Origin of the sequence: Flavobacterium anseongense (genome assembly GCF_021608185.1) — a bacterium.
GTDB classification, from domain to species: Bacteria; Bacteroidota; Bacteroidia; order Flavobacteriales; family Flavobacteriaceae; genus Flavobacterium; species Flavobacterium anseongense.
Genome location: NZ_JAKIHN010000003.1, coordinates 286,652 through 344,322 on the forward strand (window position 1 = coordinate 286,652; position 57,671 = coordinate 344,322).

Below are 57,671 nucleotides of genomic sequence, written 5' to 3' on the forward strand. Positions count from 1 at the left end.
TTTAGGAATCCTGAGAAGAGATTCTGACCCGAGCAAAGCGAACTGACGCAGTAAATAAATTCAGAATAAATGAAAGATAAAATCATCAAAAAAGCTACCGACATGTTCTTAAAGCTAGGTTTTAAGAGCGTTACGATGGATGACATTGCGTGTGAGATGTGTATTTCCAAAAAGACAATTTACAAATATTTTGGGAACAAAGAAATGTTGATTGAAGAAGGAACCGAAGTCATACACCAAAAAATTAACGATTTGATGGAAGAAGTGGTTTCGCAAAATCACAATGCTATTGCCGAGAATTTTCAAATGCGCGAAATGTTCAAACAAATGTTTCAGTCATTTGACCATTCTCCGGCGTATCAGCTTAAAAAGCATTACCCTGAAATTTACGAAAAGATGGCTTGTAATAAAATAGAAGATTGTAGTCAGATGTTTCGTCAGAATATTGAAAAGGGAATTGCCGAAGGCTTATACCGAAAAGACACCGATGTTGAAGCTGCCGTAAAATTTTATTACACACTTATTTTTTCTATCAACGAAAATACGATGATGGAAAAAGACGCATACGAACTCGAAGCCAAAGCACTCGAATACCATACACGAGCAATTGCAACTCCGGAAGGAATTATAGAACTAGAAAAACAAATAAAAATTCACCATACTTAATTATCATCCATGAAAAACAAATTTATACTAACCTTTTTAATGCTTGTAACTGTTTTACAAGCACAGGACAAAAAAGAAACCTATTCTTTTAGTCTGCAACAAGCCATCAATCATGCCTTGGAGCATAACTATTCGGCCATCAATGCCAATCGAGATATTGAAGCGGCCAAAAAGAAAAAATGGGAAACTACAACAATAGGCTTGCCACAAATCAATGCCGGTTTAGATTATCTGAACACATTTGAATTCACTAAACAAGGCGTTAGCGGTGGCGGCCCTTTTGGAGGAACTCCGGGTGAAATTTCAACCTTTGCCTTTGGAACTAAACAAACCATGGTTGGAAAAGCATCGCTTACACAATTAATTTTTGACGGTTCTTATTTGGTTGGATTACAATCGGCTAAAACCTATTTGAAAATTTCTGAAAACGCCAAAATAAAAACCAATCAGGAATTAAAAGAAATTGTAACCAATTCCTATGGAAATGTATTGTTGGCACAGGAAAGTGTTTTGATTCTGGAAAAGAACAAAGCCATTTTAGAGAAAACACTAAACGATACCAAAGAAGTTTTTAAAAACGGTCTTATTGAAGAAGAAAATGTAGAACAATTGCAGTTAACATTGTCATCGGTTAAAAGTGCTTTGGAATATTCTAATCGAATGAAAACCATTTCAACTAATATGCTAAAACTGGTTTTAGGCATTGATTTAGAAGAACAGTTAATATTGACCGATAATCTAAACTCGTTAACTCAAAACAATTTTGACCTGGCGCTATTGAAAGAAGATTTTAATGTTACCAATAACATTGATTATCAAATTGGTCAAAACGTGCAGGAGTCAAAAAGATTGATGATGCTGTATGAAAAAAGCAAAGCCTTACCATCACTTGGTGCTGCGTTTAACTTTGGTTACAATTCATTTGCCAACGAATTTACATTTGCCAACGGAGACCAAAAATGGAATAACTTTTCAAATCTTGGTGTGAGTTTAAATGTGCCGATATTTAGCAGTCTTGGAAGAAGTGCCAAAACACAACAAGCCAAAATTGCTTTGGAACAATCGAAAACACAACTAAAAGAAACCGAGCAAAAATTAAAGCTTCAATTTGAAAGTGCGAAAAGCGACTATGAATATAGCTTGGATCAATATGCTACTGCAAAAGACAATTTGAGTTTGGCAGAACGCATCGAAAACAAACAGCAAATCAAATTCCGTGAAGGACTTTCTTCAAGTTTTGATTTTACCGAAGCCCAACAACAATTATATTCAAAACAACAGGACTACCTAAAATCAATGGTAGAAGTCATCAACAAAAAAGCAACTTTAGAAAAATTATTAAATAAAAACTAACCCTATACAAATGAAGAAAATAATCATATTATCCGTATTATCTATCGTTCTTCTTTCCTGCTCAAATACAGCAAAGACAGACAATATTGACGATTTAATCAGCGCTAAAAACGTAAAAGCATTAAACGAAAAGAAAACAGCACTACAGGCTGATATTGCTAAAATTGAAAGCGCTTTAGCTACTTTAGATGTTAAAAAAGAAGAAGCTTTGGTTTCTGTTTTAACATTAAAAGACACCATTTTTAATCACTATCTTGACATTCAGGGAAATGTAAACACCAAAGAAAATATCTTGGTTCAACCTGAATTCAGCGGAACATTGACATCATTAACAGTCAAAGCCGGAGACCGAGTTTCGAGAGGACAAATTCTGGGTAGAGTTGATGATGGTGGGTTGAGTCAACAATTGGCAAGTGCCCAAAATCAATACAGTTTAGCCAAAACAACTTTCGAAAGACAAAAGAATCTTTGGGATAAAAAAATCGGTTCTGAAATTCAGTATTTACAAGCTCAAACACAAATGGTTTCGGCTCAAAAAGCCGTTGCTCAAATAAATGCACAATTGGCAAGAACGGTTATTCGCGCTCCTTTTTCGGGAACAATCGATGAAGTTTTTGCTGAAAAAGGTCAGGTTGTTGCCCCGAGCGCTACGGGTTTAATGCGTATTGTAAACCTTGGAAATATGTATGTGTCAACTTCTGTTCCTGAAACTTATATCGGGAAATTGAGACTTGGTGATCAGGTTGATGTTTATCTCAGTTCACTAGGAAAAACCTATAAAGGGAAAGTGCGTCAGGTTGGAAGTTATATCAATCCAAACAACCGAACTTTTGGTATCGAAGTTAGCGTTCCAAACCCTGAAAACTTGTTGCGTCCAAACCAAGTTGCCAAACTTAAAATTACAGATTACACAAGCAAAAATGCTATTGTTGTTCCAACAGGTGTGATTCAGGAAGACGGAAAAGGCGACCAATATGTTTATGTGGTTGAAGGAAGTAACGGCAAAACCGGAACAGCCAAAAAAGTGGTTGTCAAGGTTGGTAAATCATCTGATAACGTTACCGAAATTTTAAGCGGTTTGTCTGCCAATGACATTATCGTAACAGAAGGTGCGAATACTATTTCTGAAGGAATGAAGTTGAATTTCTAAAACCGTTGTAAGTTCTAGGTTTTAAGTTCCAGATTGTTTCCAATCTTTAACTTATAACTCATAACTTATAACTCATAACTATAAAAAATGAGCCATCAAAGTAAAGAATTCAGTATATCAAGTTGGGCAATAGAAAACCGCGTTACGGTTTATATTTTTACCCTGCTTATCGTTGTGACCGGATTAATTTCCTATATCACGATGCCAAGAGAAGATTTCCCGGAAATCATCGAAAACAAAGTCTACATTTCATCAGTTTTCCCAGGGAATTCATCAGAAGACGTTGAAAAGTTAATCATCAAACCACTCGAAAAAGAAATCAAAAACATAAGTGGTGTTGAAAAAGTTACAGCTAATTCATATCAAGATTACGGGATGATTATCGCCGAATTTTCGGATGATGTTTCTATTGAAGAAGCCAAAACTAAAATTAAAGATAAAGTTGACATTGTTAAAGCCGATACCGATTGGCCAAACTTAGACAACGGAAGTAAAGTGGAACCTAATGTGTTTGAATTAAACATTTCGGAAGAAGTGCCTATTTTGAATATCAATTTAAAAGGGAATTATACCACACAGCAACTAAAAGATTATGGTAAAAAACTGCAGGATGACATAGAGGAAATTCCGGAAGTAAAGAAAGTAGACATCCTGGGTGTTGATGACAAAGAAGTTGAAATCGCGGTAGATATCTTCAAAATGACCGCTGCTCAAGTTTCGTTTGACGACATTCAAAATGCCGTAAAATATGAAAACATGACTATTTCGGGTGGGAATTTAATTTCTCAAGGTTCCAGAAATAACATTCGTGTAATAGGAGAAATTAAAGACCCAATGGAACTGGAGAACATCATTGTAAAGCACAATGGTGGAACTGTTTATTTAAAAGATATTGCCAAAGTATCATTTAAAGAAAAAGAAAAAACAACCTATGCCCGCGAAAAAGGAAATGAAGTAGTAATGCTCAACGTAAAAAAACGTTCGGGTCAAAACATGATTTCGGCTATTGATCAGGTAAAAGAAAAAATTGAAGCCGCACACGAGAATTATTTGCCAAAAGATTTAAAAGTAGAATTGACTAACGACCAATCTTCTCGAGTAGAACATCAGGTAGATGAATTATCCAACCACATCATTTTTGGTATCGTACTGGTAATGATTGTATTGATGTTTACCATGGGATTGCGTAACTCGCTATTTGTGGGCGCGGCCATTCCGCTATCGATGATGATTGCCTTTACATTATTAGCAGCATTTGGAAAAACATTAAATACTATGGTGCTTTTCGGATTGGTAATGGGATTAGGATTGTTAGTTGATGACGGAATTGTGGTGGTTGACAACGTATTTGCCAACATGAAAAAAGGAATGTCTCGAATACAAGCTTCCAAAATTGGTATTGGTGAAATTGCATGGCCGGTTATTTCTTCTACTGCAACTACTTTGATGGCGTTTTTACCTTTTGCCTTATGGCCCGGAACTATGGGAAAATTCATGATTTATTTCCCGATAACGCTTACGGTTACTTTGACGGCTTCCTTATTTGTAGCGATGGTTATCAATGCTGCTATGACCGGTGGTTCTATGGACATTGAAGATAAAAACGTTTCTAAGAAATCTGTCAAAAAATACACGATCATCTTTACAGTTGTTGGTATTTTGTTTGCTGTTCTCGGAAACTCACACGTTTACGACAATAAATTATTGCGTGGTATTGGACATTTAGCCATTATCTCTCTAGGACTAATGTGGTTGTACAGAGTTAAAATGTACCAATGGACGCAAGATTTTCAACACAGTTTTTTTCCGGCATTAGAGGAAAAATACAAGCTCTTTTTAGGAAAAATTTTAACCGGAAAAAGAGCTTGGTATGCACTTGTAGGGATAATTGGAATGCTTTTCTTATCAATTATACTTTTGGGGGTTTTCCCAAGAAAAGTATTATTCTTCCCGGATAATACGCCAAGACAAGTCATCACTTATATTGAATATCCTCAGGGAACCGATATCGAAAAAACCAATAAGGCTACTTTGTTTGTTGAGAAACAAATCATCGATATCATGAAAAAGTATATCGACCCAAAAACGAATGAAAACTATTTAGCCGAGAGTATTGTATCTCAAGTGGGTGTCGGTGCCGGAAATCCAAATGTAGATGCCGGTTCTGCTAATGAAACCCCATTCAAAGGAAAAGTGACAGTAAACTTCACCGAATTTAAATTCAGAAGAGGGGTTAATACGTCTGATGTATTAGAAGAAATTCGAGGTCGTGTGAAGGGAATAGCCGGTGCTAAAGTGACCGTCGAAAAAGATGCCAACGGACCACCCGCCGGTTATCCTATTAGCGTTCAGTTAACTGGTGCTCCGGGTGCCAATTATGATGTGATGCTGAAAGAGGCGGACAAAATGATTGCCTATATTGACTCTAAAAAAATTCCGGGTATCGAAAGGCTTAATGTTGATGTAAATAAAGAAAGTCCCGAATTGGAAGTAAAAGTTGACCGTGTTAACGCAGGAAGTTTAGGTGTTTCTACAGGACAATTAGGATTCAATTTGCGTCGTTCTGTCTATGGTCAGGAAATCTCAACTTTTAAGGAAGGTGATGACGATTACAACATTGTGGTTCGTATGCAGGAAGACCAACGCAAAAATGAAAATGTGTTGTTCAATCAATCGTTGACATTTAGAAATCAAGCAAATGGTCAAATAATGCAAGTGCCTATTTCGGCTGTTTCCCATACTGAGAAAACAAATACCTATAATCAAATTAAACGAAAAGATTACAAACGAATAATGACAATTTATTCTAACGTTTTAACCGGTTATAATGGGGATGAAATCACTAAACAAATTGCTTCTGAGTTAAAAGGTTACGAATTGCCAAAGGGAATCACTTACTCGTTCTCGGGTGTACAGGAAGAACAAGGGAAAAACCAAAGCTTTTTGATGCTTGCCCTGTTCCTGGCAATGGCCGGAATTACGATTATAATTGTACTTCAGTTCAACTCGGTTTCGAAGACGATTGTAATTTTATTTACGGTATTGTTGAGTTTTAGTGGTGTTTTCTATGGCTACGTCATTGCCGGAATGGATTTCGTTGTCCTGATGACCATGATGGGAATTATTTCCCTGGCTGGAATTGTGGTGAAAAACGGAATTGTATTAATGGATTTCTTTGTATTGCTTTTAGATAAAAAAGTTGCCGACAAAGGTGTTGAATCGCACAACGACTTATCGCTTGACGAAATAAAAGCCATAATTATCGAAAGTGGAAAATCGCGTTTACGTCCGGTTTTATTAACGGCGTTGACGGCAGTTTTGGGATTGATTCCGTTAGCCATCGGATTAAACTTTGACTTCTTCGGATTGATAACCGATTTGAATCCGCACTTATATATGGGTGGTGATAATGTTATCTTCTGGTCGCCATTGGCATGGACCATTATCTTCGGATTGACTTATGCAACTGTACTGACTTTAGTAATGGTTCCGGTAATGTTCTATTTAGTGAAACGAGTGAAATATTGGTTACGCGACAAAAGAAATGCAGGAAGAGAATTGGAAGAAGCTTAATCTTCGACAACTATAAATAAAAAAGGGAACTCAATTTGAGTTCCCTTTTTGCATTATAAACAATTACCTTTTTAATTTTTAGCAAGAGCATCTTGTTTCCAAGATTTTACTTTGGCCACTCTGCTGTTTGAATAATCAACTTCGCTAAGTGATTTGTCATTCCAGAAAAACCATTTCCCGGTTTTTTCTCCATTAGTATATTCACCCATTGATTTTTTATTCCCATTAGTATCATAAGCAACCCAACTTCCTTCCAATTTGCCATCTTTAAAATGACCTTGTTGTTGGATTTGTCCATTATCATAGTAGTAAGTAGCTTTTACTAAATTCCCTTCTTGTTCCAAAAATGGTTTCTCAGTTTGCGCAAAAGTCAATGCCGAGATTGCTAAAGCACCTAAAATTAATATCTTTTTCATCGTAGTAGGTTTTAAACATTCATAATTACATAACAAATGTATACATTTTTTTACATTAAAAAAACTTTTACTTAACAATTTGGTAACATTAGATGAAAATTTAACATTGGAAATAAAAAATCAAATGCTTCCATATTAGCCTTTTGACTGCAATCAAACTAAAAATCAGCACATCGTTACACTTCATTTTCTGAAAAAATGTCATTTTCATTACTATCATTTTTCAGAATTCTGTCATTTTTTCACCAAAAATAGTGTCGGCACATAACTTGTTCGTTGAGTGAAAAAAATAATTATTGTCTAATTTTAAATCTAAATTATTATGGAAACTTTAAAAAGATTGCCATTGATTAACAACAGTTGGCCGATGCTTTTAAACAACCTTTTTAATCGTGATTCTTTTAATGAAGGGAATCTTAATTTTTTTGACCAAAACAATGCGGTAATTCCGGCGGTAAACATTAAAGAAACCAACGAAACCTTTTCCATTGAACTACTTGCACCGGGATTGACTAAAGCAGATTTTAAAGTAGAAGTGGATAAAAACCAACTTACTATTACAGCCCAAAAACAATCACAATCAGAAACCGACTTGAATAACTATCACAGAAAAGAATTCAGCTTTGAGTCGTTAAGAAGAACTTTTACACTGCCAGAAAACATTGTAGATGTTGATAAGATTAATGCACAGTATACTGAAGGTATCCTTTATCTAACCATTCCGAAAAAAGAAGAAGCCTTACCGAAACCGGCAAAGCTTATCGAAATTTCTTAATGAATAAAAAAAACATTATAACAAGCGGGCCAAAAGCCCGCTTGTTTATTTAAAGATGTTTCTGAATAACTTCCTGCGCATACTTTACAGAAAGTACTCAATTACAAAATCCCTAATTCTTCACAAAACGTCCAAACTTATCCCCTACTTTTAAGACGTAAATTCCCGAAGGCAGTGTGCTAACATTAAGCGTATGCGCGTTTGTTTTTTCAAAACGCATCTTCCTGCCGGTTAAGTCATATAAGATGATAGTTGCATCATCCTCGGGCGTAGTTCCTTCAAATGTTAACTCGGCTTTAACCGGGTTGGGATAAATGGTAAATGAAGTTGGAACGGAATAAGAAGGAGTGGCCAATGTTGAAAACCGAAAACGGGCGCTTACAGGCAAATGATCGGAAGTCGTATTGTAATAATCACTTATGCTTTGGGCAGCGGTTACTTCCTGGGCACTACTGTTCATAATGTAGTTTGGTGACAGTTCATTAGATACTATGATATTCTCAATAAGCGGACGATTCCAATGCGAGTCATTGAGATACTGGGTGGTGGGAATATAATTTGTTGCGTCATCCATAAAGTTTTTATAGGGCGAGTCCGTACAGCCACAGCTAGTGCTTGTTGTTCCCACAAGGTAATCATTGAAATCTCCAATAAGAATGAGGTTTCTGGTGTTGTAACTAGTTCCGTCAAGAATGGTTTTCAGTGCCTCCGAACCACCCAGCCTTCGTGTATAGCTCCCGGCATCGCCATCTTCCGCCTTGGCATGGATATTTATGATAGACAAAGGGATGAGGTTAGCACCCGAAACAAGGTTTACATCATATCGTGCAGGATAGCGCCCACTTGACCAATTGAAATAATAGGAATTACCTTGAGCCGGACCGCCACTACTTAACATAGCCGAATAAACATACTGCACCCGTGCTTTTTTATATATGATACCTTGTCTTTGTTCGCAATCAACAGCGTTCGGATATACAATTCTGCCTTCCCAAACATCACTGCCCATAAGAGTCACAAGTGCCGGGATTGAGGGATTAGTTAACAAGTTGGAAACTTCCTGAATACAATATATATCCGAGTCCATCGCCAGCATGGCAGCCGCAACATTACTAAGCTGCAGGTTTTCATCTGTAGGACCAAAATTCGTACAGCCAAGCCATTCGGTGTTCCAGTTGGTGATTTTGAATTCACTCGTATTGGGGTTTACAGGCGCATCCGCCGTAACCTTGACATTCTTTATTTCCCAGGTTGCACTTTGGGTAGCACTACTCTGATAGCGGAAAGCAATACGTGAATTTGCTGACTTAGCCGCTTCCGGAATGATAAGATCCCCAGAAGAAACAAACTGCCATCCCACAGTAATAGTTTGATTCACGCCCGTCAGTTCTATCCATGAAGTTGTAGCAGGATCTCCACTATAGTTGGCCGTTGCATAAACTTTATACCAACCTTCGGCAACACCCACATTAACAAACGGAGTGCTCCCACGGGTATGGCTAAATGTAAGTTTTGTATTGTTTGTTAGTGCCAGATTCATATTCGGGCTAATAAGCCAATCTTCGTTTTCGTGGTTTTGTGCATTCGAATAGCCAGTGCAAACCGCACCATAACTAGAACTAAAATACCAGCTTTGAGTACCAATAACACTCACTGGTGTAAACGAATTAAAGCTTGCCTGAGTAAGGAGGCTTTGGTCAAGAATTGTAATTTGAGCATTTAATTGGCCTGAGCCAAATACGGAAAAGATAAGTACAAGACTAAGTCGGATGCAGTTTTTCATTGTGGTAAAAAGTAGCCCTGGATGGTCCTGCGAATTTTCCAACAGAAGCATTCAGTAAATTAAATTGTGTGTGGTAAACATACAAATAAAACTATTATGTTGTTCGCTGTTAATCCAAATAACCTTCAGGATACAACACCTGTCGATACTTTTCAGAGAGTTCCTTTATCTTTTTAAATCAAAAAGCCTGATAGTTTAGTATCAGACTTTTGGACTTTCACTTGTCTATTTAAAGATGTTTCTGAATGACTTCCTGCCACTGCTGTGCCAGTTTGAGTTCTTCATGCGCATACACGGGAACAATATAATCATTGTCGGCATCGTGAAAAAGCACGGTGTTGCTTTGCGGTATGCCTTTTTTTGACATAAAAAACCATTCTACCTTTTTCAGTGTATTTGATTTTCCCTGTGGACTTGAGGTTGCCACTTTACAGCTTTCACTTTCTTTTAAATCCTGAAAAGATACATACGGTTCGTTAAGGTTAAAGTCTATAAAAAGGAGGCCTTTCTTTTTCGAATCTATGCCTAAAGCCTTTCGATTGTGAGTTGCTATAAGCTCGAATTGGTATTTATTATCCTGACTATTTTGGGCAAAAAGGGTCTTGATTTGGTTCTTGTCTAATTGGTTTGCTCTCACTACAAAATAAAGTGGGAAAGCCACAATGGCTAAAAGCACAAGGCCTATGATGATAACTGGTGTATCCATGATAATTATTTTTAATAAAGTTAGTGCCGCTATCCGAACGGATGCGACGGTATTCGATTTTTAGTTGCTAAAAAAGGAAGTCTTTACCAAAAATAATGGAAGGGAAAAAGTAGTCGCGAAACACTTTCACAGCGATTAACATCCTGAATAAATACATTGGCCTGTCTTGTGGGTTGTAACGACAGGTTTATACTTTCACTGCAGTACAGCGTACTATAGGCAACAGCTAACGGTTTCGCCGAATGCTCGGGCATCACAGTAACCTGCATCACCTGAGGCTGCAGCATGTTTTTATGGAAGGAATGGTCTGCCTTGTGGAAGGTTTCCTTTCGGTTGTCTGAAGATTCATTGGCAGCAATAGCGGTACGGGCAGTTACTGAAAAACTAAAAAGCAACAGTAATGACAGTAGTAAACCAAACCCTATGAATTTCTTTGCAGACATGCGGCAAAAGTAAGGCTTATTTGCTGTGGAAAGTGGTAAAGGAAAGTTAAAGGCGGCTCTTATTTCTTAAAGCCTTTTTTACTCTCAATTTAGTTTGTTATAGGAGAAAAGGTAGAATTAAAAAGCCTAATTCTATCTGTTGTCTGATTGTGCATAAAAAATGAAAATGAAAATTATGCACAACGAAATGTAGCATAAAAAATCAAAACGAAAATTATGCACAACGAAATGTAGCATAAAAATCAAAACGAAAATTATGCACAACGAAATGTAGCATAAAAATCAAAACGAAAAATTATGCACAATACGCGGCTAAGGAATACAGGGTAAATTATGAGGGCAAAAATGGTTGATTGGGTGGGGTTTTGTTGAAAAGTAAACAAAATGTATATCACTCCTCTTTTATATTTCTTATTTTAGCTGAAACCCCGCTGCCGCACGAATCCTTTCGTGTGGTATTCTAACAGATATAAATTTAAAAAAACAATATAAAACTCCAACTAACCGGACTAGTATAGCCATTGCCCCGATAGCGCGGATTTGCAATCCTTACTTAAAAAGTATTATCATATTAAATCAAAAAGCCCGATACTTTCATATCAGGCTTTTTAAATAAGCAAACCATTTATTACTGCTTAATAATCTTTATCGTTTTCACCTCGGTATCAGAAGCCACTTTTACAAAATAGGTTCCTGCGGTAAGGTTTGAGATGTCAAAAGCTACTTCGTTACTATTAAAAAACTTCGTTAGTACTTGTTGCCCTAATACGTTATAAAGTGCAACCGCTGTTATATTCCTATCGATACTGATGTTCAGTATATCCTTTACCGGATTTGGATAAACAACTACGTTCTTTAAATCGAAGTCGGCTGTTCCTAAAGTGGTTTGTACACTAATTACGTTTCTGAACACCGGACCCCAAACTCCGGTATTGTCTTTTATACGAATGTTAAAAACATGCAGTCCAACGGCAGGCAATACGATTCCCGTTTTTGTAAGTTGCTCAAAAGTGCTGTTGAAACTGCCATCTGTTGCTAAAACCGGAGTAGCAAGTCCGTATCCAGGATCGGTATCCCAAAAATATTCTGCTTGTACTACTGAAGATTGTGCTGAAGCAACAATTACCATTAAAAATGTCGCTACACTATATATAAATTTGTTCATCATTGTCGTATTTAAAATTATTTAGAATAACCAGATCCTGAAACGTTCAGTGTGCTGGTGTTTAAAATTGCTCTTGGAGTAAGTAAATAGTTCACTTGTGGCATTCCACCTCCATCAGCCGGCCAGTAGTTATCCCAGCTGTTCGAGCCACCATAGTGTCCGGCATCGTTTCGGGTTAAGTCTAAATCGGTGTACAATACCGAAGGATTTCCGGCATTTACATTCATACCGGTTACGGTATAGTATGTATTGTTGAAGTTCATATTAACGGCTCCGGTGTTGTTGCTTTGTGTAATTGTCCCTTCGGTTACAAAGGCATTAGTAGATACGTTATAGGTTGCCGTTACATTTGCTATACCATCGGTTTGGATACAGGCATTGGTTTGGGCAACTACAAAAGAAATCGCATTGTTCATGATGGCAATATTTCCGCCACTGCCCGGACTACCATTTCCGGTAATATAAATTGGCGCTACATCTCCGCCATTAGGCTCATACACCGTATTGTTTATGATTTCGTTAGATCCGCCTGCTTTGGTCGCATAAACGCCAAATCCTGAAGTAAAGTTATTGTAGAACTTAAAATTATAACTGCTCTGTTGATTCGCAATTAAAGAAGAGGTTGCATTTCCTATAATTTCAACATCGTAAGTTGCTAAGGAAGTGTCAGAAGAAGTATTGTAGGCGGTTATTCTTTGCGCATTGTTTCCGGTCATCCTTCCGTGTGAGAAGAATACATATCCACTAACGGTACATCCTGACATATTGGTGGTCGTGTTTGCCTGAGTGGTATCAACATTATTCAAAAAGCAGTTATATAGGTTTACCGTAGTTCTTCCACCCGTAGTTGCTGCTGTAACTGTTACATTATAAATCGTAAAATTCCCTGAACTCAAATTACAAAAGGTAACGACTCTGCCTGCCAAAGGCGTAATGTTTATTGTTCCTCTTATAAAATACTTGTTATAAATAGTTTCGGATACGAATGTTAGTGATTTGTTTACAGTAATGTTTTCTACATAGGCAGATCCATCCGTTTTAGGCTGAATGATGATTCGGTCTCCATTTGACGCTGCGGTAATGGCTGCGGAAACGGTAGAATAAGAACCTCCGGCGCCTAGATTTCTAACATGCAAATCGGCAGCGGAAATCATTGAACTAAATAAACCAATTACGGCTATTACTGTAATTTTTAAAATTTTCATAGAGTAGATTTAATAATTTAGAGCGTAAATCTATGCCTTGAAAACGGGAGTGCCAATTAGTGTATGTGACTATTTATAAAAAACAATATAAAAAAACGAGTCTAAACCAATGGGAAACAAAAGGTTATTTCCTCAACTGTTCGATGTAATAGCTCGGCGACAGACCAGTCTGTTTTTTGAATACCCGAACAAAAGTAGCGGCGTCCTTATAGCCTACCTCTTCGGCAATGGCCTGCATGGTGTAGTTCCTGAAAACAGGGCTTTCATCCAGCTTTTGAAGTACATGCCCAATGCGAAGTTCCTGTGTATACTCTGAAAACGTCTTATCCATCACTTGGTTGAAATACTGAGAGAGATAGGTGGTGTTTGTATTCAGCTTTTTGGCCACAAAATCGAGTCTGAAGTTAGGTTTAAGGAAAGCTTCTTTTTCCTCAAGCTTCCGCAGACCCATAGCCGTTTTTGTGATAAAGTCATCGTCGAGAGTATATTTCACCTCTTTCTCATCATTAGTTATATCATCCGGTAACAATGGTTTTTCCTTAAGTTTCCGGATAATCTCAAGAAACCGTCGCTGCTTGCTTTTTTGCTCCCGGTAATAATAATAAAAGCCCAAAGCCGTTATCGTCAAAATAAACAGCACGCCAAAGAGCCCGAGTTTAAAATAGGTTTTCTGGTTAATTATTTCTTCGGACTCGGCAGTAATTTTCTTGAGGTCGTAATTATGGACAAAACCCAATGATTTATTCTTGATAACGTCAATAGAGTCTATCAGCATCAAACTTTTCCTTGCATAACGATAGGCCTCCTTATTATCTTTTTTGGCGTTATAGCTTTTAGACAGAATATTATAGATAACCAAAAGGTTTTCCTTTGAAATCCGGGTTATTGCATAATTTTTAATGTAGCGGTGGGAATAAGTAATAGCGGAATCATATTGTTTCAGATGATAAAAACAATTGGCCATACCGAGATCGAACTGCTGGACGGTACGTATGTTTTGCTCAATGTTATTGCCATGCTTTCCTTTACGATATAAGGCAAGTGCTTTTCTATACTGACCTCGCATTTCTGCATTACCTGCCTGTCGCATATAGAGAAGTGCTGTGGTGTAAGCGGTTTCAAAATCGTGATCAAGCATCAGCCTGGCAGCCTTATTAAAATAATAATCAGCAGAATCAAGCAAAATAGGTTTTTTTGACTGCAGGTAGTATTTCTGATAGGCTTCCCCAATCATATTATATTTGTCAGCAAACAATTTATCGTTCATGGTCTTGCTTTCGCCTTCGCCCAGCCGTAAATGCGGAGATGTTGCCGCAGCGTGCTTTAGCATTGCGATGCCTTCAGCATAATCCCCCAGGGCAATTCTGGCAATACCATATTGCTCTTCAAAACGATCGGTGGGATTGCCATCATTGTATTTGTCAAGAAAATAAAGTGCCTGGCTGTATTCCCCAAGATTTTTATGGAGGTAGAACAACTTGTTTAGACACATGCCCTTTAAATCGACATAAGATTTATTTGATGTCAACCTGCTTTTACTTTCGAGCGTGTCGAGCAGTTCAATCAGAATTTGTTTTGCGGTTTTATAATCGGAGCGGTTGTAATGGTAGTTGGCTATATAGTATTTCCCACAGAGGCGGAATATTTCATTTTGGGAAGTGGTCATCCGTGTTGCCGCTGCAAGTGCTTTTTCGGGATTACTGATGAGCAGCGCCTGGACTTCCCTTATCTGTATTATATCCTTCCTGCTCAGTTCTTGTGCGATTGTAGCATAAGAAAGCGTCAATAGTAGGATTATTTTAAGATACTTTTTTAGCATGAGGATGGTTAAAAAGCTAAATTCAGGGTTAACTTTAATTGGGATTCAAATGTAAATAATTAAAAGGATTTTTTGAAAACTGAAACTGAATTAAAATGACTACTTCTACTGATTTTAAGGTTGCCATAAAAATTGGAGACATTCCGAAGCTTCGGAACTAGCCCAAAACCATTGCATAAAAAAAGAGCAACACTTTCATGTTGCTCTTTTAAGCTCCCCCTCTTGGGCTCGAACCAAGGACCCTCTGATTAACAGTCAGATGCTCTAACCAACTGAGCTAAGGAGGAAGATAGTTTATCTTTTAAGCGGTTGCAAATATAGAACGATTTTTATTTTTTACAAATAAATAATCAAGAAAATTTTAAAAAATATTATTTGTTAAAAATTGCCTTATAAATATCATTCCCGTTGGCAAACAGCAACAACGAAATAAGTAAAACAAAGCCAACCATTTGGGCGTTTTCTAAGAACTTATCGCTTGGTTTTCTACCGCTGATCAGTTCGTATAATAAAAACATTACATGACCGCCATCCAATGCCGGAATAGGCAATAAATTCATAACGCCAAGCATGATCGATAACAATGCTGTGATGCTCCAAAACGCTTCCCAACTCCAGCTATGTGGAAATATATTGAAGATAGCCGCAAAACCACCAACACCTTTGTAAGCACCTGTGCTTGGAGTGAAAATAGCTTTTAGCTGCTTTCCATAACTGCTGAGTTGGTCAAAACCTTTGTTAATCCCAACCGGAATTGATGCAAAGAAACCAAATTCTTCTTTGCTTACTTTGTACAATCCTAACTTTTCTAAATCGTCATACGGTATTTTAGAAGCGTAGGCAATTCCAAGTTTGGCACTATCGTTGACTTTTATATTAGCCGCAACTTCTTTCCCATCTCTTTTGATAAGTACGGGAACCGTTTTCCCTTTCAAAGTATCAAGAGCTGCCAAAAACTCATCGGCGAATTTTATTGGTTTTCCGTCAAGGCTGGTAATAATATCTTTTGGTTTCAGTACCGCTTTGTTTTGTGAATCGTCCTGAACTTCTCTAACAATAAAAGGAAGACGCAGCTCTAACAACGATACTCTTTTGCCCTGCATCAATTGGTCGATAAAGTTTACCGGAAAATGTACTTTTACTTCCTGTCCATCACGAAGGACTACTATTTCTTTAGACAAAAGTGCCTTTTCGTTAGCTTCACTAAAACGTTCCACTTTTTCGCCATCAATTGAAATCAGTTTATCTCCTGTTTTTAATCCGGCTTTTTCCACTACCGGATTGGCAACCCAAATACCATCTTTCACTTCACTGTTAGCGATATATTGTTCGCCATAAAAGAAGGTCATCCCAATATAAATGATAAACGCCAAAATAAAATTCACCGTAACTCCACCAAGCATAATGATTAATCGCTGCCATGCTGGTTTAGAACGAAATTCCCATGGCTGCGGCGGCAATGCCATTTGCTCTTTATCCATGCTTTCATCTATCATTCCTGATATTTTTACATAGCCTCCCAATGGCAGCCAGCCGATACCGTATTCGGTTTCGCCGATTTTCTTTTTTAATAAAGAATATTTGATGTCAAAAAATAAATAGAATTTTTCTACTCGTGTTTTAAATAATTTGGCAGGAATAAAATGCCCTAATTCGTGAAGTATAATTAGTATTGATAAACTCAGTAAAAATTGTGATAATTTGATTGCAATTTCCATTTCTTATGTATCGATTTCTTTTAAACGCACAAAAGTAAGGTTTCCACCTTACTCTTGCACATAATAGTTTGTATAAGGTTATTTTTTTATGAATTTTTTATGATAAGTTCCTTCTGTAGTCTGAATATCCACATAATGAACACCCGTTGATAGGCTGTTTACCGAAAAATCTAAATTAGAATTTTCCAAAACTTTTTGACCCAGATTATTGTAAACAATTACTTTTTCCAGTGTTGATGTAATTGGCATTTGAATATGCACTAAATCCGAACCCGGATTAGGATAAATCGAAACCGCATTGTCTAAATCAAAGTTTTGATTTCCTAGGGTAACCGAAGAAGAAGCTCCTGCAATTAGATGTCGTTTAGGATCAAATTCAACACTCGTGATTGAAAATGGAACACTAGTGATAATTACCTCTCCGTTAACTGTATTGTTCAAAACAATATCCGCTTGTTGCCCGCCGGCACCAAAAATTCTAACCGGAACCGGCATTTCAAAATACGAAACAGAAGCATCCGATTGGGTTTGGTTAATGACAAATCTGGCCTGACCTGCACCCCAGTTTTGAGCCGTAATCGTATAAGTAGGATAGCCTTGGTTGTAAATCCAATCGTTAAAGAACTCGGTTAAACTTTGTCCGTAAACCGCTTCCATATGGGTTTTAAAATCTGTGGTTACCGCATATTTATATGCGAGATTTGGATCGGCTAAATAATTTCTCATTCCAAGAAAAAATGCAGCATCCCCCATTTTAAAACGCAGCATTTCCAAAACCATAGCGCCTTTGTTATAACTCAATCGACTGCTGAAAATTCTGTTTACATTGGTGGCTTGTAAATCAGTTAAATAAACATTCCCTGTCGGACTTGAAGTAATATAATCTATCATACCTCCTTTTTCAGTTACAAAAGCATCAGCGCCATCAAAATTTTCAATCACTAAAGTTGCCAAATAGGTTGCAAATCCCTCATTTAACCAAATGTCTTTCCATGTGCCGCAAGTCACTTTATCGCCAAACCATTGGTGCCCCATTTCGTGAGCAATCAATTGCCTGTCAAAATTATACATAAAAGAAACTGTGGTATGCTCCATCCCTCCGCCCCAACTAAACTGGGCATGACCGTATTTTTCGTTGCGAAAAGGATAGGGCTCAAACAATGTTTCATACAAATTCATTATTCCTATAGTCTCACTTAAATCCGTAACAGCAGAACTATAATTTTCAGGATAAATATAATTTATAACGGGAAATGTATTTGGTGCCGTTCCTGCGGTTTGGTTGTAAATTTGATAATTTGTAACCGCTATAGCAATTAAATAAGCCGGAATCGGGTAACCGTGATGAAAATGTGTTGTCTTGTTAGCACCATTGATTACTGGTGCTTCAGGTTCAACTCCGTTGGCTACTGCAACATACTGTGATGGCGCAGTAACATAAACATCTATCACATCAATTTTATCATTCAAATCCTGCTTGCAAGGCCACCAGTCTCTGGCACCAAATGGTTCTGAAAGTGTCCAAATAACCGGGCTGCCACTATGCGTTGTTTGAACAAAAGAATCAAAACCATTGGTCGGCGGAACACCCGAATAATTAATCTCAACAGTAGCAGAAGTTCCAGTAGTTTGAGTCGCAGGCAAAGTAATAATCAACTCATTGTTGGTGTTTTCGACAAAAGTCAAATTGGTTGCTCCCATTTTAACCGAACTCGCCGTTAATTCATTGGCAAAATCAAATGTTATCGTAGTCATGTTTTCCAATGCTGTATAGGTAGTAAACACTTTCCCTGTGATAAACTTCACCGTTGGATTAACTGTAAACTCCAATCGGTGATAGGTAACATTGTAATTAGCCGTATTTGGGTTTACTTCAATATTCATTTGTTGTTCAGCCGATTTCATTTCAGCTTCAGCAATAGAATTGGTTTTGCTTAAGTTGCGCTGTGCAAAAACAGAAGCTATCGAAAGACAAAGTAATAGTAAGTAGGTTTTTTTCATAGCATTGTGAAAATTTTTGCGAATATACTAATAATCAACACGAATTAATCTTAAATATTCTATAAACTAATATATTGATAACACTTTAAATACGAAGAACCCGAAGCCTAAGTTTTTGTATATCGGAAAGGTTATATCAAACATTTCATTAAATTTGCGTCCATATATAAAAATATCATGTTACAGATTAGTTACATCAGAGATAATAAAGAAAAAGTGATTGCGGCTTTGGCCAAGAGAAACATGGATGTGAAGACACTCGTGGAAGAAGTAATCGCATTAGATGAAAACAGAAGAAGCGCACAAGTTGAGCTTGATAATACTTTGGCAGAATCAAACAAATTATCCAAAGACATTGGCGATTTGATGAAAAACGGAGAAAAAGCCAAAGCAGAAATACTAAAACTGAAAACCGTTCAGTTAAAAGAAACCAGTAAAGAGCTTGGTGATAAAGCCGATGCTTTAGCCAATGACCTTTTAGAAAAAATGTATCTGTTGCCAAACCTTCCTGCCGATATTGTTCCGGTTGGAAAAACTCCGGATGACAACCTAAACGTTTTTCAGGAAGGTGATATTCCCGTTTTGCACGAAGGCGCACAGCCACACTGGGAATTGGTAAAAAAATACGACATCATCGATTTTGAATTAGGCGTAAAAATCACCGGCGCAGGTTTCCCTGTTTATAAAGGAAAAGGAGCCAAATTACAACGTGCACTGATTTCATATTTCTTAGATAAAAATACTGAAGCCGGTTATCAGGAGTTTCAGGTTCCGCATTTGGTAAACGAAGCTTCTGCCTACGGAACAGGACAATTGCCTGATAAAGAAGGCCAAATGTACCACGATGCAACCGACGATTTATATTTAATTCCAACTGCTGAAGTTCCGGTAACGAATATTTTCCGCGATGTGATTTTACAGGAAAGCGAATTGCCGATTTTGTGTACAGGTTACACACCATGTTTCCGTCGCGAAGCTGGTTCTTATGGCGCACACGTTCGCGGTTTAAATCGTTTGCATCAATTTGATAAAGTAGAAATAGTTCGCATCGAACATCCTGATAAATCATACGAAGCTTTAGATGGCATGGTCGAGCACGTGAAAACCATTATGCGTGAACTGAAATTACCTTTCCGTGTTTTACGTCTTTGTGGAGGAGATATGGGATTTGCTTCGGCATTAACTTATGATTTTGAAGTGTTTTCTACGGCTCAGGATAAATGGTTGGAAATTAGTTCGGTTTCGAATTTTGAAACGTTCCAGGCCAATCGTTTGAAACTGCGTTTTAAAGGAAAAGAAGGCAAAACACAATTAGCACACACATTGAACGGAAGTTCATTAGCATTGCCAAGAGTTTTAGCCGGAATCATAGAAAATTACCAAACTCCGGAAGGAATAGTTATCCCTGAAGTATTGCGCAAATACACTGGGTTTGACATTATAAATTAACAAAGTTAATCTGCAAGTCGAATAGCAGAATTTTTTAACAAAACGATGTACTAAATTGACATAAATAACGTTACTTTAGTGCATTGTTCGTTTCTACTGAAATTCATGAAAAAAATTCTCATCATATTTATACTATTCCTTTGCTTTTCGGCGCAAGCCCAAAACGAGCAATTGGCGAATAATTACTTTGACCGTGGCGATTTTGAAAAAGCATTAGTGAGTTATGAAGAATTGCTAAAATCGAATGAGGGAATTTTTAATTACTTCCAACGAACCGTTGAATGTTTACAGCAATTACAACAATTTGAGAAAGCGGAAAAAATGTTGATAAACCGAATCGACAAATACAAACAAAGTAATCTTTTGGTCGAATTGGGATTCAATTATCAGTTGCAGAAAAATCAAGAGAAAGCCAATAAATATTACAATCAGGCAATTGATAAAATAAAGAAAAATGCTAACGAAGTTTACGGAATTGCCTATGTTTTTGAAAGAAAAGCATTGGTAGATTATGCTCTTTTGGCCTATCAGACTGCACTCGAAAAAGAACCTAAATTGCCCGTCAATTTTCAAATGGCTACGCTCTACGGACAAAAGGGTAATACCGATTTGATGATTGAGATGTTTTTGCAGGAATCCTATCAAAACCCACAAAATCTGCCGTTAATTCAAAATCAGTTATCCCGATTTATGACTGAAGAGGTAGATACCAGTTTCAACGACTCGTTGAAAAAAGCGCTATTGCTAAGAGCACAAAAAACACAGGATGTCTTTTGGAACGATTTCTTAAGCTGGCTTTTCATACAACAAAAAGAATATGGCAAAGCCTTTATTCAGCAAAAAGCGATTTATAAACGAAACCCGGATTCTTTTGCCAATATTGTGAATTTAGGTCAAATGGCGATTGAAGACAATGACCAGGATTCGGCTACCGAAATTTTGACTTTTGTACTCGAAAACACCAAAGATTTAGAATTGCTTATTCAGTCGCATTCCTATTTGATAGAAATGAAGATTGATCACGCTACCGAGAAAGATTATCCGGCAATAACAGCCGAATTAAATTTGTTGATTAAAGAATTTGGCGTAAGCCCATACACCCTTTCGCTATTAAAACTGCAAGCCGATTTTAATGCGTTTCATTTAAACAATGTTGAAAAAGCCAAAGCAATTTTAAAAAGCGCTATGGAAATGCCAATAAACAGATATCAATTGGCAGAAGTAAAAATGGAGTTGGCTGACATTCTTTTATTTGAAGAAAAATTCAATCAGGCATTAATCTATTATTCCCAAATTGATGAAGATATGAGTGGCGACGTAATTGGTCAGGAAGCCAGTCTGAAAACCGCCAGAACCAGTTATTTCAAAACCGATTTCGAATGGGCATCACACCAATTGAAAGTCCTGAAATCGGCTTCATCACAACTGATTGCCAACGATGCATTGGATTTGTTTTTACTTATCAGCGATAACACAGTAGAAGATTCGTTACAGGTTGCCCTGAAGAAATTTGCGCGTGCTGATTTTCTGTTATATCAGAATAAAAAGAAGGAATCGTTGGCGGCATTTCAGTTGATTTTAAAAGAACATAAAGGCGAAGATATTGAACCAATAACGCTTTTACGAATAGGAAAAATCTATGAAAAATTAGGTGATTATACTAATGCTTTAGCCAACTATGATACTATAATTACAAAACATAAAGACTGCATTTATATTGACGAAGCACTTTATTTTTCGGCAGAAATTTATAATATTCAACTGAAAGATACAGAAAAAGCAAAACCGCTTTATGAAGAAATGCTTACCAAACACGAAGACAGTATTTATTATGTCGATTCGAGGAATAAATACCGAAAATTAAGAGGAGACACCAATTTGTAAATTCCAAAAAAGAAATTCCAAATTCCAAAATTAACTTAGATTATGATTTTATACAACGTTACCATAAACATCCACGAAAGCGTTCACGACCAATGGATGCGTTGGATGCAGGAAAAACATATTAATGATGTGTTGGCAACCGGAAAATTTTCGGCAGCAAGAATGGTAAGGGTTTTGGTTGAAGAAGAAATGGGCGGAACAACCTATTCTATTCAATATACAACTGACAGCAAAGAAACATTGCAAAAATATTATGATGAAGATGCACCAAGATTACGCGAAGAAGGACATCGTTTATTTGGAGACAAAATGCTGGCTTTCAGAACAGAATTGGAGTTGATCTCTGAACATTAACAGATTGTTGGATTATTAGATAGTTAGATTATTGGAAAGTCTAAAAAAATCTGATAATCCAAAAATCCAAAAATCTAAAAATCTAATATGGACGTAAGAGCCAAAAAACATCTCGGACAACATTTCCTAACGGATGAATCTATTGCCCAAAATATAGCCGAAACTTTAAATTTTGAAGGCTATGACATTACTTTGGAAATTGGTCCGGGAATGGGTGTTTTGACCAAATATCTTTTGGAAAAACCAACCGAAACCTATGTCATTGAAATCGACACCGAATCGGTAACGTATTTGGATGCGCATTATCCAAAATTGCACGGCAAAATCATCTCGAAGGATTTTCTGAAATACAATATCAACGAAGTTTTTGAAGGCAAACCTTTTGCCATCATTGGCAATTTCCCATATAACATTTCGTCACAGATTGTATTTAAATGTTTGGAATTACGCCATCAGGTTCCGGAGTTTTCGGGTATGTTTCAAAAAGAAGTAGCCGAACGCATTTGCGAAAAGAAAGGCAGCAAAACCTACGGAATTCTATCTGTATTGGTTCAGGCTTTTTATGATGCTGAATACCTGTTTACGGTTCCACCCGATGTTTTTAATCCGCCGCCAAAAGTAAATTCTGGTGTTTTACGCTTACGCAGAAAAGAGAATTTCAGCTTACCTTGTAATGAAAAATTATTTTTTTCGGTAGTAAAAACCGGTTTCCAGCAACGTCGCAAAACATTGCGAAATAGCTTAAAATCATTCAACCTTTCGGATAATTTAAAAGAAGATACTATCTTTGACCTCCGTCCGGAGCAATTAAGCGTTGAACAGTTCATAGAACTCACTCAAAAAATAGAAGCCAATGCAGTTTAAAATCAGCAAAGAACTCTTAGAGCAAATCGAGCAACTCATTCATCAAAAGAACGACCAGGAATTGGCTGTTTTGCTGAATGATATGCACCATGCCGATATTGCCGAGATTTTTGATGAATTAGACATTGAGGAAGCTACTTATATTTTCAAAATTTTAGACAGTGAAATTACAGCTGAAATTCTTCCGGAACTTGAAGAAGACGTTCGTGAAAAAATCCTAAAAGGCCTTTCTGCCAAAGAAATTGCAGAAGAGCTTGATGAATTAGACACCGATGATGCTGCCGATATTATCGCCGAACTTTCGCAAAGCAAAAAAGAAGAAGTAATCTCGGAACTCGAAGACGTTGAACACGCCAAAGATATCGTCGACTTGTTACGCTACAGCGAAGCAACCGCAGGAGGTTTGATGGGAAAAGAGTTAGTAAAAGTCAACGAAAACTGGAACGTGCTAACCTGCGTCAAAGAAATGCGAATTCAGGCTGAACACGTTACCCGAGTACATTCTATTTATGTAGTTGATGACGAAAATCGTTTGAAAGGCAGGTTATCGCTAAAAGATTTATTGACAACTTCTACCAAAACACCAATCAGCGAAGTCTATATCAAAAAAGTAGATTCTGTAAAAGTGGACACGCCAAATACGGATGTTGCCCGAATCATGCAAAAATATGATCTGGAGGCAATTCCGGTTGTAGATGAATTAGGCCGATTGGTAGGTAGGATTACCATTGACGATATCGTAGACGTAATCAAAGAAGAAGCCGACAAAGATTACCAATTAGCGGCCGGTATCTCGCAAGATGTTGAAGCAGATGACAGCATCTTAGACTTAACCCGAGCACGTTTGCCTTGGTTGGTTTTAGCTCTTTGTGGCGGATTTATAAGCGTAAGGGTTTTAGGTTTGTTCGAAGGCGCAATGACCAATCACGGTAATTTATTTTTCTTCACACCACTAATTGCAGCGATGGCCGGAAATGTAGGGGTACAATCCTCAGCGATTATTGTGCAGGGTTTGGCTAATCAATCCATCAGCGGTTCTTTATTAAATCGTTTGATTAAAGAAGTTTCCTTGAGTTTGCTCAACGGAATTATTCTCGCCGCCATCTTATTTGTCGGAAGCCATTTTCTTTTGAATGTAGAAATCATCATAGGTGAAATCGTTACCATAGCACTGATTTCGGTAATTATCATCGCTTCACTTATCGGAACTTTTATACCATTATTGCTCCATCGATTTAAAATTGATCCGGCTTTAGCAACCGGACCATTTATCACCACAAGCAACGATATCTGTGGTATTTTGATTTACTTTTCAATAGCCAAATTAATTTTAGGTTTTTAATTAGGAGCGGAACATTTTCTTTCTCTAAACTATCCTCCCGCTGTCCGCGCTACAAGGTAGCCAGCTCCCATCGGGGCTAATGGGACGTTATGATTTTCTCTAGAGCTTTTATACCCGGAATCACCTTAAAAAAGTTTGACTCCAACCACAAATAAAAAAAGCCTCCGATTAAATCGGAGGCTTTTATGTACCCGGAGCCGTAATCTATTCTATTCAAAAGTAAAAATCTTGCAAACTCTTTAAAAGTGTTGAAACTACCAATATTTTCAATGTTTAAAGAGTCAAAAGCAACTTTATTTTTCATCTCCATTTTGAATTAGATTTAACTGATTTTACATATACCATACAAGTACTGTACAGAATTTAGATTTGCATTGTTTAAATACAATTTTAAATGGCAACAATAAATTTTTTATACAGGTCTGCTAAAAATAGTGCAGAATTAAGCCTTAGATTATTATTCAGAAGTATGGGGGATGATATTACAATTGGAGCTAATTCAAAAGTTAAAATTGAAAAGGATTTTTGGAAGAAACACTTAAATCAAAAGAACCTAAAAGATATAAATCTGATTAATGAGCAAACAAGGTTAAAAAAGCTAATGAATGACTTAACAGCTCATATTTTAGAGAAGTTTCAGAAATCAGATAAAGGTTTAATCAATAAGGAATGGTTACAATACCAAATTGATACCTTCCATAACCCAAAAGAATTAAAGCCAAAAGTACCAATCTTTTTAACTGATTATTTTGATTATTATATTGAGCTTTCAATTAATAATTACAACACAAAAAAGAAACTTGTAACAACAAAAAATAAACTTTTGAAATATGAGTTCAAACTAAAAAATAAGTTAGTTATTGAAGATTTAGACAACGTAGAATTAAATCTTTTCAAAAGGTATCTGACAACTCTCGAATACAGTCACAATACAATCTTGGGGGACTTAGTTAATATAAAAACTATTTGTAGACATGCTAAAAGCTCTTTGACAGTAAATGATGAAATATTCAATTTGTCTTTAAAAAAAGAAAAAATCAATATTGTATATCTTGATTTTGAAGAAATTAAAAAAATATCAGAGCTAAGCAATCTGCCTGATTCTCTTGACAATGCTAAGGATTGGTTAATGATTAGTTGTTACACAGGACAAAGAGTTTCAGATTTTATGTCTTTTAGTAAAGAAATGATAAGAACTGAAGTTGATAAAGATGGGGATGTAATTACCTATATTGAATTCACACAACAAAAGACCAAACAAAATATAGCTTTACCTTTGCATCCCGAAGTGATTGAAATTTTAAAAAAGAGAAATGGAGACTTTCCAAGACCTATATCTGATGTAAAATATAATGTTTACATTAAATTGATAGCTAAAAAAGCAGGAATAATTGATTTAATAGATGGTTCAAAAATAGACAGTGATATTAACAGAAAAATTAAGAGTGTATATCCTAAAAATGAACTAATTACATCTCACATTGGAAGGAGGTCTTTTGCAACCAACTATTATGGCATAATCCCAACACCATTAATAATGGGTGCAACAGGGCATCAATCTGAAAAAATGTTCTTAAATTACATTGGTAAAAGTCAATCAGATAGAGCTAAATCATTATCAAAATATTTTAAACCATGAAGTTTGAAGAATTATATAAAAGTTTATTAGAAGCTGAAATAGATTTATTGGAATTAAATTCAGGTGAACGGGTATCCACTAATTTGAAAGAGCAGTTAGAAACCATTAGCACATTTATTTTCAACCAATCATTGAAAGTGTTCCAAGCGAGTAAGGAAGAGAATTTATTTTGGAGTCATTGTACAATTGCAATTTATAACAGTACTTATGAAGATAGACTAAAACAGGCTTTGGACAATGACAATAACAAAATTCACAATGAGCTTGAATTTGTAGAGAGTGAAATAGGTTGGTTAATCAATCTGAAGATGAATTTCAGCAATTCAAATTATCATCCTGACTTATTTAATCCAATTGAGAAAAAAATAAGGCTATTGGAATTTAAAAAATATCAATTATTACCAGATAAAAAAGAAGAACTGTTAGACTTTGATGATTCATCAGCAATGGAGAAAGTTATTTACCTACATAAATTAGGGGTCTTAGATTTTTTAAGAAAACAAACTGCTTTTAATAATTCAACCAACAATCTTGCTAAGTTTTTATCTGCTGTAACAGGAGAAAATAGTAGGACTCTTCAATCTTACCTTAATCCAATTTATAGTATTCAAGTTGACCAAAAAAATAATCCTTTAAGCAAAAAAACATCAGTTGAAAGGATAGAAAAGCAGCTAAACTTGATGGGGATTTCTGTGTAAAATTTATTTAGGGAACCCCTAATTAAACCCTAAGACTTCTTGCACCATAATTTAATTTTTCGATTATGGCGGAAGCAACAATCTTATACAATGTCAGTTTACAGGAGCTCAAAGACATTATTGACACATCTGTTAAGGAAAACTTAGATGGTGTCTTTGATGCTCTTAAAAGAGAAAAAAATGAGACTCTTTTAACCAGAGAAGAAACATTTCGGTTTCTAAAAATTGATTCAACGACTTTATGGTATTGGACTAAAGCAGAAAAGCTCAAATGCTATGCTATTGGTAATAGAAGGTATTATAAAAAAAGTGAAGTTTTGGAATGTCTAACCTTATTAAAAAGCTAATATGGAAGAGATTTTAGGCTACGGATTTTTCTCAGATGATGAGGGACCTGTAGAAAATAAAGACACTTCAATAAATAAAAACAACAAATCAGATAACATCAATATTTCCTCCGTATCACATAGTGAGGAGGAAACTGATAAAATTTTACTGTATGATCACAACAAAACTTTTATTGAAAATTTTGAAGATGGTATTGATGTAAAATATGTCATTGTACCTATTTATAAAGAAGGTAACAAGGATGAAAACTTTACTCCTCTTCTTAATGCCGGTGCTAAAGTGATAATGAATAGGAAGAAAATCATGGATGATTATAGTGAAGGGCTAAACTATTTTGTTTTAGACTATGATTCAATTTTCGGATTGAGATTATTATCCTTTCAAAGATATAATAGTAAAACCTTTAAATGTGATGAGAGGGCTTTTTTTGAGACCCTAATTATCAAGTTTCGCAGATTTAATTATCAAAAGTTTTATTATTCCTATCCAGAAATTCTAAAGGAATTAGGAATAAATATTGACAGAGCACACACTATTGTTAAAAAGTTCATTAAAATGGGTTTTTTAAGGTCAGAATTAATAACCTCTGTAATAGATGGAAGACCTTCACAAATTACTTATTATTGGTTGAATGCGTCAAAAATTATTGAGTTAATTCCAACTATCTTCAAACAACCTTTTCACGAAAATGTGAAAGAGGGTATTTCAGAATACCTAAAGGAAGCTTTGCCCGGAGATGATGACAATCCAAAAAATATTTCAGATATAATGCAGTAAAGGGAGTTTGGCTCCCTTTTTTTCATCGATGGAAATCCCCTGATAAGCTCAGTAAATAAAATATATTCAATTACTAAAGAGATAATAGCTCATAATGTTTCTCTTTTATCAGCGGATTCCCATCAATGGTTTTCAAAACCGAAATTAAAACTTAAAATAAATTAAAGATGGAATTAAAAAAATCAGAAAGAAAAAAAGCCAAGATTAAGATGGCTTTACAAGGACCTTCAGGGTCAGGGAAAACCATGAGTGGATTATTGATAGCACAGGGATTGACAAATGGTAACTTATCTAAAGTAGCCATCATTGATAGTGAGAGTGGTAGCAGTAACCTTTATTCTCACTTAGGAGGCTATAATGTGCTTAAACTCGATAATCCACATTCACCAGAAAGGTATGTGGAGGCAATTGATGTTTGCATAAAAGCCGGAATGGAAGTCGTGATACTTGACAGTATAAGTCACTGTTGGGATTTCTTATTAGATTATCATGCTTCATTGCAAGGTAATTCTTTTACCAATTGGGCAAAAATCAAACCTTTAGAAAAGACATTTGTTGACAAAATACTTCAAAGTGATATTCACGTTATAGCAACAATGAGAGTAAAACAGGACTATGTGTTAAGTGAAAGAAATGGTAAAATGGTTCCTGAAAAAGTTGGATTAAAAGCTATTCAAAGAGATGAAATAAGTTATGAATTTACTATAGTTTTTGATATAGACAGTAAACATTTTGCTGTATCCTCTAAAGATAGGACTTTACTCTTTGAAGGCAAACCACAATTCATGATAAATTCTTTCACTGGAAAGAAAATTTTGGATTGGTGTAACAGCACTATGACAAAAGTTGAGCTTCAAAATAAAGTTTCGGAATGCAACACTCTAAAAGAACTCACAGACCTGTACAATGATAATCTTGATTTGGCAAAAACAATTGAACAAGACTTCGTAGCCAAGAGAGATTTGCTAAAACAATTAACCTCAAATATTTCAACAAATGGAAATGGAACTCATACCAGTAAAGATTGAGCAGGAAGCTCAAGTACCTATAGCCAATAAAAGTGATTTTACTTCTGTAGGTACTGTTGCACTCGAGAAAATTCATCAAACATCGCCATTCATTGAGGCTAATACAGAAAGTGTTAGCCTTTCTTATTTAAAACAACAATGTGTTATCCCTGTTTTTACTAAAGATAATGAGATAACCATTTCACACCAAGAGTTTATAGAAGCTGCTTTATCAAGCTTGAGAACTGTTTTTGGCAATGTGATGTCTGAGACTCCTGAAATAAGGGTAAGCCACCAAATTAAAGGAAGAACTCCGGATGCTTTACATATTCCGGCTAAGGACTTGGAGGAGCATCAAAGAACTACATATTTTGAAAGGATGGCATTCATTATTAAACTTCCAAGTATATGCGATACTATAAATGGTAACAAGCTTTCACTAACAATTGGAGGAGTAAGAGCTTATAATTTGGAGAACCTTTACAATAAAAAATCCTATGAAAAGTTCAAGTTTTTCATAGGTTTTCAAAACATGGTTTGTTGCAATCTCTGTGTCAGCACAGATGGTTTTCAAAGTGAGATTAGAGCAATGACTACTTTAGACTTGGAGGATAAAATGATTAAGGTTCTGCAGGGTTATGATGCCAGTCTGCATTTACAGAAAATGAAGTCCTTAACAGAACAGTCGTTAAACGAAAAAAACTTTGCTCAGATTATAGGTAAGGGTAGGCTTTACAATTATCTACCTAAAAAAGAAAAATCTTTACTGCCAGAATTACTCTTAAATGATGGTCACTTTTCTACAATTGCCAAGGATTATTATCAGGACGAAAGCTTCTGTAGAAACAGTAATGGTGAAATTAACCTATGGGAGTTTTATAATCTTCTGACAGGTTCTAACAAATCCTCTTATTTAGATACTTTTCTTGATAGAGGTGCAAATGCTTTTGATTTTACTCAAGGCATTTCAAAAGCACTAAGTGATAGTAATTCTAACTATTCTTGGTTTTTGAGTTGAAAATTCAGCCCTTTTTCAGGGCTGAGCTTTTTAGCTTACCAAAAGTTTCAAATTCAATATATTTAGAATCAAATAAGTTTACGGGTATTTTTTTCTGCAACAATAAATGAAAGTTCTCTTCATGTGTAGAAACTATTAATTGCTTATTTAAGAATAAGATTAAGCTTCTGAATAAATCGATAAATGATAATACGTTAATACTATCCATTGACTGTATAGGGTCATCGATAAAAATACAATCAATAATTTCTCCATTGTCTGGATTTTTCGTTTTTAAAGCTCTCGCCAAAAAAATGCTTAGACTCAGAATGTTAATTTGCGCAGTACTAAAATATAGCGAAGGAACAGACTTTTCTTTTTTGCCGTTAACTTCTTTTATAGTATAAATTTGAAGACGAGGATTTTTTTCGTCAAAATCGCATTCAAACTCTATCTCATTATAATCAGGATGCGGGTCAATTTTTTTATATATGCTATTTATTAATTTTTTATAGAAAAAACCATCAATTGTCTCTTTTAAAAACACAATTAAATTATTTTTTTCTTTATTTAATTTATCAGCAACATCTTTGAGATGTTTTGCTTCGTCTTTGAGAATGTCAATTTCTTTTTGAAGTTTTGCAGTTTCATTGACTTTTAAACAGTCGTCCTTCAACTTTTCAACTATTGAAAAATTCTCAAATTTTTTGAACGCTAAATTTAAATTCTCTTTTTCTGTAGCTATTACTTTTTCAAATTCACTATCAGCTTGGGTTTTATTGATAATTTTTAAATCAATTCCAAATTCGGTTTTAATATATTGCTCAAAATTTTGAATTACTTTTTTAACAAGTAATATAATTTTATCTATCTCTTCTAACTTTGTTAAACATTCTTGCTTACTTAAATCATTCTTTAGTAATTTAGAATAAACGATGTTTTGAAGTCTTGTGTTTTCTTCAATTTCAGCGTTTATTTTTACTATTTTTTTAGAACTATCCGAAGCTGCAGCATTTAGTAAGTTTATATCTATTTGGTTAGTTTTGAAAATAGACGAATAAAAATTTATTACTTCTCTATATTCCTTATTAGCCTTTAATTCAGATATACTTTTAAGAAGATTGTCTGTGTTCGATAATGAGCTATTGATTTTGGTATTGCTATTCTTTATAGCATTTTCATTATTTACAACGCTGTTTTTCGCCTCTGACATTTTATTCTCAAGCCTAACTATTTCATTTTTTATTTTTTCTTCAAATTCATTAATTTCAATATTGCCTTCGAAGAATATATTTATTTCTTTGATTTCATTCTCTATTGTTATTAATTCTTGTGTTTTTGAGTTTTTTTGATAGCTTAAATTCTCAGCTTCCTTTTGATTTTTTAATTTATCTACTTGAAAAGGATTAATAATTTTATTCAATTCTCTTTTCAGTTTTAATTTGTTTTTTAAAAGTTCATCATCGAGAATAATTAGTTGATTTTCAACATTTAATTTATCTTCAATACTTCTTTTAAGCACTATTCCAAACAGTTTATTGTCAGTTATTTTATCTGAAAGCTGAATAAATGAATCGTACTCTTGATTACATAAGGGACATTCAGAAGTATAGCTTTTTGAAATGATTTCTAAACCTTTAGAAATAAAGTCTTTTACCTCTTTGCTAAGTTCGTTCTGCTGGTTTATCTTATCATTAATTTCGATTAGAACTCCATTTTTATTTAAAATCTCGTTTTTAGTTTTAATTATGTTTTCAATAAGCTTTTGTTGATTTTTTAGTTCTTTAAAGTCTAAAAGGATATCTATGTCATTTTCAACTTTTTCTTCGAAATATAAATATTGATTTAGTTTAAGGTTTATGGCTTCTATTGTTCTCTCTTTTTCGGCAATCTGATCGGTTAAATTACTTATTTCTTTTCCATATTTTTCTGCTTTCTTTTTCGACAGATTTAGTTTTTCTATCTGTAGAGGTATATACTTTAATTTGATTTGTTTATTCGACAGTTCGTCCCTGAGGGCAATTATCTCAGAAGTCTTTTTAGAATTAATTTCTAACAATTCTTCAATTGCTTTTTGATTAAAAATTTTTTCCTTTTCGTATTTATTTAAAATTTTACCTCTTGCATTTATCTCGGCATCAATTGTTGAATAGGTTTTGAATTTCAGCTTAATTTCTGAATGTAATTTGTCTATATTTAATTCTTCTTGAACTTGCTTATATAAATTTATGCTTTTGGTCTCTAAACTTTCCTTTTCACTTAATAATTTAATTAATTCGTTTATCTCAACCTTGGATTTTTCAACTTCTTGTACTCTTTTGCGATTGTTGTAATAAGAAACAATTCCGTTATTTGCAGTTTCATTATTATCAGAAGGAGATCCATTGTATGCCAGATCAATAGTTCCTATTCTTAATTTTATTGTTTCAATTTCAATATTGAGACTGACAATTCTTGATTTTACTTTTTGGTCTAAAACTTCAAATTTACTTTGGGTGAAAGTATCTTTCTCAATAATATCTAATTCGTCTTCATAAAGTTTTAAAAACTCAATAGCTTTATTGATTTCATCAAATTTTTTACTCTCTTCATCATAATCTATTTTCAGCTGATTTTTTTGTTTTTCATCTATATCAGATTTTATGTTTTTTATGCTAAGTTCAATATTGTCTAATAGTTTCGATATGTTTTTTAAAGAGTTATTGTATGATTTAATATCTGGATTAAATTCAACAAATTTATTGTATCTGTCATCTGCCTTTTCTTCTTTAATAAATGTGTCGATTAGGTCTTGGCTTAAAATTACTTCTTTAAAGTATTTATTTTCCGGAATTCCTTTTGGGTTATATTTTTTTTTCGGATTGATAGTGCCTTTAAATTCTTGAACAGAAGTTTCAATATTCACCTCACCTTTTTTTGATTCATTATTTAATAAAATTGCGCCATCATTTTCTTTCCTAATTTTTGTAAAATCGATCATCCTGTCAAACCGCTGAATTTGATGTGTAACTCCCCATTCAACGGCGTCATAAAATGAGGTTTTCCCAAATCCATTTGGGGCATAAATTGAAATAAAATTTGCAATATTGTTGTTCGGCAACATAAAGTCAAATGTAGAATCTTCAACATTCTTAAAAGCTCTAAATCCAGATATTTCCACTTTTTTAACTTTCATATTATAGCTTCTTTATAGATTCAATAATTTGTTTCTGCCTCATAGGATCCCCTATTATGGATTCATCATCTGGTATCAATTTCCATAATTTTTCATTTACGGGCGAATATTTTTTTTGTGTGATAATATTAGTTTCTTCAATAACCTTTATCAAATCGGTGTTTGAGATGTGCTTAATAATTAATGCATTCAGTTTCCCGTTAGTTAAAACACCATCAAAATTATCTTCAACTATTTTTCTGCTTGAAAATCTATTATTTTCTATCTTATTCTTTAGTTCTTTTGAAACATGGTCAACCGCAACATAAATTATATAAATATTCCACTTATCTACTATGTTGTCTATTTTGCTTTGGTATTTAAGAGCAATTTCCCCAGATATTTTTTCCCATGTATCACTTTCTTGAAAGCTTTTGCTTGTTCCATGAACAAATAAAACGCTAATATTGATCCCTATTTTTTCGATAACAAATTTGAAATTTAATGTATCAAATCTCGAAGACAAATCTTTTAAAAGATCTTCCTTATAAATTAAATAATTCTCCATATAGTGTTTTTAATTTAGTTACTAACTCCGGTGAGTTATTAGCGTTGTACTCTCTAAAGTCATGAGAATTTTCTACTAACATATATTGTTTTAAGAACGCAAAATGAATAAACGTGAATCTATCAAAAACAAACTCCTGAGTCTCGCCAGATCCATTGTCGATAAACACATTTCCAAATTCTCCATTTAAATGCTCTTTTCTTAAAAAATCGATATTTGGAACTAAACTTCCTTTATTAATTTTATAATGGTGGACTTGAGTTGTCTTATGAGGGAGGATACTTGTGTTTATTAGTATTGTTCCATCAACAGCCAAATTACTGAAATCGCAGTTCATGCATTCTTTCAAGAAATTCTCGCTATGCCATTCTGTGTTAGTGTTTTTGTAAATTAATCTAACTTTATCAAATAATTCTTCTAATTCATTTAGACTATGATTTTTTTCTTTTGCAATGTTCATAATTACTAAATATTCTAACCAACAACAATAAATTGATTCGTCACTTAGATTCTTCGTGTCATTTTTATCTAATAATAGTCTCTCCTTAAAATATTCCTTAATGGCTATTGGTGTTATGTCACTCTCAATAACGTTAGTAGTTTTGGCTTTTAAAAAATTTCTTAAATATTGAATGTCCGAATCATCGGGCCCAGCGTTTATATTAAATGCATTGTCTCGTAAAAAACTAAAGTTCGCTAAATATGGAGGAAGTAAAGGAGATAAAGAATCACGATAATGCTCTATTATCTCAGTAAAAAATCTAATCGGTATAAAATCAATTTCATTTTGTGGGGATATTGTTCTTGTCATTTGACTTTGAATACCTATCAATAAATAATGATCCTTACCTAATTTAACTATTCCTCCTCCTGACATCCCCGATATCGTTTCTTGACTTTGATTCTCTGTTAATCTTACAGATTTCTTATACTGAGTATCATTTGAACTTTGGGAAATTTTATAATTAGTAAATTGTTCATGAGGGTTTTCGGCATTCGCTTTTCTTTTATCATCAGGGAAACCGCATACACAAGTATTATTATCGATGGATGTATCTTCATATACGTACAGGTTTTTAATTTCAAAAATTTTATATTCATCAAATCGGATTTTTAGAATTGCTGAATCAACAGCAGGATTTATATGAGGAAAGTAATTTTGATTTTTTAGTAACGTAAACGGAATTTTCTCTGTTGTATATGTCCCATCTTCAAAAATAAAACGCAAAATATTTATATCTGTATTGTCTTCCTTATCTATATAAGCTTGGTCGGGTTTGATTTGTAGATTATGTTTAGCAGTTAAAATATAAAAATATTCTTCCGTCATGGGTTGAAATAATACGCCAGTGCCACCATCAATAATTACACTATATTGTTTAAAATTCTGCATGTTATTCTGATTTATATTCTGATATGGAGCAAAAATTTAAGTCTGGGTATGATTTTCTATCTTGGTCGGAAATAATATATTCTATTAAATTTCCATAATTAAAGTAAATGTTTGCTTCAGAGTTTTGAGTGGTAATTCGAGAAATAGTTCTTTTATTAGGCAAGCCATCACATGTTCCATCGCTTGAAATAACATAATTTTTTGTTTCAATGATTTCGAGTAGTTCCCTATTTGTATTTCGAGAACTTGCATGATGAGATATCTTCAATAATTCACTAATAATTGGGTTTTCTTTGCTATATCCTAAATCATTTAAGGCTTCTATAATAACACTTGGATGTGAATCTGCCAAGAAGATAAATTTTCTTTCCTCATAGGTTAATATAAATGCTATTGAACTGCCATTGGCAACACTCTTGTCTTCATCAAAAGAAAAGTCATTTCGCTTTTCGTCATTTATTAGCTCGGAAAGTGCAATATTCCAATCTGAGTCACCTGCACTTGAAAAATAGTCATGTTTCGGTCTTTTAAACTCTTTTAATAATTTATATAATTTCTCTTTTGTGGGGGACAGTATTTCAATTTGGATGTTATCAATTTCTACTTTGCAGCCTTTGAGGATTATTTTTTTCTCCCAAATATTATTATCTTCAATATACGTTTCAAATGTTTTTGATTGACCTATGCCTGTATAATTATCCCCAAATATTTCTGAATCTATTTCTAACTCATTGTTTTCCTCACTTTCAAAATAGTTTGCAATTGTTTTGCCAGAATTAAACCAAATATTTGTAATCAATTCATGCGCTTCTTTATCTGTTGAGAACCATTTTAAAATTCCTCCAATATGATCGTCATCAATGTGTGTCAATATTAACAAATCTATTTTCTCATCAATTTCTTTAATTAGATCTATGACATCATTTAGTTCTCCTTTTTTTCTTGACTTACTTTCATAATATGTTGGACCAGTGCCACCATCAATAAGAATGTTTCTTTTCCTACTCTTCGAATCCTCATAAGTTATCAAGATAGAGTCGCCCTTAAATGCTTTTAAAAATCTTATTGTCATTTATTAAATATTAGTCATTATATAAATCAATTTAAACTTATCTTAAATTGATTTATATTTTCAGTTTTTATAATTTTTGTTTCTTTTTTAAAATTATCAAATAAGAAAATATAATTTTTGGTCTTACCTATAAATAGCAGGTTCTTGCTTGTTTTAATGTTTTTCCCCTTTTCAATTAATGAAAATTCAACTTTTTTATGTTCCTTAAAAACATACTCAATATCAATTATATTTTTACAATAAAGCATAATTGAGAGACCGCAAATTATGATGGTTGTGTTTTTTAGAATATCTTCTATTCCGATATCTATAATATCTAATAGGACTAAAACAGATTGACATGACATTAATGTCAAAAAAATTATTGAAAGTTCAGAATGAAAATAATTAAATGCATATATCAATCCAACATTTCCAATAATCGAAATAGCAAAAATTATTTTCAAATTTGCTTTATCGTCAACAAAATCATCTAATGTGGTTTTTATTTTATCTTCGGTTTCATTTGAATTATTATTCTTCCGGTCCTTAAAATAACAATACATTTTTATTAAAAAAAATATTAGCAAATAATATAGTATAGCCCATGACAGTAATTTTATTATAAAAGGAACTTCCCCAAAAAATAAAATTAGCACTTCATCAAGAGATAAAAATTGTTGGATTTTTATTCCAAAAACAGCGTAATACCAATATTGTTTTAAAAAGCCAAAAAAAATAATTAAAGAACTAATTATAACTGATGACTCAATGATAATTTCCCTTGTCGTTTTCTTTTGATTCATTTGTAAAGATTAGAGATTACATCAAATGTAATTATTTTTTAATTTTTAACAAGATTTTATTTAATGATACTGTCGGAAAGTTAATATTATATGAAATTAGAAATAACCATTTCTTTTAATCTCATTGAAGGAACTAATATTTATATCACTGATTTTTTGCGTTATTTTTATAGGTAGTTGATAAGAGGATATCAATAAGGATTCTACTTTAAATCCTGCAAAATCATACTTAAATCTTGCTCCTAAAAAAATTAAATTATCTTTAAGCCATTTACTTCTCTCCCTATGTTTAGGTAATTGCTTAGTTATATAATTATTGGCGTCTCTTTGAAATTCATATATGATTTTTGCTTGTTTGGTATTTTTGCATTCTATTGAATAGATAATCTTTTTAGACTTATCAAAAGCTAAAATATCCACATCACCAAAATTTTTCTCGTTACCTTTAACTGGTATCTTAAATTCAAATGGCACTACTTCTAATGAAGTGTAATCTTTCATCCATTTGTACACTTCATTTCTAAAGTGCTTCCCTTTAAAATTATTTCTTTCAGCTAATAATGAATTGATTTTCTTTAGAGATGATTTTACTTTTAGGCTTCCATCAAAGAACACTGCCATAAAATTGTCAGAAGATGATGCTAAATGTCTCGGGCTAAAAATGTATTTATAAATGTTTTTTTCATCTTTAATTTTGATAAATGGTCTCAATAAATAAGACAAAGCTCTATTATATCTCCAAGGAAAAATATCTGGATATTCATATCCAGTAGGAGGGCTATTGATATCCCCTCTTGAACTCAACGTAAAATGATTTAGAAAAGATTCTATTTCTCTTTCTGTTAGTTTGAACTCAACATTCAAAAGTTTTATAAAATCATTTTCGTCCAATATTAAACAAGAACTCTTTTCTTCAAAACAATATCTGGCAAGTTCATCCATGAGCCCTTTAATTTTAAAAAAATCAATGCCAAATTCTTCGTCAAATATTAAACCTATTTTATCATAATAACTATCATTTTCATTATCCTTTGTTTTCTTTCTCAATGTCGAGAATGACTCTACATATTCAAAATGTTCATCTTTTTTGTGTTCAATTGAAAATGCATTTAATTTATCAAAATAATCTTTTTTAATCCCCAATCTTCCAGAAGGCAATCTACCCATTTCAGGGTTGTCAACTTCAAAATTTAATAAATCTTTAGTTGTCCCTAAAAAAATAATCTCATCTATTAGGGCTACCAATAAATCCACATCATCATCGTTAGGTACTTTATCACTATAGTAGGGTTCCGCAACTATGAATTCTGTCAAGCATCTCAAACTTAATCCAGTTCTAATGTTTTTTGAATCTTCATCAAAAAATTCTTTTAAAGTATCTTTATAGTTTTTAAAACATTCGTAGAAAGTAACAGCTCTTGTCTTTTTAAATGACATACTATTCAATACTGCTTCATTCCTCAATATTACAAATCTTAATAATTCAATACAGTTAAATTTCGATAATGTTTCCCTTGCTTTATTTATCAGTGTGTCAATTCCCAATATACAGATACTGATTTTCTCCTCCCTGGTTTCAATACTCGGTGGTATATCAATTCCCATCCAATTTATCATGTCTTCTAAAACAATAGAAGTGTCAGCTTTACTAAGATGTTTAATTCTACTTGAAATAAATCTATTATCTAATTTAATATCCTCTGATGTATCTCCAACAATAATCATTTTTGCCATACTCAAAGGCATGTGTCTGTCAATAATATCAGGAGTGATATCAGGACTTATATTGATTTCAAAATTTACTTTAAATAATTCTATCAACCCTTTGAGAATAGTATCCATTAATATTCTTTCTCCATAGTTGTTGTTTCTCTTTATAGCATTATTGATAGTTGCAGGAATAGTGATTGAAATTTTATTTAGCCGCTGATTTATAGAGTATTCAAAGACAACTTGAGCATCTTTATTTTTTGAAAAATCTTCAGTCGTATAGTTATTAAATTCTTTGGCTAAAGAAATCTCAATAGTTACTGGGATGTTTGGGACATCCTTAAATAAATTTTTAAGTGTTGGTGAAAATTCATTAATCCAATATGCAATGGCGTCGATAAAGTTTTTACTTTCCCAGTCGTATGCTGTTTGATTTGCCACCCAAATTGGGAAAGTAAATATTTCTAAGATTAATTTTAATTCTCCATTCACAACTGTGTCTGCTAAATAAACAGGGGCATGTCGTAATTCATCATACTTAGTTACTGGAAAGTATCCATAACCCTCTTCGCCGTTAATTGCTGGAGCTAAATGTCTATCTTCCTTTTGAAGGGATTCAATAACTCTATTCCCTTGAATATCGAATGTAAAATGTATGAACTCTGGTGTTTTGTTATCACTATGGAAAAAAGAGTCTTCATTTTTTTTATAATATGAGAAATATGTTAATATTGAGAAAAAAGGGGAGAGATTTAAATTTCTCTTTTCTGCCCTATCTTTTGCTTTTAAATATTTCCATATATCAAGTTTTTTTAATTCCCAAATTGCAATTGCTCTTTTTAGGTCATTTAAACCTGTTATCATTTGATAACTCGCATTCTTAATATGATTTTGACTTACTCTTTGAAGATGTTCTAAATCAAAGACTGAAAGTATAGTTATGAATATAAATTGATTACTTCCTCCCTTTTGCTTAATAAAGGTTGCTATTTTTTTACTTAAATCATTACTATCTGATGGACCTAAAACATAATTAACTATCGCATATTTATCATTGTCAAATTTCCAAATATCAACATCAAAATCTATTAGCTCTTGATAAACGGAATCTGACTTCCACCCCATTTTTGTAAAAGCTATATTACACTCCATTTTACTTGTTTTTAGAAAAACATCATTAAATTCAATTGTTTCATTATGCTCCTCAATCTTATTTTTCAACAGAACATTTAGACTATACATTTGGCAGGAAGGTAAAGCTAAATAGTAGTTTTCATTATATTCAACAAAAGGATGTTTTAAAAACTCTGGGTCGTCGGGCTTAAGATGTTTTACTTGTTGGTAATCAATAGTAAAATCAGATATAGGATTAAGTTCCAATTTTTTCTCTGAAACAGTTTGTTCAATTTCTTTTTTTGAAAAGGTAAATAGATTTTCGTATTGATTAATATATTCATTTTTTGGGAAAGTTATCTTACCTCTGTAGTCATCAACAAATTCTAATCTTTTGATTTTAAGATTTCTTGCTATTTTATTATGGGTTTGAAGGATAAAACTACTGCTAAGATTAATTTCCTTTTTACATTTTTCAGAAATTTTGTTTTGATAATGAAAAATAGAATTCAAAATTAATTGATTAACTTCTGTCACGTTATTTACTAATCCCGGAAAAACTACATTATTGCCATTGAAAAACATTAAATTCTCAGAAAAGCAACTTTCAGACGGGTCTTCATTGCGATCATAAGCATAATACTTATCAATAATTTTTTTAAAGTATACATAGTTATTTTTGACATTGGTGTTTTTGTCGTGAATGTTCTCAATAATCTTGTGCTGGATATTCTCTAATCGAACTATTTTCGAGCTGTTTTCAGGAATTAATTGAAGGTAAGACACAAACTCTAACAACTTTATAGCATTTGAACTTTTTATAAAATTAACAAATTCATCCTCAAATACTCTATCTTCTTTTTTTTTGTTAGCGCAACATTTTTTAAAAATCTTTCCACTTCCACAAGGACAATCTGAGTTTTTATTAACCTTCATCATTCTTTCTTTTTAGTAAAGATATTTATTTTTTTGTAATATTTTTTTGACCGGCTTATGTTGAGCATAAACTACCATCAGAAACCACCCCCGCCAATAAAAACTCATCACAATACCCCCACTCATTATTAGCATTGCAAAAATTTATCCGGGAGAAAAGATAAGGTGATAGTTATTCAACTTCTTTCGATACTTGGTTTGCTTGCTAAAACTTAGTGTTTAATTTAAAACATAGAAAGATGGTAAGAATTGTAAACTATCAAAAAAGACAAACAGAAGAAGGCAAAGAATTCTTTACTCTCGAGTTGCAAGGTGGAATTGAAATGATTAAATCCCAACAAACTGGTAAATTTTATGTCACAGCAAGAAAGGTATCTATTTCATCAACTTTTGATGAACAAACCTGTATTGCATTGGTTGGGACTGAATTACCCGGCAATGTTCAAAAAGTGCAATGTGAACCTTATGAGTACACCGTTAAAGACACAGGAGAAATCATTACTCTATCACATCGATATGAGTACATTGAAGAAACCGCCATTAATAATAGGGTGGAAAAAAGCAATGCTACAATTGAACAATTTATGAGTAGCACCCCAACAGGAAATGCTTTCTCAACTAATGGACATTTAGTTGACCAAGAGTAATTGATAAGCCTGTTACTTGAAAGAGTACAGGCTTATTTTTAAATTTTAAACCATATCCAAATGAATATAGTATCTGAAATAAAAGTGTCTTATTCTACTAAGAATAATCAGAAAGAAAAAATCACTTCAAGTGATAAAGCATATAATTTATTCTTTAATTCTTGGTCAAAGAAAACTATAGAGCTTCAAGAAGAATTTAAAGTTATGATACTTAATAATTCTAATGAAGTTTTAGGGATTTACTCAATGTCTAAGGGTGGAATTACAGGAACAGTTGTCGATGTAAGGTTAATTTTTGCAGTAGCTTTAAAATGCAATGCTACCGGAATTATATTAGCTCATAATCATCCCTCCGGAAAATTAAAACCAAGTGATGCAGACTTGGAAATTACAAAAAAGATTAAATCGGGCTCTGATATTCTTGATATAAAACTGCTTGACCACCTAATAATTACAAAAAACGGTTTTTACAGTTTCTCGGATTATGGATATATAAGGTGAGAGTGAACGTGAACAAAGAGGCTTGTTTTATGCTTAAATAAAGTTCTGCGATTTTTTAATCATTATTATAATAGCGTTTTTGTTAAATTTCTGCTATTACTGGCTGCTATTACTTGACTTTAGAAAATCTGAAATATCTACCTCTAAAGCCACACTGATTCTATATAAAGTGTAAAGTGTTGGATTTGTTCTTCCAGATTCAATCCTTGAAATATTAGTTGTATCAATGTTACCTTCCATTTTTCCGACTAAATCTACCTGAGATAAGCCTTTACTTTTTCTTATGTCTTGTATGTTCTTACCAATATTTTTGAGCAATTCTGACTTTTCCATACTTGACATATTTGACAAGTCAAAAAAAGAGGTTAAATTCGCTTTAGTTAATGCCATATATGGCAAGTGTGAATTAAACTATAAGAAAACATAATTGAAATTCAAACAATTAAAAACTACAAATAACCTATCAAATTGATAACACCATGGCGATGACAAATATTGAAAACAAAAAAATCTCAATCTTAACCACAATTATTGCTCTTATCTTTATAATATTCTTTAGCATTATAAAAGTCAATACAGAGCTTACAGAAATAATTGATGGGAATGAGGCAATTACAACAACCTCTAAAATAATACTTCTTGGCAATGAGTATAATTTTGAAAGTTCAATAGCAGTTTGTTTTGCTTTAATTTTAATATCCGTTATAGCTTTTTTCTACACAACAGATACGCAAATAAAAAGCAAAGCTATAGACCTAAAAAATAAAACTATTGCATTTGCTACCTCATTAAAGGATAAGCAAAATAGAGCTAAACTTAAATTTTATATCATTACAATAGTAATTATTGTCTTATGTTGGAAAGCACTTGCTTATTATGATGAACTTAAAGACTTGGAAAAGGAAAACCATTATGTTGTATTCAATAAATGGCAAGCAAGTTTCATGGGATTTATGAGAGTAGGACAGATAGCATTACCTATTTTAATCCTCTTTAAAATAATTGGATTAATAATACCAAAAAAGAAAAAATAACCTAACAATACAAATACTGTACAGATTTAAAAAACAAAAATCCTTAGAATGCTGAATTATAGCTATCTAAGGATTTTTTAAGTACCCGGAGCCGGAGTCGAACCGGCACGGTTTCCCACAGGTGTTTGAGACCAGCGCGTCTACCAATTCCGCCATCCGGGCTTGACAGACAAAACCAACAACAGTTGGTTTATCGCGAAAAACAAAAGCCAAAATGACTGCTTGCTTTTAAACACGGTGCAAATGTAAAAAATAAAATATCATATTCTAAAAAAAATACTCTAAAATATCCTTTCAGAGTTGGATTTAATTTCTAAATTTGCACCTCGGTAAAACGAACAACAACTAACTAACTACATTCGAGGCACTTCCGCAAGGAACAAATCGGACAAAAACAACAAATTATAATGTCGCATTTAGAACCAGAAGCAAAGATATTTGCGTGTTCGCAAAGCGTCTATCTTGCAGAACAAATAGCCGAAAACTATGGTGTTCCGCTTGGTAAAGTAACGTTCTCTAAATTTAGTGATGGTGAATTTCAACCTTCTTTTGAAGAATCAATAAGAGGATTGCGTGTTTTTATTGTCTGCTCTACTTTTCCCAGCGCCGACAATTTAATGGAACTTTTGTTAATGATTGATGCTGCAAAAAGAGCATCAGCCCGACACATTACTCCCGTAATTCCGTATTTCGGTTATGCAAGACAAGACAGAAAAGACAAACCAAGAGTTCCGATTGGAGCAAAACTGATAGCAAAACTATTGGAAACTGCAGGAGCAACCCGAATCATGACGATGGATTTACACGCCGATCAGATTCAGGGTTTCTTTGAAAAACCGGTGGATCATTTGTTTGCATCGACTATCTTTTTGCCCTATGTTAAAAGTCTGCAGTTAGATAATTTAACAATCGCATCTCCGGATATGGGTGGCTCAAAAAGAGCGTATGCGTATTCTAAGTTTTTAGAATCAGATGTGGTAATTTGTTACAAACAAAGAAAAGCAGCCAACGTGATTGATACAATGGAGTTGATTGGAGAAGTAAAAGGAAGAAATGTAATTCTGGTTGATGACATGATTGATACCGGAGGAACGTTAGCCAAAGCGGCCGATTTGATGATGGAAAAAGGTGCATTGAGCGTAAGAGCAATCTGTACACATCCTATCCTTTCGGGCGAAGCTTATGAGAAAATTGAGAAATCTCAATTGTTGGAATTGATAGTTACCGATTCTATTCCGTTAAAGAAGGAATCAAATAAAATAAAAGTGGTGAGTTGTGCGCCTCTTTTTGCAGAAGTAATGCACATGGTGCAACACAACAATTCCATCAGCGGGAAGTTTTTGATGTGACCGAGCGTTAAAAAACAGTCCTGTGGACTGTTTTAGTGAAGGGGCAAGGCGGCGCGTTGGCCGAGGAAGGAATAAAAACTTCAATGAAAATTTAAATTTGAAGTTTTGCAGAAGATTGCGTTAGGGATTACCTTCGGTCAGTTCGGCCGTTGGCCTCGGGTGAAGCAAAGTACCGTGTACTGCGGAAAGCCCGACCCGATAGGGAAACGCCAAAAAAGCTAACAGCTAATGGCTGACAGCTTAAAGCAAAAAAGAATTTTTTTATTAATTAATATATTTTACAATGAAATCGATTACGATTAAAGGATCACAAAGAGAAAGCGTGGGCAAAGTTGCGACTAAGGCGGTACGTAATGCTGGAATGGTTCCTTGCGTTATTTACGGAGGAAGTCAACCAGTGCATTTTGCAGCAGAAGAAAAAGCATTCAAAAGCTTGGTTTACACTCCAAACGCACACACAGTTGTGATAGATTTGGATGGAAAAACTACCAATGCAGTATTGCAGGACATTCAGTTTCACCCAATTTCAGACAGAATCAACCACATTGACTTCTTTCAATTGGATGAAAACAAAGAAATCATTATGGAAGTACCGGTTAAAGTAACAGGAACTTCTCCAGGTGTACTTTTAGGAGGTGTTTTGAACTTGAACCAAAGAAGATTAAAAGTGAAAGCTTTACCAAAAAATCTTCCTGATTATGTTGAAGCAAACATTTCTGAATTGCAAATGGGTAACAAATTGTATGTAACCAAGTTACCTACTCCAGGTTTCAAATTAATGCACCCGGACAACACTGTTGTAGCTCAAGTGAAGATTTCACGTGCTGCTATGAAAGCTGCTCAGGAAGCTGCAAAAGCAGAGAAAAGTGCAAAAGGAGGAAAGAAAAAATAATCTTTTTTCAATCTCAAAATATAAAAGCATCAGTTTTACTGGTGCTTTTTTTATGAAATCAAATTAGTTTACATTTACAAAATGAATTGGATTACGAATTTGTTTAAAACAAAATCAATCACTGAAAACTCAGACACAATGAAGAAGTTCCTTATCGTTGGGCTTGGCAACATCGGTTCCGAATATGTAAATACACGTCATAATATAGGTTTTAAAGTTGTCGATTATGTGGCTTCAAAACACGATGCTTCTTTTGAAACAGCCAAACTTGGTGCTGTAACAGAGTTTAGTATCAAAGGAAGAAAACTGATACTGCTAAAACCCAACACTTATATGAATCTAAGTGGCAAAGCAGTTCAGTATTGGATGCAAAAAGAAAACATTGCCAAGGAAAATATATTGGTCATTACCGATGATTTGAATCTCCCATTTGGAACCATTCGCATAAAATCTAAAGGTTCTGATGGAGGACACAATGGTTTGAAAAACATTCAGCTTATTTTAAACACTTCGGAATATCCTAGGTTTCGTTTTGGCATAAGTGATGAATTCAAAAAAGGGCAACAAGTAGATTATGTGCTTGGCGAATGGAATGATGTTGAAAAAGAAAAACTTCCCGAAAGATTTGAAGTAGCAAAACAAATTATTGAATCTTTTGCATTAGCCGGATTAAATGAAACCATGAATAGTTTTAACGGTAAATAAAACGGTATTCTTTTTGAGTGTCTTGTAAAAAATAAATTTTATAGAAATGAAAAGACTTTTTTTTATCCCGCTAACTTTTATGTTATCATTTTGTAAATGTCCACAGGCTGCAATTTCAAAGTCTGATAAAAGTGCAATAGAATCTGTTTGTCCGGAAGATGGAAAATGTACAGTAGAACTACTTAGAAATAAAAGTCTGAATGTCAAAGTTGATGAATTTGGAAGCATCTATTATCAAATCTTAGAGTCTAATGAAACTTCTGTATTGATTTACAGATATGATAAAGATGTTCCTAAAGACCTTCAGGATGCCAATTACAGAGAGGAAATTATTTTCGAAATCAATAATAAAACGCAAACCTTAAGCCTTAGCGGAAAAGATTTACAGCAAAGCAAAATGCTTTTTGGTCGTTTTTGCTTTTGCAAAGGCCAAACCGGAAGCTATAAAGTGCAGGAAGGAAGCTTAAATTTGGAACTAAACGGTGATACTGTTCAATTTGATTTAAGTTTTAAAGTCAGTCAGGTACCTCAGCTTATCAACTCGATTAAGGCTACCGTAAAATAAAAAATGCCCTCTTTATTCAAGAGGACATTTTTATATTTATCTTATAATTGATTACTCTATTATAAGTTTCTTTACTTCTTTTCTGTTTCCGTCTTTAACCGTTACAAGATATACTCCGGCTTGAACAGAAGTCAACTGAACGTTTTGTTCAAATGTCCCGGTGTTTTGGTAGTTTCTACTGAAAATTTCTCTACCTCTGATGTCATGAACAACTACACCAATTTCATTACTTGATGAAGAATTAAATCGGATATTGAAATTTCCGTTACCCGGATTTGGATAAAGGACAAACTGATCCAAACCAAAGTCTTCGTTAAGTAAAGTTAGCGTTTGGGCACATACTTCAATCGACCAAGAATTTATCGTTCCTATATCATCATTATAAAAATCTGCGGCTACTAAAGACCAGTTCCCAAGGGTGTTGCCGCCATTGAAAGGAGCTAAAGGTGATGAAGGAGCGAAGGTTCCTGTCATATTGGCTGCGCAACTAAATGCTGCAGCACCATCACTTAAAGTAACATTAAAATTATCATTCCCAGCACACGCTCTACTCCAAACAGGAACCTGAGTTGTATTTCCGGGATTGTTTATTGCAATTACTAAATCCTGTGGGTAAGTGTGTGATACGTTTAATCCAATATTAACATCAGATATTGTACCGCTTATAGGCACATTTATTGTATTTCCAACAACAGTTCCAGGTGAATTAGCTCCAACTCCGTCAGGAATCGCCAATGGGGTTGTATTTGTATATGTGTTACATGCTGTAGTTATTGAATAACCAAGTGCTACACTTTTAGAAACCGCATAAAATATGTTACCAACTGCTTCAATCATGATACGACAATAAGGAGCAGCGGTAGTTGGCATTGTTATAGTTTCTGAACCATCATTAGGAGTATTTGCAGCTAAAACTGTTGGAAAAGTAGCTCCGCCGTCAGTTGACAATAAGATATTTACGTTCGCTGTATTGATGTTATTTGCTGTAGTACCGGCAACATTCCAAGTAATCGTTTGTGAAGAGCCTAAGCCCCATGAAACATTCTCAACACTTGGATTTGTAATCGTAAATGGTCCAACAGCAGCACATGTTACAATCATATTGTCTCTATTAGTTTGACCTCCGTTTGGCGTTCTGTTATCTCTAACTGTTAAGGCAAAAGTGAATGATCTTGCAACAGTTGGAATCACTTCCCAGGTTGGAGCCAAGTTCCCTGCTAACACTTCTGAGAAAACAGGCATGTAACGATTTGGAGAAGTTGATGGCGGAAGTGATCTGAAGTTTGGTCCTGTAGTTGCTGTTTGAGTTGGTGGTTGTGTAGAAACCTGAGTGTTTGTTTGTTCCCAGCAATAGGTTAATGCATCTCCATTAGCATCAGAAGCTGTTCCTTTTAAAATAAAGGCTGTTCCGTTTGGAATGGTATAATTTAGTCCTGCATCAACAACCGGTGCCGTATTTCCACTAGAAGTATTTGCAGAACAAGTTGCCGAAGTAGTAACTACGGTTGTCATTTGAGCAATGCTGATTGCATGAAAATAAGCGTCACTGTTTGATTGAATATCCGGAGCACAAATTCCGGCATAACCCATAATAGTAGTACCACTTCCCGGTTCTACTGAAGAAGACGTTGCTATATTATTGTTACAAGAATTATTAAAAGTATGTTGTCCTCCAAATTGATGGCCCATTTCGTGAGCAACAAAATCAATATCATAAGGATCTCCAACAGGTGCCGGAGAACCGGTTATACCTCTTGCTTTACTTGATGAACAAACAACCCCTAGACCTGCTAATCCACCGCCACCTGTGCTTACAGTATGACCAATATCATAATTGGCAGAACCAATGTAGCTATCAATTTCGCTTTGACTTTCATTTATCAAACTACCCGCATTGGTATTACTAAAATTATCTGAAGTAATAAAAATAATCAAATCATTATTGGCAATTAAATTCATGCGCAAAGACATGTCTCTTTCATACAAACCATTTACTCTGGTCATTGTTACTGCCATTGCAGCAAGTACAGCTGCCTTCTTTTGTGCTAATGTCCCAGCGCCAACACCTGCAGCGTTAACATGATATGCAGCATATTCAATGGTACAAGCCATAGCTAATCTGTAAACTCTAAACAAACCGTCGTTAACCAATGTTACATTTGGAGTAGTTTTAGAAGCAACGGCTTCTGCATCATCTTCTACCATACAGCTAAAGCTTCTGCTACCAGCAATATTTTTTCTGTTGTAAACAATATAATTATTTAAATCTTTAGTATAGGTATCGATATAAAAAGTGCCTGAATTACCGGAAAGCGACATTACATGCAATCCAAAAATCGTTGTACTGAAACGGATAGTAGCCGTTGGGTCTTCAACACCTGTCCCTGAATACGATTTTATATCCGGAAATTTTGCAGACAAGCCAGCCTCCATAATCGGCGCTTCATAAATTCTGTAGTTTTGAATTTCTCCATTTGAATTTGGAAAAGCAACAATTACATTTGACTGTATGTTGTTCGATGCTAAAGGCGCATTTTGCAACTGTGTTTTTAAGGCATTAAAATTCAAAGAATATAATTGGTAAGTACTTGGAACAGAAGCGCGTTCCATTTTTGGCAAACCACTTATCTTGCTAGGTGAGACTTTTTCCCAAAGTGAATTTTGCCCATTACTGCTTGCGAAAAATAAGACAGTAATAAATGTAAACAGTAGTGTTTTTTTCATAATGTTTTTAGGTTTGTTATAAGCGTCCAAAGATAATTATCTTTTAATTATTTACAAGTAACGATGCTGTTTTTTAGATTAATAACTCTAAACTTTAACAAATTCTATTTTATTCGTGTTTTTTCGATGAAAATTATTATATTAAAATTCTAAAACATATTTTTGCGGAATACATTTTATCATTGAAAATATTCAATTCCATAAAGTCATTTAATGCTATTAGCCCAACAATTGTAACTATTGGTACTTTTGATGGTGTACATCTTGGGCACAAAAAAATCCTGGCACAGATTACCAAAAGCGCTCATGATTTAAATTGTGAAAGTTTGGTGCTTACCTTTTTTCCGCATCCCAGAATGGTGCTTCAGGAAGGCACCGAGATGAAACAACTCAACACCTTAAATGAAAAAATTGAACTACTCAATAATTTAGGAATTGACAATCTTGTTGTTCATCCGTTTGACAAAGAATTTTCCAGACTAACTGCCGAAGAATTTGTCAAAGAGGTTTTAGTTGATGGTTTCAAAATCAAAAAAATAATTATTGGACACGATCATCGTTTTGGCAGAAACAGAACCGCCAATATTGATGATTTAATCAGTTTTGGCGAAACTTATGGTTTTGAAGTAGAACAAATTTCGGCTGAAGAAATTGACGAGGTTTCTATCAGTTCAACCAAAATAAGAAATGCGCTTTTAGAAGGGAATATCGAATTGACTACTACTTACTTAGGGTATAATTATTCGCTATCCGGAATCATTTCCAAAGGCAAACAATTAGGAAGAACTATTGGCTATCCAACAGCTAATATCAAAATAGAAGAAGACTACAAGCTCATTCCGCTAAATGGTGTTTACGTTGCTAAAAGTATCCTAAACGGACAAATTGTTTTTGGCATGATGAACATTGGCACAAGACCAACTGTAGACGGGACAACCCAAACCATAGAAATTAATTTTTTTGATTTCAAACAGGATTTATACGGACAAAAAATCACGGTTTCTCTTTTACACCGAATGCGCTCTGAACAAAAATTCGAATCTTTAGACGCGTTAAGAAACCAGTTGAGTATCGATAAAGCGATGGCAGAAAACTACATCAGCCAATTGTAGTAATATTATTATTCTTGATTTATATTTTATTCTCTTTCCTTTTTCTGTTAAATAATTAAATTTTTAAAGATATTTTCTTAAATTTGATAGCGTGCTTCGATTATTCACTCAAATCCATTTAAGATGAAAATAGCTAGAGAACTTTCAAACGGAATCATAATCTTTGCCCTAATCGCGGTTTACTTTCTGGTAATAGAATTTTTAGGATTATCCCACATACTTTATTTGAGAATGCTTAATGCATTAATTGTATTTTATGGCGTAAACCGAACCTTGAAAGCTAATTTTGCTGAAGGTAAAGCAGGCTATGTTTCTAACTTACTTTCTGCCGGAGTAACGGCTGTATTAGGTGTTTTACTTAGTGTTGGTGGTTTGCTTTCCTACATTTATTTAAGAGGTGGCGACAGCTATATTAATACACTGTCAGAAGATTTTTTATTTGGAGGAAACCCTACGGCAAATGAGTATTGCATAGGCGTTTTGTTTGAAGGACTTGCTTCAGCCGTAATTGTAGTTTTTGTAACCATGCAACTCTGGAGAAATAAAACATCGACTCAAGATTCTTAAATCCTTTATTAAAGTTTAACAAAATTGTAACTTACATACAATTTAACTACTTTTGGTGCACGATAAAATTGCACCTATGAGCATCACAAAACACAATTGGACCAAGGAAGAAATTATTGCTATTTATAACAAACCTATGATGGATTTGCTGTATGAAGCAGCAACAATACATAGACAACATCACGACCCAAATGTTGTTCAGGTTTCTACTTTATTATCTATAAAAACCGGTGGTTGCCCTGAAGATTGTGGCTATTGTCCACAAGCTGCCCGTTATCATACCGATATTGAGGGCAATGATTTAATGTCGGTAAGCCAAGTAAAAGCTCAGGCTTTACGTGCTAAATCAAATGGATCATCTCGTGTTTGTATGGGAGCTGCGTGGCGTAATGTAAAAGACGGTGAAGAATTTGACCAAGTGTTAGAAATGGTTCGTACTATTAACAAACTGGATATGGAAGTGTGTTGCACCTTGGGAATGTTAACCGAAAACCAAGCACAGCGATTAGCCGAAGCAGGTTTGTATGCCTACAATCACAACTTAGACACATCTGAAGATTATTATAAAGAAGTAATTTCTACACGCGGTTTTGAAGACCGATTGGAAACTATCGAGAATGTCCGTAAAACCAATGTTACGGTTTGTAGCGGTGGTATTATCGGAATGGGAGAAAGCATAGAAGACAGAGCCGGAATGTTAGTCGCTCTTTCTACTTTAAACCCACAACCGGAATCAGTCCCGATTAATGCTTTGGTAGCGGTTGAAGGAACTCCGATGGAAAATGAAAAACCAGTCGAGATTTGGGAAATGATTCGAATGGTAGCTACTACCCGAATTGTAATGCCGGAAACTCAGGTTCGTCTTTCTGCCGGAAGAACAGAAATGTCACGCGAAGGTCAGGCTATGTGTTTCTTTGCCGGAGCGAATTCGATTTTTGCCGGTGATAAATTATTAACCACTCCAAATCCGGACGTAAATGAAGACATGAAAATGTTTGAAACACTTGGATTAGTTGCTCAAAAACCATTTATTAAAGCAATGCAGCCTACAACTGTTGAAGCTGCCGATTCTCAATTCCAGTCGTTAGGAGAAAAACCAAAATGGTCACGTCCCGGACATACAATCGAAAGAAACTTGCAGTCCTCCACAAAAGGGAAATAAGATTTTTAACTTTTCTTGTATTTCTTTTTTCAAAAGCTTTTATAAATTTGCTCTTTGTCTCGTGACTTAGAGCATTTTTTATAAAAGACTTTATATGACGTTAGCATTAACAGAAATTGAACGCGTAAAGACCATTAGCAAAAAGGATTTCTATAACAATTATGTTAAAAAGCAAAAACCACTGGTTGTTGAGCAATTAATTACAGATTGGCCAGCGCACGAAAAATGGAATTTAAATTACATCAAAAAGGTAGCGGGAGATAAAACAGTACCACTTTATGATGATAGACCCGTTTCACATGAAGACGGTTTTAATGAAGCTCATGCCAAAATGAAAATGGCTGATTATATTGATTTACTTCAATCAAAGCCAACCAACTATCGCATTTTTCTCTATAATCTAATAAAGGAAGTTCCTGTTTTAAAGGAGGATTTTAAATGGCCTGATATTGGATTACGATTGGTAAAACAATTGCCAATGTTGTTTTTTGGTGGAGAAAACTCCAAGGTATTCATGCATTATGACATTGATTATTCTAATATTTTACATTTTCATTTTCACGGCACAAAAAGATGCGTTTTGTTTGCTCCCGATCAAAGTCAATACCTATACAAAGTACCACACTCTTTAATTTCAAGAGAAGACATAGATTTTGACTATCCTGATTTTGAAAAATGGCCTGCATTAAAAAAAGCCAAAGGGTTGGTCACCGAATTAAAACATGGTGAAATGCTATACATGCCGGAAGGCTATTGGCATTATATGAAATATGTCACTCCCGGATTCTCGATGAGTTTGAGAGCTTTCCCGAGAAGTATTACTAATTTATCGAAAGCAGCTTACAATGTTTTCATCATGAGAAACTTAGACAATATGATGCGAAAATGGAAAGGACAGCAATGGATTGATTACAAAAATCGAAAAGCTATTACCAATACAGAAACACATTAAATAAAAGCGGTCCAGTTAAAAATAACCAGACCGCTTTATACTTTACCTTTTGCTCGTTTACAGAATAATTTTTCTTGAAATCGTAACACCATTTTTCAACTTAATCTTTACGATTAAGGTTTGATGACTCATCGTAATATTTGATGTTGAAAAAGTTTTATTACTTATTGCTTTGGCAAAGAACAATTGTCTGCCTAACACATCGTATACCGTTACTTCCTGTATGTCTTCCATAAAAGACTTGATGGTCATTTCGCCATGATTAGTCGCTACGACAACGCCATTGTCAAGAGTTTCAAAATCAGGAGTTCCAAGAGCTTCATTGGTGTATCTTAGTATAAACCTATCTTCATACCTGCCGTAATTCGTAGTAAAAGTATATGAAGATTGTTTTAAATCATGAATAATATTCATGTCTCTGTCTTCTAAATAAATATTTTGATCTGTATTGAATATTCCTTCTTTTTCATCTAAACTAATCGTAAACTGACCATTTGCTATACTGAAATAACCCAGAGGCACCTTGTCTGCATCTGTAAATGAAGGCCTTGCCTGAATCTTGTATTTTTCATTTTGAGCAAGCGAATAAAAACTAACCTGTGAATTGGTAGTGTTTACCCTACCGTCATATGCCCAATCAAATCCTAATGTAGTTTGCTCAAAGTATCCAATAAGAAGTTGGCTAAACAATCCGTCCGGGTTTTGAAGGTTTAACCAAAGTCTATCTCTTTCGATTTCAGAAGTAGTGTTGTTGTTTTTAAAAAAATCATTATTTAAATACGTTTTGTCACGCATCGAATTATTAAAAACAATGTCAACATTATTGGACTGTGCTTCAATAAAAAATCCTTGTCCCGAAGCTACTTTACCCGTAGGTATTGTACTTCCTGTTCCACTGGCTGTTCCTCCGGAAAGGTTGTAATAGGCATAGTCAGCTGTAACAAAATTTGATGCACTCGGACCCGGATTAGAAACAGATACATCTGCAACATGTGTCCAAAAATAAAGTGTACCTGATGTTTTTGTGCCATTATCCGTTATGAATTTATCTGCAAAAATTGCTGACGGATAAGGATTCCCTACCAAATTAAAATCATCAGTAGTACTCGCTGCATTTGCGCTTTCATATATTCTTGTAGAAATAACACCATTGTTTGGCACACCTAAAAAGGATACTGTTGTAGGCAATGCCTGTGGCCCAAATGCTACTGAAGTTGGCGCCATGACAGCATAGCCTTTGCCCGTTGTCATTGTCGAGCCTGACCCTGCATAAACCCATGCATCACCATTATCATCAAAACTATCTGCCGGAGCATTACCGGTTGCAGCAGTGACTAAATCTGCAAAATTTTGTGTATTGAAAGTAAACGAATAATCGGTTCGCCAACCGCTGAATATAGCCGATAGAGCTCTTGTATCTGCTACAGGTCTTGACCAATAAAAATAATCATAACGCTCATAAGGTGTTGTAGTTCTTTTATAAGTAATATTCCCGGAATTAGTGACATTATTATTGATCTGAACTAAACTGGAATTATTTTCAAAAGTCATGGTAGCTGTAGGTGCTGCTGCTACTGTTAGTTTCTTTAATAAAGTTAAAGTATGTGAAGAATTGAACACTACATTTCCGCTGGTCACTGTACAAGCGCAGCCTTCTAAACTTGCAGGTGAAGAATAGCTTCCAATAAATTCTAAGTTGGTATTTCCGGTTGGTATTGCTGAGGAAAAACTAACACCATTCCATGTTGACCATGCTGTTCCGTCCCATATAGAAGTACGGGTAGAAAATTCATCGGCGCCAATATCAGGTGCTGTTGCATCTCTTGCGTCATTGTCATAATCTATTATGTTGGGTGACGCTAATACTAATGCACCACCTTCACCACTATTACAAGTAGCGTTATTTATGTGTAAATCTGCGGTTGGAATATCTACAAAAGATACCACGGCTTCCGTAAGGCTGTTTGCATCTTTACCTGTTGCCTGCCACGTTGTAAAGCTATTATCTGTAATTCCATTTGTCGCGACTATTGTGGCTGCATTAGTTGCATTTAGGATGTTGTAATTACTATTCATATTAGGCAATCCGGAAGTTAAATTAGCTAACGCATAATTCTTACCATTCCCGGTTCTTGTCATATTTAAAATGTTATTATAAATATTGGCGGTAGCAACAGGGCTGGTCGCCGTATTAAATTGCAAGGCTACGCTATTTTGTGTCCCGGTTGAACTTCCTCCAATTGTAATACTATTATAATAATAATTTCTTGTATTTGTTCCTCCCGGATCATAGACTCCCAAACATTGCATCCCATTGGTATTGGAACCATTACTTAAGGATATCATGTTGTTTGCAAAAGTCCAGCTACCGCCAACAGGCCAAAAACCTACAATATATGGACTGGTTCCTGTGGCTGTGTTTGTAAGACCATAAATTCTATTTCTGATCATTGTCCCACCAGATGATACTCCTCCGGCAGCAATAGCAGCTACACCTATATTAGCATTTGCAGTTGTAGTTGCATTTAGGTTATAAATTGTATTTAAGTTAACGGTATAGGAATTTGAGGTAGAAGCTGAAATCAAAATCCCAACAATCGCAGATGAAATTCCGGTGCCTGTATTCGTTGTAGCTCCATTTAAATCATAAATAACATTTGATGAAATGGTAACAGGATTAGAAGCTGAAGCCGGAGCAACGTGAATACCCCTGATAGCAGAAGAAGTCCCAGTGCTACTATTTGTCAGTCCGCTAATTGTATTACCGGTTATCGAATTGGATGATGATCCCGGAATAGCCATGTAAATTCCTTTAAACGAACCCGCATTCGTAGAAGACGTCAGTGTGGAAATAACATTATTGGTAATCGTTTGTGTTGCACCACCAGCGACCCATATTGCTACTACATCAGAAGTAGTTGTTGTACTGGATAGTCCTGAAATTATATTTGCATTAACCTTTTTTGCTCCTGAGTTAGAGCCACAATTTATTCCAATAACAGTACTACCTCCGGAAACATTACTTATTGTATTCGTATCTATATTATTATTGCCTTTATCAATATCCATTACAATCACTGCACTTGAACCTCCGGTAATATTTGAAAACGTATTATATTGATATGTTTTTGAAGTACCGGTACCTGCTGCACCCACATTATACCAACCCGTAATTGATGTGGCTCCGGTAACGGTTACATTTGAAAAATTATTACTGTTATGATTGATTACTGCTGCTATATGTGGATTATTTGTACCGCAATCATAAAACCAAACTCCACCACCCGCAACCGATTTAGTAAAACCAGTAACGATACTGTTACTATTCACATTTTCAGTACCACCGGAAAGTGCAGAACTATAATTTCTTATAAACACTATAGTTCCGGAAGTATTAACAGTGTTATTGGTAAAGGTATTACTGTTGATGTTTAAATTTAATGCTGTCTGATTATAGTATATGAAAGTAACTGCTCCTGACGAATTTGCCGTGTAGCCGAAATTTGAGAAGTTATTATTACTGATTGAATTAGTGGTTGTATTATTACTACCATTAGTTCCGTCTAATTGAATCCCAAATATAGCTCCGCTTGTGTTAGCACTTCTAACAGATATATTGTTATAAGTGACGCTATTAGTGATTGTTCCTGTTGGAGCTGCAGAATAATCCTCAACAGAGATACCTCTAACGCTAGTTACTGTTGTTGCCGTTGAACTAGTGATATTGTTATAAGATACATTATAGTTTTTAGTATTTTTAACAACAATTCCATTAACAGTACCCGTTCTTAAACTAAAAGTTGAGCTACTGCTTGATGTACCATAGTTGGTTATTGTATTCGCATTAGCTAAAGATCCTCCTATTACTAATCCATCATTGAATGCTGTGGCTGTGGCAGAACCAATCACTACAATACCATAATTTACATCAGTAACAGCATTGCCGGTAATAGTTAAATTATTATTTGATCCTCCCGCAGAGGCATTAGCACCTGAAGTCATATTAGTAGAAGTATGGCTTGAATTACTATAAATACCCATAGTATTGGTATAGGTTCGGTCTAAATCAATTGTGCAGTTTTTTATAGTAATATTTTGTGCTCCATTTGTAGTTGTTGCATAAAATAGTCCGACACCAAATTCAGTCATGTTATTACTCGCACCAGTGGTGGAATTAGAACCATTTTCTAATAATGTAAAGCCATCAAGCGTAATATAATCGCCACCAACAATTTTAAAAATACCATCTGATAAAATTCCTGCCGTCTGTGGTGTAAATGCCGTAAATGTAGGATTGGTGCCTGTACTGAACTTTTGAAAAGTTATTGTATTTGCAGCTATTCCTGTACCGGTTATATTAAAACCGCCACTCGGTGTAGTTTCTGTGTAACCCGCTAAAACATTAAATATTACCGGCCCGGAAACTCCATAAGTGTTTAAGGCTGTAACCGCTGTTGCCACCGTTGGAAAACAGGCAGAAGGTATGTAATAGGTTCCGTTTAATGCTCCTGTTGTGGCTGCCGCAAAAGCAACATTTAAAGCAGTTGGCGCTGCCGGGGTTTGTCCTACTCGAGCTAATGTATAGGAAGTATCCATAG

45 protein-coding genes and 2 tRNA genes (1 of these 47 cut by a window edge) are annotated in these 57,671 nt (G+C 34.4%); 27 read left to right on the forward strand and 20 right to left on the reverse strand.

Translation table 11 applies throughout. The features are described 5' to 3' along the window. The first annotated feature begins 69 nt into the window (after positions 1 to 69). The 4 genes from L1S35_RS06405 to L1S35_RS06420 all read left to right on the forward strand — a co-directional run bounded on the left by L1S35_RS06405 (position 70) and on the right by L1S35_RS06420 (position 6,742). Entirely contained in the window at positions 70 to 666 is a 597-nt protein-coding gene (locus L1S35_RS06405; protein ID WP_236398065.1) for a TetR/AcrR family transcriptional regulator, read from the forward strand. A 9-nt stretch (positions 667 to 675) separates the two neighbouring features. Then, positions 676 to 2,019 (forward strand): TolC family protein, encoded by a 1,344-nt coding sequence (locus tag L1S35_RS06410; protein ID WP_236398068.1) that lies wholly within the window; start codon positions 676 to 678, stop codon positions 2,017 to 2,019. Positions 2,020 to 2,029: 10 nt separating this feature from the next. Next, positions 2,030 to 3,169: an efflux RND transporter periplasmic adaptor subunit gene (locus tag L1S35_RS06415; protein WP_236398070.1), complete on the forward strand. Its 1,140-nt coding sequence runs from the start codon at positions 2,030 to 2,032 to the stop codon at positions 3,167 to 3,169. An 87-nt stretch (positions 3,170 to 3,256) separates the two neighbouring features. Then, the gene (locus tag L1S35_RS06420; protein WP_236398073.1) at positions 3,257 to 6,742 is read left to right on the forward strand and encodes an efflux RND transporter permease subunit; all 3,486 of its coding nucleotides are present in this window, start codon (positions 3,257 to 3,259) and stop codon (positions 6,740 to 6,742) included. Between the two features lie 71 nt (positions 6,743 to 6,813). Here the strand turns inward: L1S35_RS06420 and L1S35_RS06425 are convergent, their stop codons facing one another. Further along, positions 6,814 to 7,158 (reverse strand): toxin-antitoxin system YwqK family antitoxin, encoded by a 345-nt coding sequence (locus tag L1S35_RS06425; RefSeq protein WP_236398076.1) that lies wholly within the window; start codon positions 7,156 to 7,158, stop codon positions 6,814 to 6,816. 322 nt (positions 7,159 to 7,480) lie between these two features. Between L1S35_RS06425 and L1S35_RS06430 the strand changes: the two genes are divergently transcribed. Continuing rightward, positions 7,481 to 7,933 carry an Hsp20/alpha crystallin family protein gene (locus tag L1S35_RS06430; RefSeq protein ID WP_236398079.1) on the forward strand — a complete coding sequence of 151 codons (453 nt, stop codon included), beginning with the start codon at positions 7,481 to 7,483 and terminating at the stop codon, positions 7,931 to 7,933. A 112-nt stretch (positions 7,934 to 8,045) separates the two neighbouring features. On the opposite strand, the gene L1S35_RS06435 is transcribed toward L1S35_RS06430, so the two are convergent. The 9 genes from L1S35_RS06435 to L1S35_RS06475 all read right to left on the reverse strand — a co-directional run bounded on the left by L1S35_RS06435 (position 8,046) and on the right by L1S35_RS06475 (position 18,773). Continuing rightward, positions 8,046 to 9,716: a T9SS-dependent choice-of-anchor J family protein gene (locus L1S35_RS06435; RefSeq protein WP_236398081.1), complete on the reverse strand. Its 1,671-nt coding sequence runs from the start codon at positions 9,714 to 9,716 to the stop codon at positions 8,046 to 8,048. A 229-nt stretch (positions 9,717 to 9,945) separates the two neighbouring features. Then, positions 9,946 to 10,422, reverse strand: coding sequence for a hypothetical protein (locus L1S35_RS06440; protein WP_236398083.1), 477 nt, complete (start codon positions 10,420 to 10,422; stop codon positions 9,946 to 9,948). Positions 10,423 to 10,505: 83 nt separating this feature from the next. Beyond that, positions 10,506 to 10,865 carry a hypothetical protein gene (locus L1S35_RS06445; RefSeq protein WP_236398086.1) on the reverse strand — a complete coding sequence of 120 codons (360 nt, stop codon included), beginning with the start codon at positions 10,863 to 10,865 and terminating at the stop codon, positions 10,506 to 10,508. Positions 10,866 to 11,493: 628 nt separating this feature from the next. Further along, positions 11,494 to 12,030, reverse strand: a complete 537-nt coding sequence (locus L1S35_RS06450; RefSeq protein WP_236398089.1) for a T9SS type A sorting domain-containing protein — start codon at positions 12,028 to 12,030, stop codon at positions 11,494 to 11,496. 17 nt (positions 12,031 to 12,047) lie between these two features. Further along, positions 12,048 to 13,235, reverse strand: coding sequence for a hypothetical protein (locus tag L1S35_RS06455; RefSeq protein WP_236398092.1), 1,188 nt, complete (start codon positions 13,233 to 13,235; stop codon positions 12,048 to 12,050). 124 nt (positions 13,236 to 13,359) lie between these two features. Further along, a complete protein-coding gene (locus L1S35_RS06460) occupies positions 13,360 to 15,021 on the reverse strand; it encodes a helix-turn-helix domain-containing protein (RefSeq protein ID WP_236398095.1) in 1,662 nt (553 codons plus the stop codon). 246 nt (positions 15,022 to 15,267) lie between these two features. Beyond that, a tRNA-Asn gene (locus L1S35_RS06465) sits at positions 15,268 to 15,341 on the reverse strand. Positions 15,342 to 15,425: 84 nt separating this feature from the next. Continuing rightward, positions 15,426 to 16,772 carry an RIP metalloprotease RseP gene (gene rseP, locus L1S35_RS06470; protein ID WP_236398098.1) on the reverse strand — a complete coding sequence of 449 codons (1,347 nt, stop codon included), beginning with the start codon at positions 16,770 to 16,772 and terminating at the stop codon, positions 15,426 to 15,428. 78 nt (positions 16,773 to 16,850) lie between these two features. Next, a complete protein-coding gene (locus tag L1S35_RS06475; protein ID WP_236398101.1) occupies positions 16,851 to 18,773 on the reverse strand; it encodes a M1 family metallopeptidase in 1,923 nt (640 codons plus the stop codon). Between the two features lie 177 nt (positions 18,774 to 18,950). On the opposite strand from L1S35_RS06475, the gene serS reads away from it, so the two are divergent. From serS to L1S35_RS06530, 11 genes are all read left to right on the forward strand, one after another. Then, the gene (serS, locus tag L1S35_RS06480; RefSeq protein ID WP_236398103.1) at positions 18,951 to 20,222 is read left to right on the forward strand and encodes a serine--tRNA ligase; all 1,272 of its coding nucleotides are present in this window, start codon (positions 18,951 to 18,953) and stop codon (positions 20,220 to 20,222) included. Between the two features lie 105 nt (positions 20,223 to 20,327). Beyond that, positions 20,328 to 22,106, forward strand: coding sequence for a tetratricopeptide repeat protein (locus L1S35_RS06485; RefSeq protein ID WP_236398106.1), 1,779 nt, complete (start codon positions 20,328 to 20,330; stop codon positions 22,104 to 22,106). A gap of 42 nt (positions 22,107 to 22,148) precedes the next feature. Next, positions 22,149 to 22,460, forward strand: coding sequence for a DUF4286 family protein (locus L1S35_RS06490; RefSeq protein ID WP_236398109.1), 312 nt, complete (start codon positions 22,149 to 22,151; stop codon positions 22,458 to 22,460). 87 nt (positions 22,461 to 22,547) lie between these two features. After that, the gene (rsmA, locus tag L1S35_RS06495; protein ID WP_236398112.1) at positions 22,548 to 23,324 is read left to right on the forward strand and encodes a 16S rRNA (adenine(1518)-N(6)/adenine(1519)-N(6))-dimethyltransferase RsmA; all 777 of its coding nucleotides are present in this window, start codon (positions 22,548 to 22,550) and stop codon (positions 23,322 to 23,324) included. Continuing rightward, the gene (gene mgtE, locus L1S35_RS06500; protein WP_236398115.1) at positions 23,314 to 24,666 is read left to right on the forward strand and encodes a magnesium transporter; all 1,353 of its coding nucleotides are present in this window, start codon (positions 23,314 to 23,316) and stop codon (positions 24,664 to 24,666) included. Before rsmA ends, mgtE begins: the two co-directional genes overlap by 11 nt. A gap of 394 nt (positions 24,667 to 25,060) precedes the next feature. Continuing rightward, on the forward strand, positions 25,061 to 26,305 hold the full coding sequence (locus L1S35_RS06505; protein WP_236398117.1) for a tyrosine-type recombinase/integrase: 1,245 nt from the start codon (positions 25,061 to 25,063) through the stop codon (positions 26,303 to 26,305). Beyond that, positions 26,302 to 27,003, forward strand: coding sequence for a hypothetical protein (locus tag L1S35_RS06510; protein ID WP_236398119.1), 702 nt, complete (start codon positions 26,302 to 26,304; stop codon positions 27,001 to 27,003). The genes L1S35_RS06505 and L1S35_RS06510 overlap by 4 nt, the downstream gene beginning before the upstream one ends. Before the next feature lie 65 nt (positions 27,004 to 27,068). Further along, the gene (locus L1S35_RS06515; RefSeq protein WP_236398122.1) at positions 27,069 to 27,350 is read left to right on the forward strand and encodes a helix-turn-helix domain-containing protein; all 282 of its coding nucleotides are present in this window, start codon (positions 27,069 to 27,071) and stop codon (positions 27,348 to 27,350) included. A gap of 1 nt (position 27,351) precedes the next feature. Then, on the forward strand, positions 27,352 to 28,128 hold the full coding sequence (locus tag L1S35_RS06520) for a hypothetical protein (RefSeq protein ID WP_236398125.1): 777 nt from the start codon (positions 27,352 to 27,354) through the stop codon (positions 28,126 to 28,128). Between the two features lie 167 nt (positions 28,129 to 28,295). After that, entirely contained in the window at positions 28,296 to 29,156 is an 861-nt protein-coding gene (locus L1S35_RS06525) for an AAA family ATPase (protein ID WP_236398128.1), read from the forward strand. Beyond that, entirely contained in the window at positions 29,125 to 30,153 is a 1,029-nt protein-coding gene (locus L1S35_RS06530) for a DUF3871 family protein (protein WP_236398131.1), read from the forward strand. Before L1S35_RS06525 ends, L1S35_RS06530 begins: the two co-directional genes overlap by 32 nt. A gap of 4 nt (positions 30,154 to 30,157) precedes the next feature. Here L1S35_RS06530 and L1S35_RS06535 read toward each other — a convergent pair whose 3' ends face one another. The 6 genes from L1S35_RS06535 to L1S35_RS06560 all read right to left on the reverse strand — a co-directional run bounded on the left by L1S35_RS06535 (position 30,158) and on the right by L1S35_RS06560 (position 40,866). Then, the gene (locus L1S35_RS06535; RefSeq protein WP_236398135.1) at positions 30,158 to 33,307 is read right to left on the reverse strand and encodes an AAA family ATPase; all 3,150 of its coding nucleotides are present in this window, start codon (positions 33,305 to 33,307) and stop codon (positions 30,158 to 30,160) included. A gap of 1 nt (position 33,308) precedes the next feature. Further along, positions 33,309 to 33,854, reverse strand: coding sequence for an ABC-three component system middle component 1 (locus tag L1S35_RS06540; protein ID WP_236398138.1), 546 nt, complete (start codon positions 33,852 to 33,854; stop codon positions 33,309 to 33,311). Further along, on the reverse strand, positions 33,832 to 35,247 hold the full coding sequence (locus L1S35_RS06545; protein ID WP_236398141.1) for an ABC-three component system protein: 1,416 nt from the start codon (positions 35,245 to 35,247) through the stop codon (positions 33,832 to 33,834). Before L1S35_RS06545 ends, L1S35_RS06540 begins: the two co-directional genes overlap by 23 nt. A 1-nt stretch (position 35,248) precedes the next feature. Continuing rightward, complete coding sequence (locus tag L1S35_RS06550) at positions 35,249 to 36,319, reverse strand: ComEC/Rec2 family competence protein (protein ID WP_236398144.1); 1,071 nt, start codon at positions 36,317 to 36,319, stop codon at positions 35,249 to 35,251. 26 nt (positions 36,320 to 36,345) lie between these two features. Then, positions 36,346 to 37,104, reverse strand: a complete 759-nt coding sequence (locus L1S35_RS06555) for a hypothetical protein (protein WP_236398147.1) — start codon at positions 37,102 to 37,104, stop codon at positions 36,346 to 36,348. 96 nt (positions 37,105 to 37,200) lie between these two features. Next, positions 37,201 to 40,866, reverse strand: coding sequence for a YecA family protein (locus L1S35_RS06560; RefSeq protein WP_236398151.1), 3,666 nt, complete (start codon positions 40,864 to 40,866; stop codon positions 37,201 to 37,203). 236 nt (positions 40,867 to 41,102) lie between these two features. On the opposite strand from L1S35_RS06560, the gene L1S35_RS06565 reads away from it, so the two are divergent. Beyond that, the gene (locus L1S35_RS06565) at positions 41,103 to 41,510 is read left to right on the forward strand and encodes a hypothetical protein (protein ID WP_236398154.1); all 408 of its coding nucleotides are present in this window, start codon (positions 41,103 to 41,105) and stop codon (positions 41,508 to 41,510) included. A 60-nt stretch (positions 41,511 to 41,570) separates the two neighbouring features. After that, positions 41,571 to 42,011, forward strand: coding sequence for a JAB domain-containing protein (locus L1S35_RS06570; protein ID WP_236398157.1), 441 nt, complete (start codon positions 41,571 to 41,573; stop codon positions 42,009 to 42,011). A gap of 96 nt (positions 42,012 to 42,107) precedes the next feature. Here L1S35_RS06570 and L1S35_RS06575 read toward each other — a convergent pair whose 3' ends face one another. Then, a complete protein-coding gene (locus tag L1S35_RS06575) occupies positions 42,108 to 42,344 on the reverse strand; it encodes a helix-turn-helix domain-containing protein (RefSeq protein WP_236398160.1) in 237 nt (78 codons plus the stop codon). Positions 42,345 to 42,490: 146 nt separating this feature from the next. Between L1S35_RS06575 and L1S35_RS06580 the strand changes: the two genes are divergently transcribed. Then, positions 42,491 to 43,045, forward strand: a complete 555-nt coding sequence (locus tag L1S35_RS06580; protein WP_236398161.1) for a hypothetical protein — start codon at positions 42,491 to 42,493, stop codon at positions 43,043 to 43,045. Between the two features lie 82 nt (positions 43,046 to 43,127). On the opposite strand, the gene L1S35_RS06585 is transcribed toward L1S35_RS06580, so the two are convergent. Then, positions 43,128 to 43,207: transfer RNA gene (locus tag L1S35_RS06585), tRNA-Leu, on the reverse strand. Positions 43,208 to 43,452: 245 nt separating this feature from the next. On the opposite strand from L1S35_RS06585, the gene L1S35_RS06590 reads away from it, so the two are divergent. The 4 genes from L1S35_RS06590 (at position 43,453) to L1S35_RS06605 (ending at position 46,556) form a co-directional block, all read left to right on the forward strand. Next, entirely contained in the window at positions 43,453 to 44,394 is a 942-nt protein-coding gene (locus L1S35_RS06590) for a ribose-phosphate pyrophosphokinase (protein WP_236398164.1), read from the forward strand. Between the two features lie 283 nt (positions 44,395 to 44,677). Further along, on the forward strand, positions 44,678 to 45,286 hold the full coding sequence (locus L1S35_RS06595) for a 50S ribosomal protein L25/general stress protein Ctc (protein ID WP_236398167.1): 609 nt from the start codon (positions 44,678 to 44,680) through the stop codon (positions 45,284 to 45,286). A 138-nt stretch (positions 45,287 to 45,424) separates the two neighbouring features. After that, positions 45,425 to 45,991: an aminoacyl-tRNA hydrolase gene (gene pth / locus L1S35_RS06600; RefSeq protein ID WP_236398171.1), complete on the forward strand. Its 567-nt coding sequence runs from the start codon at positions 45,425 to 45,427 to the stop codon at positions 45,989 to 45,991. A gap of 46 nt (positions 45,992 to 46,037) precedes the next feature. Then, the gene (locus L1S35_RS06605; RefSeq protein ID WP_236398175.1) at positions 46,038 to 46,556 is read left to right on the forward strand and encodes a hypothetical protein; all 519 of its coding nucleotides are present in this window, start codon (positions 46,038 to 46,040) and stop codon (positions 46,554 to 46,556) included. 51 nt (positions 46,557 to 46,607) lie between these two features. On the opposite strand, the gene L1S35_RS06610 is transcribed toward L1S35_RS06605, so the two are convergent. Beyond that, entirely contained in the window at positions 46,608 to 49,280 is a 2,673-nt protein-coding gene (locus L1S35_RS06610; RefSeq protein WP_236398178.1) for a zinc-dependent metalloprotease, read from the reverse strand. A 182-nt stretch (positions 49,281 to 49,462) separates the two neighbouring features. Here L1S35_RS06610 and L1S35_RS06615 point away from each other — a divergent pair, with 182 nt between their 5' ends. The 4 genes from L1S35_RS06615 (at position 49,463) to L1S35_RS06630 (ending at position 53,073) form a co-directional block, all read left to right on the forward strand. Next, positions 49,463 to 50,392 (forward strand): bifunctional riboflavin kinase/FAD synthetase, encoded by a 930-nt coding sequence (locus L1S35_RS06615; protein ID WP_236398181.1) that lies wholly within the window; start codon positions 49,463 to 49,465, stop codon positions 50,390 to 50,392. A gap of 123 nt (positions 50,393 to 50,515) precedes the next feature. Next, positions 50,516 to 50,959 carry a hypothetical protein gene (locus L1S35_RS06620; protein WP_236398184.1) on the forward strand — a complete coding sequence of 148 codons (444 nt, stop codon included), beginning with the start codon at positions 50,516 to 50,518 and terminating at the stop codon, positions 50,957 to 50,959. A gap of 76 nt (positions 50,960 to 51,035) precedes the next feature. Continuing rightward, the gene (bioB, locus tag L1S35_RS06625) at positions 51,036 to 52,121 is read left to right on the forward strand and encodes a biotin synthase BioB (RefSeq protein WP_236398186.1); all 1,086 of its coding nucleotides are present in this window, start codon (positions 51,036 to 51,038) and stop codon (positions 52,119 to 52,121) included. 94 nt (positions 52,122 to 52,215) lie between these two features. Then, the gene (locus L1S35_RS06630) at positions 52,216 to 53,073 is read left to right on the forward strand and encodes a cupin-like domain-containing protein (RefSeq protein ID WP_236398189.1); all 858 of its coding nucleotides are present in this window, start codon (positions 52,216 to 52,218) and stop codon (positions 53,071 to 53,073) included. Between the two features lie 57 nt (positions 53,074 to 53,130). Here L1S35_RS06630 and L1S35_RS06635 read toward each other — a convergent pair whose 3' ends face one another. Beyond that, a protein-coding gene (locus L1S35_RS06635) for a RemA C-terminal-like gliding motility protein (RefSeq protein ID WP_236398192.1) crosses the window boundary here: on the reverse strand, positions 53,131 to 57,671 show its 3' portion. The gene runs 832 nt beyond the window's last position; 4,541 of the gene's 5,373 nt are visible here — the last part of the coding sequence; its start codon lies beyond the right edge, outside the window — the gene reads right to left on this strand; it ends in the stop codon at positions 53,131 to 53,133.

Excerpts from the sequence above, each read along its gene's own strand:
- L1S35_RS06405 (WP_236398065.1), top strand. The coding sequence starts at position 70 with ATGAAAGATAAAATCATCAAAAAAGCTACCGACATGTTCTTAAAGCTA.
- L1S35_RS06410 (WP_236398068.1), top strand. The coding sequence starts at position 676 with ATGAAAAACAAATTTATACTAACCTTTTTAATGCTTGTAACTGTTTTA.
- L1S35_RS06415 (WP_236398070.1), top strand. The coding sequence starts at position 2,030 with ATGAAGAAAATAATCATATTATCCGTATTATCTATCGTTCTTCTTTCC.
- L1S35_RS06420 (WP_236398073.1), top strand. The coding sequence starts at position 3,257 with ATGAGCCATCAAAGTAAAGAATTCAGTATATCAAGTTGGGCAATAGAA.
- L1S35_RS06425 (WP_236398076.1), bottom strand. The coding sequence starts at position 7,158 with ATGAAAAAGATATTAATTTTAGGTGCTTTAGCAATCTCGGCATTGACT.
- L1S35_RS06430 (WP_236398079.1), top strand. The coding sequence starts at position 7,481 with ATGGAAACTTTAAAAAGATTGCCATTGATTAACAACAGTTGGCCGATG.
- L1S35_RS06435 (WP_236398081.1), bottom strand. The coding sequence starts at position 9,716 with ATGAAAAACTGCATCCGACTTAGTCTTGTACTTATCTTTTCCGTATTT.
- L1S35_RS06440 (WP_236398083.1), bottom strand. The coding sequence starts at position 10,422 with ATGGATACACCAGTTATCATCATAGGCCTTGTGCTTTTAGCCATTGTG.
- L1S35_RS06445 (WP_236398086.1), bottom strand. The coding sequence starts at position 10,865 with ATGTCTGCAAAGAAATTCATAGGGTTTGGTTTACTACTGTCATTACTG.
- L1S35_RS06450 (WP_236398089.1), bottom strand. The coding sequence starts at position 12,030 with ATGAACAAATTTATATATAGTGTAGCGACATTTTTAATGGTAATTGTT.
- L1S35_RS06455 (WP_236398092.1), bottom strand. The coding sequence starts at position 13,235 with ATGAAAATTTTAAAAATTACAGTAATAGCCGTAATTGGTTTATTTAGT.
- rseP (WP_236398098.1), bottom strand. The coding sequence starts at position 16,772 with ATGGAAATTGCAATCAAATTATCACAATTTTTACTGAGTTTATCAATA.
- L1S35_RS06475 (WP_236398101.1), bottom strand. The coding sequence starts at position 18,773 with ATGAAAAAAACCTACTTACTATTACTTTGTCTTTCGATAGCTTCTGTT.
- serS (WP_236398103.1), top strand. The coding sequence starts at position 18,951 with ATGTTACAGATTAGTTACATCAGAGATAATAAAGAAAAAGTGATTGCG.
- L1S35_RS06485 (WP_236398106.1), top strand. The coding sequence starts at position 20,328 with ATGAAAAAAATTCTCATCATATTTATACTATTCCTTTGCTTTTCGGCG.
- L1S35_RS06490 (WP_236398109.1), top strand. The coding sequence starts at position 22,149 with ATGATTTTATACAACGTTACCATAAACATCCACGAAAGCGTTCACGAC.
- rsmA (WP_236398112.1), top strand. The coding sequence starts at position 22,548 with ATGGACGTAAGAGCCAAAAAACATCTCGGACAACATTTCCTAACGGAT.
- mgtE (WP_236398115.1), top strand. The coding sequence starts at position 23,314 with ATGCAGTTTAAAATCAGCAAAGAACTCTTAGAGCAAATCGAGCAACTC.
- L1S35_RS06505 (WP_236398117.1), top strand. The coding sequence starts at position 25,061 with ATGGCAACAATAAATTTTTTATACAGGTCTGCTAAAAATAGTGCAGAA.
- L1S35_RS06510 (WP_236398119.1), top strand. The coding sequence starts at position 26,302 with ATGAAGTTTGAAGAATTATATAAAAGTTTATTAGAAGCTGAAATAGAT.
- L1S35_RS06515 (WP_236398122.1), top strand. The coding sequence starts at position 27,069 with ATGGCGGAAGCAACAATCTTATACAATGTCAGTTTACAGGAGCTCAAA.
- L1S35_RS06520 (WP_236398125.1), top strand. The coding sequence starts at position 27,352 with ATGGAAGAGATTTTAGGCTACGGATTTTTCTCAGATGATGAGGGACCT.
- L1S35_RS06525 (WP_236398128.1), top strand. The coding sequence starts at position 28,296 with ATGGAATTAAAAAAATCAGAAAGAAAAAAAGCCAAGATTAAGATGGCT.
- L1S35_RS06530 (WP_236398131.1), top strand. The coding sequence starts at position 29,125 with ATGGAAATGGAACTCATACCAGTAAAGATTGAGCAGGAAGCTCAAGTA.
- L1S35_RS06535 (WP_236398135.1), bottom strand. The coding sequence starts at position 33,307 with ATGAAAGTTAAAAAAGTGGAAATATCTGGATTTAGAGCTTTTAAGAAT.
- L1S35_RS06540 (WP_236398138.1), bottom strand. The coding sequence starts at position 33,854 with ATGGAGAATTATTTAATTTATAAGGAAGATCTTTTAAAAGATTTGTCT.
- L1S35_RS06545 (WP_236398141.1), bottom strand. The coding sequence starts at position 35,247 with ATGCAGAATTTTAAACAATATAGTGTAATTATTGATGGTGGCACTGGC.
- L1S35_RS06550 (WP_236398144.1), bottom strand. The coding sequence starts at position 36,319 with ATGACAATAAGATTTTTAAAAGCATTTAAGGGCGACTCTATCTTGATA.
- L1S35_RS06555 (WP_236398147.1), bottom strand. The coding sequence starts at position 37,104 with ATGAATCAAAAGAAAACGACAAGGGAAATTATCATTGAGTCATCAGTT.
- L1S35_RS06560 (WP_236398151.1), bottom strand. The coding sequence starts at position 40,866 with ATGATGAAGGTTAATAAAAACTCAGATTGTCCTTGTGGAAGTGGAAAG.
- L1S35_RS06565 (WP_236398154.1), top strand. The coding sequence starts at position 41,103 with ATGGTAAGAATTGTAAACTATCAAAAAAGACAAACAGAAGAAGGCAAA.
- L1S35_RS06570 (WP_236398157.1), top strand. The coding sequence starts at position 41,571 with ATGAATATAGTATCTGAAATAAAAGTGTCTTATTCTACTAAGAATAAT.
- L1S35_RS06575 (WP_236398160.1), bottom strand. The coding sequence starts at position 42,344 with ATGGAAAAGTCAGAATTGCTCAAAAATATTGGTAAGAACATACAAGAC.
- L1S35_RS06580 (WP_236398161.1), top strand. The coding sequence starts at position 42,491 with ATGGCGATGACAAATATTGAAAACAAAAAAATCTCAATCTTAACCACA.
- L1S35_RS06590 (WP_236398164.1), top strand. The coding sequence starts at position 43,453 with ATGTCGCATTTAGAACCAGAAGCAAAGATATTTGCGTGTTCGCAAAGC.
- L1S35_RS06595 (WP_236398167.1), top strand. The coding sequence starts at position 44,678 with ATGAAATCGATTACGATTAAAGGATCACAAAGAGAAAGCGTGGGCAAA.
- pth (WP_236398171.1), top strand. The coding sequence starts at position 45,425 with ATGAAGAAGTTCCTTATCGTTGGGCTTGGCAACATCGGTTCCGAATAT.
- L1S35_RS06605 (WP_236398175.1), top strand. The coding sequence starts at position 46,038 with ATGAAAAGACTTTTTTTTATCCCGCTAACTTTTATGTTATCATTTTGT.
- L1S35_RS06610 (WP_236398178.1), bottom strand. The coding sequence starts at position 49,280 with ATGAAAAAAACACTACTGTTTACATTTATTACTGTCTTATTTTTCGCA.
- L1S35_RS06620 (WP_236398184.1), top strand. The coding sequence starts at position 50,516 with ATGAAAATAGCTAGAGAACTTTCAAACGGAATCATAATCTTTGCCCTA.
- bioB (WP_236398186.1), top strand. The coding sequence starts at position 51,036 with ATGAGCATCACAAAACACAATTGGACCAAGGAAGAAATTATTGCTATT.
- L1S35_RS06630 (WP_236398189.1), top strand. The coding sequence starts at position 52,216 with ATGACGTTAGCATTAACAGAAATTGAACGCGTAAAGACCATTAGCAAA.